Origin of the sequence: Sphingomonas plantiphila, assembly GCF_046000505.1 — a bacterium.
Lineage (GTDB): Bacteria > Pseudomonadota > Alphaproteobacteria > Sphingomonadales > Sphingomonadaceae > Sphingomonas > Sphingomonas plantiphila.
The window spans coordinates 1009666-1065145 of record NZ_JBELQC010000001.1; the positions used below are offsets into that span (position 1 = coordinate 1009666).

57 protein-coding genes and 2 tRNA genes (2 of these 59 running past the window's edge) are annotated in these 55480 nt (G+C 67.0%); 22 read left to right on the plus strand and 37 right to left on the minus strand.

From position 1 onward, the window contains the following. Positions 1 to 12 carry the final stretch of an alpha/beta fold hydrolase gene (locus tag ABS767_RS04895; RefSeq protein ID WP_408077237.1) on the plus strand. 819 nt of this gene lie to the left of the window's left edge, so only the last 12 of its 831 coding nucleotides appear in the window; its start codon lies beyond the left edge, outside the window; its stop codon occupies positions 10 to 12. A gap of 93 nt (positions 13 to 105) precedes the next feature. On the opposite strand, the gene ABS767_RS04900 is transcribed toward ABS767_RS04895, so the two are convergent. From ABS767_RS04900 to rpmI, 7 genes are all read right to left on the minus strand, one after another. After that, positions 106 to 2265, minus strand: coding sequence for a methyl-accepting chemotaxis protein (locus ABS767_RS04900; protein ID WP_408077238.1), 2160 nt, complete (start codon positions 2263 to 2265; stop codon positions 106 to 108). A gap of 111 nt (positions 2266 to 2376) precedes the next feature. Continuing rightward, positions 2377 to 3114 carry an SDR family NAD(P)-dependent oxidoreductase gene (locus ABS767_RS04905; protein WP_408077239.1) on the minus strand — a complete coding sequence of 246 codons (738 nt, stop codon included), beginning with the start codon at positions 3112 to 3114 and terminating at the stop codon, positions 2377 to 2379. 53 nt (positions 3115 to 3167) lie between these two features. Continuing rightward, positions 3168 to 5594 (minus strand): phenylalanine--tRNA ligase subunit beta, encoded by a 2427-nt coding sequence (gene pheT / locus ABS767_RS04910; protein ID WP_408077240.1) that lies wholly within the window; start codon positions 5592 to 5594, stop codon positions 3168 to 3170. Then, on the minus strand, positions 5591 to 6679 hold the full coding sequence (gene pheS, locus ABS767_RS04915; protein WP_408077241.1) for a phenylalanine--tRNA ligase subunit alpha: 1089 nt from the start codon (positions 6677 to 6679) through the stop codon (positions 5591 to 5593). The genes pheT and pheS overlap by 4 nt, the downstream gene beginning before the upstream one ends. Before the next feature lie 51 nt (positions 6680 to 6730). Then, on the minus strand, positions 6731 to 7354 hold the full coding sequence (locus tag ABS767_RS04920) for a LysE family translocator (protein WP_408077242.1): 624 nt from the start codon (positions 7352 to 7354) through the stop codon (positions 6731 to 6733). 82 nt (positions 7355 to 7436) lie between these two features. After that, on the minus strand, positions 7437 to 7802 hold the full coding sequence (gene rplT, locus ABS767_RS04925) for a 50S ribosomal protein L20 (protein ID WP_145848216.1): 366 nt from the start codon (positions 7800 to 7802) through the stop codon (positions 7437 to 7439). A 13-nt stretch (positions 7803 to 7815) separates the two neighbouring features. Continuing rightward, the gene (rpmI, locus tag ABS767_RS04930; protein ID WP_066581118.1) at positions 7816 to 8019 is read right to left on the minus strand and encodes a 50S ribosomal protein L35; all 204 of its coding nucleotides are present in this window, start codon (positions 8017 to 8019) and stop codon (positions 7816 to 7818) included. 171 nt (positions 8020 to 8190) lie between these two features. Here rpmI and ABS767_RS04935 point away from each other — a divergent pair, with 171 nt between their 5' ends. Beyond that, on the plus strand, positions 8191 to 10338 hold the full coding sequence (locus tag ABS767_RS04935) for an AsmA family protein (protein WP_408077243.1): 2148 nt from the start codon (positions 8191 to 8193) through the stop codon (positions 10336 to 10338). 5 nt (positions 10339 to 10343) lie between these two features. Here the strand turns inward: ABS767_RS04935 and ABS767_RS04940 are convergent, their stop codons facing one another. From ABS767_RS04940 to ABS767_RS04950, 3 genes are read right to left on the minus strand one after another with little or no spacing between them, the layout of a single operon-like run. Beyond that, the gene (locus ABS767_RS04940) at positions 10344 to 10715 is read right to left on the minus strand and encodes a ribosomal maturation YjgA family protein (RefSeq protein ID WP_408077244.1); all 372 of its coding nucleotides are present in this window, start codon (positions 10713 to 10715) and stop codon (positions 10344 to 10346) included. Position 10716: 1 nt separating this feature from the next. Then, complete coding sequence (hisN, locus tag ABS767_RS04945) at positions 10717 to 11499, minus strand: histidinol-phosphatase (RefSeq protein WP_408077245.1); 783 nt, start codon at positions 11497 to 11499, stop codon at positions 10717 to 10719. Positions 11500 to 11528: 29 nt separating this feature from the next. Continuing rightward, entirely contained in the window at positions 11529 to 12311 is a 783-nt protein-coding gene (locus ABS767_RS04950) for a DUF1134 domain-containing protein (protein WP_408077246.1), read from the minus strand. Between the two features lie 154 nt (positions 12312 to 12465). On the opposite strand from ABS767_RS04950, the gene ABS767_RS04955 reads away from it, so the two are divergent. The 4 genes from ABS767_RS04955 (at position 12466) to ABS767_RS04970 (ending at position 15450) form a co-directional block, all read left to right on the plus strand. Further along, a tRNA-Ser gene (locus ABS767_RS04955) sits at positions 12466 to 12555 on the plus strand. Between the two features lie 74 nt (positions 12556 to 12629). Beyond that, positions 12630 to 13733, plus strand: coding sequence for a phospholipase A (locus tag ABS767_RS04960; protein WP_408077247.1), 1104 nt, complete (start codon positions 12630 to 12632; stop codon positions 13731 to 13733). Positions 13734 to 13755: 22 nt separating this feature from the next. Beyond that, positions 13756 to 14301 carry a peroxiredoxin gene (locus ABS767_RS04965; RefSeq protein WP_408078653.1) on the plus strand — a complete coding sequence of 182 codons (546 nt, stop codon included), beginning with the start codon at positions 13756 to 13758 and terminating at the stop codon, positions 14299 to 14301. 147 nt (positions 14302 to 14448) lie between these two features. Continuing rightward, on the plus strand, positions 14449 to 15450 hold the full coding sequence (locus ABS767_RS04970; RefSeq protein ID WP_408077248.1) for a GGDEF domain-containing protein: 1002 nt from the start codon (positions 14449 to 14451) through the stop codon (positions 15448 to 15450). A gap of 425 nt (positions 15451 to 15875) precedes the next feature. Here the strand turns inward: ABS767_RS04970 and ABS767_RS04975 are convergent, their stop codons facing one another. Together ABS767_RS04975 and ABS767_RS04980 are read right to left on the minus strand one after the other, a co-directional pair. Then, the gene (locus ABS767_RS04975; protein WP_408077249.1) at positions 15876 to 16361 is read right to left on the minus strand and encodes a DUF421 domain-containing protein; all 486 of its coding nucleotides are present in this window, start codon (positions 16359 to 16361) and stop codon (positions 15876 to 15878) included. After that, complete coding sequence (locus tag ABS767_RS04980; protein WP_408077250.1) at positions 16361 to 16894, minus strand: hypothetical protein; 534 nt, start codon at positions 16892 to 16894, stop codon at positions 16361 to 16363. Before ABS767_RS04980 ends, ABS767_RS04975 begins: the two co-directional genes overlap by 1 nt. A gap of 93 nt (positions 16895 to 16987) precedes the next feature. Here ABS767_RS04980 and ABS767_RS04985 point away from each other — a divergent pair, with 93 nt between their 5' ends. From ABS767_RS04985 to ABS767_RS04995, 3 genes are read left to right on the plus strand one after another with little or no spacing between them, the layout of a single operon-like run. Next, positions 16988 to 17842, plus strand: a complete 855-nt coding sequence (locus ABS767_RS04985; RefSeq protein ID WP_408077251.1) for an SDR family oxidoreductase — start codon at positions 16988 to 16990, stop codon at positions 17840 to 17842. 49 nt (positions 17843 to 17891) lie between these two features. Further along, positions 17892 to 18905, plus strand: coding sequence for a threonine aldolase family protein (locus ABS767_RS04990; protein WP_408077252.1), 1014 nt, complete (start codon positions 17892 to 17894; stop codon positions 18903 to 18905). Then, the gene (locus ABS767_RS04995; RefSeq protein WP_408077253.1) at positions 18902 to 19834 is read left to right on the plus strand and encodes a DMT family transporter; all 933 of its coding nucleotides are present in this window, start codon (positions 18902 to 18904) and stop codon (positions 19832 to 19834) included. The genes ABS767_RS04990 and ABS767_RS04995 overlap by 4 nt, the downstream gene beginning before the upstream one ends. On the opposite strand, the gene ABS767_RS05000 is transcribed toward ABS767_RS04995, so the two are convergent. Both ABS767_RS05000 and ABS767_RS05005 read right to left on the minus strand, forming a co-directional pair. Next, entirely contained in the window at positions 19744 to 20568 is an 825-nt protein-coding gene (locus tag ABS767_RS05000) for a Rossmann-fold NAD(P)-binding domain-containing protein (RefSeq protein WP_408077254.1), read from the minus strand. The two genes, ABS767_RS04995 and ABS767_RS05000, sit on opposite strands and share 91 nt — an antisense overlap. 24 nt (positions 20569 to 20592) lie before the next feature. Next, positions 20593 to 22290: a M28 family metallopeptidase gene (locus ABS767_RS05005; protein ID WP_408077255.1), complete on the minus strand. Its 1698-nt coding sequence runs from the start codon at positions 22288 to 22290 to the stop codon at positions 20593 to 20595. 123 nt (positions 22291 to 22413) lie between these two features. Between ABS767_RS05005 and pepN the strand changes: the two genes are divergently transcribed. Beyond that, the gene (pepN, locus tag ABS767_RS05010; RefSeq protein ID WP_408077256.1) at positions 22414 to 25011 is read left to right on the plus strand and encodes an aminopeptidase N; all 2598 of its coding nucleotides are present in this window, start codon (positions 22414 to 22416) and stop codon (positions 25009 to 25011) included. A gap of 3 nt (positions 25012 to 25014) precedes the next feature. Here pepN and ABS767_RS05015 read toward each other — a convergent pair whose 3' ends face one another. Further along, positions 25015 to 26640, minus strand: coding sequence for an alkaline phosphatase D family protein (locus ABS767_RS05015; protein ID WP_408077257.1), 1626 nt, complete (start codon positions 26638 to 26640; stop codon positions 25015 to 25017). Between the two features lie 110 nt (positions 26641 to 26750). Here ABS767_RS05015 and ABS767_RS05020 point away from each other — a divergent pair, with 110 nt between their 5' ends. Both ABS767_RS05020 and ABS767_RS05025 read left to right on the plus strand, forming a co-directional pair. Then, on the plus strand, positions 26751 to 28415 hold the full coding sequence (locus ABS767_RS05020) for a dipeptidyl-peptidase 3 family protein (protein WP_408077258.1): 1665 nt from the start codon (positions 26751 to 26753) through the stop codon (positions 28413 to 28415). Continuing rightward, positions 28412 to 29872, plus strand: a complete 1461-nt coding sequence (locus ABS767_RS05025) for a hypothetical protein (RefSeq protein WP_408077259.1) — start codon at positions 28412 to 28414, stop codon at positions 29870 to 29872. Before ABS767_RS05020 ends, ABS767_RS05025 begins: the two co-directional genes overlap by 4 nt. Here ABS767_RS05025 and ABS767_RS05030 read toward each other — a convergent pair. The 3 genes from ABS767_RS05030 to ABS767_RS05040 form a co-directional block, all read right to left on the minus strand. Further along, the gene (locus tag ABS767_RS05030) at positions 29815 to 31008 is read right to left on the minus strand and encodes a glycosyltransferase (RefSeq protein ID WP_408077260.1); all 1194 of its coding nucleotides are present in this window, start codon (positions 31006 to 31008) and stop codon (positions 29815 to 29817) included. The genes ABS767_RS05025 and ABS767_RS05030 overlap by 58 nt on opposite strands. Positions 31009 to 31022: 14 nt before the next feature. Further along, entirely contained in the window at positions 31023 to 31472 is a 450-nt protein-coding gene (locus tag ABS767_RS05035; protein ID WP_408077261.1) for a DUF2141 domain-containing protein, read from the minus strand. Positions 31473 to 31543: 71 nt separating this feature from the next. Then, positions 31544 to 32470, minus strand: a complete 927-nt coding sequence (locus tag ABS767_RS05040; RefSeq protein ID WP_408077262.1) for a hypothetical protein — start codon at positions 32468 to 32470, stop codon at positions 31544 to 31546. Between the two features lie 179 nt (positions 32471 to 32649). Between ABS767_RS05040 and ABS767_RS05045 the strand changes: the two genes are divergently transcribed. Next, positions 32650 to 33738 (plus strand): glycosyltransferase, encoded by a 1089-nt coding sequence (locus ABS767_RS05045; RefSeq protein WP_408077263.1) that lies wholly within the window; start codon positions 32650 to 32652, stop codon positions 33736 to 33738. On the opposite strand, the gene ABS767_RS05050 is transcribed toward ABS767_RS05045, so the two are convergent. Then, the gene (locus tag ABS767_RS05050) at positions 33735 to 34805 is read right to left on the minus strand and encodes a CaiB/BaiF CoA transferase family protein (RefSeq protein WP_408077264.1); all 1071 of its coding nucleotides are present in this window, start codon (positions 34803 to 34805) and stop codon (positions 33735 to 33737) included. The genes ABS767_RS05045 and ABS767_RS05050 overlap by 4 nt on opposite strands. 75 nt (positions 34806 to 34880) lie before the next feature. Between ABS767_RS05050 and ABS767_RS05055 the strand changes: the two genes are divergently transcribed. Together ABS767_RS05055 and ABS767_RS05060 are read left to right on the plus strand one after the other, a co-directional pair. Beyond that, positions 34881 to 35417 carry an NADPH-dependent FMN reductase gene (locus tag ABS767_RS05055; protein WP_408077265.1) on the plus strand — a complete coding sequence of 179 codons (537 nt, stop codon included), beginning with the start codon at positions 34881 to 34883 and terminating at the stop codon, positions 35415 to 35417. A gap of 54 nt (positions 35418 to 35471) precedes the next feature. Next, entirely contained in the window at positions 35472 to 36068 is a 597-nt protein-coding gene (locus ABS767_RS05060) for a response regulator (RefSeq protein ID WP_408077266.1), read from the plus strand. On the opposite strand, the gene ABS767_RS05065 is transcribed toward ABS767_RS05060, so the two are convergent. From ABS767_RS05065 to argH, 5 genes are read right to left on the minus strand one after another with little or no spacing between them, the layout of a single operon-like run. After that, complete coding sequence (locus ABS767_RS05065; protein ID WP_408077267.1) at positions 36046 to 36996, minus strand: CorA family divalent cation transporter; 951 nt, start codon at positions 36994 to 36996, stop codon at positions 36046 to 36048. The two genes, ABS767_RS05060 and ABS767_RS05065, sit on opposite strands and share 23 nt — an antisense overlap. Beyond that, a complete protein-coding gene (locus ABS767_RS05070) occupies positions 36993 to 37748 on the minus strand; it encodes a precorrin-2 dehydrogenase/sirohydrochlorin ferrochelatase family protein (protein WP_408077268.1) in 756 nt (251 codons plus the stop codon). Before ABS767_RS05070 ends, ABS767_RS05065 begins: the two co-directional genes overlap by 4 nt. After that, positions 37745 to 39004: a diaminopimelate decarboxylase gene (lysA, locus tag ABS767_RS05075; protein ID WP_408077269.1), complete on the minus strand. Its 1260-nt coding sequence runs from the start codon at positions 39002 to 39004 to the stop codon at positions 37745 to 37747. The genes ABS767_RS05070 and lysA overlap by 4 nt, the downstream gene beginning before the upstream one ends. A gap of 18 nt (positions 39005 to 39022) precedes the next feature. Next, the gene (locus ABS767_RS05080) at positions 39023 to 39262 is read right to left on the minus strand and encodes a hypothetical protein (RefSeq protein ID WP_408077270.1); all 240 of its coding nucleotides are present in this window, start codon (positions 39260 to 39262) and stop codon (positions 39023 to 39025) included. Positions 39263 to 39264: 2 nt separating this feature from the next. Next, positions 39265 to 40635, minus strand: coding sequence for an argininosuccinate lyase (gene argH / locus ABS767_RS05085; RefSeq protein ID WP_408078654.1), 1371 nt, complete (start codon positions 40633 to 40635; stop codon positions 39265 to 39267). A 25-nt stretch (positions 40636 to 40660) separates the two neighbouring features. Between argH and ABS767_RS05090 the strand changes: the two genes are divergently transcribed. Then, complete coding sequence (locus ABS767_RS05090; RefSeq protein WP_408077271.1) at positions 40661 to 41239, plus strand: TlpA family protein disulfide reductase; 579 nt, start codon at positions 40661 to 40663, stop codon at positions 41237 to 41239. A 220-nt stretch (positions 41240 to 41459) separates the two neighbouring features. Here the strand turns inward: ABS767_RS05090 and ABS767_RS05095 are convergent, their stop codons facing one another. Together ABS767_RS05095 and ABS767_RS05100 are read right to left on the minus strand one after the other, a co-directional pair. Beyond that, positions 41460 to 41693 carry a hypothetical protein gene (locus tag ABS767_RS05095; RefSeq protein WP_408077272.1) on the minus strand — a complete coding sequence of 78 codons (234 nt, stop codon included), beginning with the start codon at positions 41691 to 41693 and terminating at the stop codon, positions 41460 to 41462. A 44-nt stretch (positions 41694 to 41737) separates the two neighbouring features. Continuing rightward, positions 41738 to 42397, minus strand: coding sequence for a uracil-DNA glycosylase (locus ABS767_RS05100; protein WP_408077273.1), 660 nt, complete (start codon positions 42395 to 42397; stop codon positions 41738 to 41740). 22 nt (positions 42398 to 42419) lie between these two features. On the opposite strand from ABS767_RS05100, the gene folK reads away from it, so the two are divergent. Further along, a complete protein-coding gene (folK, locus tag ABS767_RS05105; RefSeq protein ID WP_408077274.1) occupies positions 42420 to 42893 on the plus strand; it encodes a 2-amino-4-hydroxy-6-hydroxymethyldihydropteridine diphosphokinase in 474 nt (157 codons plus the stop codon). A 45-nt stretch (positions 42894 to 42938) separates the two neighbouring features. Next, positions 42939 to 43014 (plus strand) — tRNA-Lys (locus tag ABS767_RS05110). Positions 43015 to 43025: 11 nt separating this feature from the next. On the opposite strand, the gene ABS767_RS05115 is transcribed toward ABS767_RS05110, so the two are convergent. The 7 genes from ABS767_RS05115 to ABS767_RS05145 all read right to left on the minus strand — a co-directional run bounded on the left by ABS767_RS05115 (position 43026) and on the right by ABS767_RS05145 (position 48569). Next, the gene (locus ABS767_RS05115) at positions 43026 to 43988 is read right to left on the minus strand and encodes a hypothetical protein (protein WP_408077275.1); all 963 of its coding nucleotides are present in this window, start codon (positions 43986 to 43988) and stop codon (positions 43026 to 43028) included. 129 nt (positions 43989 to 44117) lie between these two features. Beyond that, on the minus strand, positions 44118 to 45002 hold the full coding sequence (locus ABS767_RS05120) for a hypothetical protein (protein ID WP_408077276.1): 885 nt from the start codon (positions 45000 to 45002) through the stop codon (positions 44118 to 44120). An 85-nt stretch (positions 45003 to 45087) separates the two neighbouring features. Further along, entirely contained in the window at positions 45088 to 46524 is a 1437-nt protein-coding gene (locus ABS767_RS05125; protein WP_408077277.1) for an NAD(P)(+) transhydrogenase (Re/Si-specific) subunit beta, read from the minus strand. 4 nt (positions 46525 to 46528) lie between these two features. Then, on the minus strand, positions 46529 to 46807 hold the full coding sequence (locus ABS767_RS05130) for an NAD(P) transhydrogenase subunit alpha (protein ID WP_408077278.1): 279 nt from the start codon (positions 46805 to 46807) through the stop codon (positions 46529 to 46531). A gap of 1 nt (position 46808) precedes the next feature. Beyond that, positions 46809 to 47180 carry an endonuclease domain-containing protein gene (locus tag ABS767_RS05135; protein ID WP_408077279.1) on the minus strand — a complete coding sequence of 124 codons (372 nt, stop codon included), beginning with the start codon at positions 47178 to 47180 and terminating at the stop codon, positions 46809 to 46811. A gap of 143 nt (positions 47181 to 47323) precedes the next feature. After that, complete coding sequence (locus tag ABS767_RS05140; RefSeq protein ID WP_408077280.1) at positions 47324 to 48445, minus strand: NAD(P) transhydrogenase subunit alpha; 1122 nt, start codon at positions 48443 to 48445, stop codon at positions 47324 to 47326. 1 nt (position 48446) lies between these two features. Then, a complete protein-coding gene (locus ABS767_RS05145; RefSeq protein ID WP_408077281.1) occupies positions 48447 to 48569 on the minus strand; it encodes an aa3-type cytochrome c oxidase subunit IV in 123 nt (40 codons plus the stop codon). 159 nt (positions 48570 to 48728) lie between these two features. Between ABS767_RS05145 and ABS767_RS05150 the strand changes: the two genes are divergently transcribed. Continuing rightward, positions 48729 to 50159, plus strand: coding sequence for a sigma-54-dependent transcriptional regulator (locus ABS767_RS05150; protein ID WP_408077282.1), 1431 nt, complete (start codon positions 48729 to 48731; stop codon positions 50157 to 50159). 3 nt (positions 50160 to 50162) lie between these two features. Here the strand turns inward: ABS767_RS05150 and ABS767_RS05155 are convergent, their stop codons facing one another. Then, positions 50163 to 50690, minus strand: a complete 528-nt coding sequence (locus ABS767_RS05155) for a cytochrome b (protein WP_408077283.1) — start codon at positions 50688 to 50690, stop codon at positions 50163 to 50165. 56 nt (positions 50691 to 50746) lie between these two features. Between ABS767_RS05155 and ABS767_RS05160 the strand changes: the two genes are divergently transcribed. Together ABS767_RS05160 and ABS767_RS05165 are read left to right on the plus strand one after the other, a co-directional pair. Beyond that, complete coding sequence (locus ABS767_RS05160; protein ID WP_408077284.1) at positions 50747 to 51496, plus strand: SDR family NAD(P)-dependent oxidoreductase; 750 nt, start codon at positions 50747 to 50749, stop codon at positions 51494 to 51496. A gap of 39 nt (positions 51497 to 51535) precedes the next feature. After that, on the plus strand, positions 51536 to 52078 hold the full coding sequence (locus ABS767_RS05165; protein WP_408077285.1) for a hypothetical protein: 543 nt from the start codon (positions 51536 to 51538) through the stop codon (positions 52076 to 52078). 18 nt (positions 52079 to 52096) lie between these two features. Here the strand turns inward: ABS767_RS05165 and ABS767_RS05170 are convergent, their stop codons facing one another. Continuing rightward, entirely contained in the window at positions 52097 to 52636 is a 540-nt protein-coding gene (locus ABS767_RS05170) for a DUF2306 domain-containing protein (protein WP_408077286.1), read from the minus strand. 167 nt (positions 52637 to 52803) lie between these two features. On the opposite strand from ABS767_RS05170, the gene ABS767_RS05175 reads away from it, so the two are divergent. Further along, positions 52804 to 53589, plus strand: a complete 786-nt coding sequence (locus ABS767_RS05175; protein ID WP_408077287.1) for a LytTR family DNA-binding domain-containing protein — start codon at positions 52804 to 52806, stop codon at positions 53587 to 53589. 23 nt (positions 53590 to 53612) lie between these two features. Here the strand turns inward: ABS767_RS05175 and ABS767_RS05180 are convergent, their stop codons facing one another. Together ABS767_RS05180 and folP are read right to left on the minus strand one after the other, a co-directional pair. Continuing rightward, the gene (locus ABS767_RS05180; RefSeq protein WP_408077288.1) at positions 53613 to 54587 is read right to left on the minus strand and encodes a DUF2279 domain-containing protein; all 975 of its coding nucleotides are present in this window, start codon (positions 54585 to 54587) and stop codon (positions 53613 to 53615) included. Positions 54588 to 54655: 68 nt separating this feature from the next. Then, positions 54656 to 55480 carry the 3' portion of a dihydropteroate synthase gene (folP, locus tag ABS767_RS05185; protein WP_408077289.1) on the minus strand. Its footprint extends 294 nt past the window's final position, so 825 of the gene's 1119 nt are visible here — the last part of the coding sequence; the start codon falls outside the window, past its right edge; it ends in the stop codon at positions 54656 to 54658.

Consider the following 55480-nt stretch of genomic DNA (forward strand, 5'->3'; position numbering starts at 1 on the left):
ATCGCTGAGTGAGGGCCGCGCGGCGGGCCGATCAAATGGCCCGCCGGACCGACACCCCGGCGATCCTCCCCCGCCAGCGGGGGAGGATATCGAAGGTCGCTGCGCCTAGTGCACCGTGGCGAGGCGGCGCTCCGACACGGCTGACTGCTGGACCGGCACCCCCGTGCCACTGGTCTGGAAGCGCCCGGTCTGCTCGCCCAGATCGTCGGCCTCGCTCATCAGGTTGCGCGCCGCGGCCGAGGTCTGTTCGACCATTGCCGCATTCTGCTGGGTGCTGCGATCCATGTCGCCCATCGCCGTGCTGATCTCGGCGACGACGGCGGCCTGATCCGCGTTCGCGCGCGCCATTGTGCCGACCAGCTGCTCGACCGACGTCATGGTGGCGAGGATCGCATCGAACGCGCCGTCGACCTTCGCCACCGCGCCGACCGCGCGGTCGATCTCTTCCTGCGTCGCGGTCAGCTGCTCGCGCGCGCGCTTGGCCTCCTCCTCGGCCCGCATCGCCAGCGCGGAGACGAGGTCGGCGACCACCGCGAAGCCCCGCCCGGCCTCGCCCGCGCGGCCGGCCTCGACCGCCGCGTTCATCGCCAGCACGCGCGTCTGGAACGCGATCTTGTCGAGTCCCTCGATGACGTCGTCGATCCCTTGCGCGCTTTCGGACACGCCACGCATCGACTCCGCCGCGCTGGTGGCGACGCCGCGGCCTTCGCTTACCGTCCGCCCGGCGGCTTCCGCGCTCGACAGCGCATCTCGCGCCGATACCGCCGTCTCGCGCAGCTTGGCGTTGAGGTTGGCGACCGCCGCCGTGGTCTCCTCGAGCGAGGCGGCGTTGCGTTCGGTGCGGCGCGCGAGATCCTCGGACGCATGCGCAATCTCGGTCGATCCGGTGCGGACATTGCCCGCGCTGCGCACGGCGCTGCCGATCAGCTCTTCCAAATGCCCGATCGCGGCGTTGAAATCGGTCTTGAGCACGCCGAGCGGCCCGTCGAGATCGGCGGTGACGCGGTGGGTCAGGTCGCCGTCGGACAATGCGCTCAGCCCGGCGCCGATGCTGTCCGCGATCAGCAACGTCTGCGCTTCCTTTTGCCGCTCCTGCTCGGCGCGCGCGGCCTCGGCGGCGGCGAGCTGGCGGCGGAAGGCGCGCACTGAATCGCCCAGTTCGCCCAGTTCGGTGTTGCCGACCGGCAGCTCGGGCTCGCCCTGCAGCCGGCCTTCGCCCATCTCCTTCATCGTCCCGATCACCTGGCGCACGGGATTGAGAATGCTGCGCGCGACCAGCCAGATCGTTCCGATCAGCACCGCCAGTAGCACCGCCGCGACGATCAGCGCCTGCGTCAGCTCGGCCGATGCTTCGTCCAGGTCGTGATTCGCGCCTTCGACGATTTCGACCGCAATGAAGTCCTCGAGCTCCTTCATCGCGTCGATTCGCGCGCTCGTCGCCTCCCACCAGCGGATCGGATCACCGACAAGCGCGATGCCCGAGTTGATGCTGCGATGCGCGGTGGTGCGCATCGCCTCGACGGTGCGTGCGGCGGGCGATTGTGCGATCGCATCGAGCTTCGCGATATCGGCGGTGGAGGCGAATTCGCGGAAGGTGGACAGCTGGCTCTCCTGCAGCGCGATATGCGCGGCGAGCTTGCGATAGATGGGATCGTTGAACAGCCCCTGGGCATAGCCGGTAGCGCCCATCGCACGCTCCAGCCCCGCATTTTCCTTGGCATGCAGCAGCAGCAGATAGGCACTGCGTTCGCGCGAAGCCTCGCCGCTGCGGCCGATCGAGGAGAGTTCGTTCAGCGTCTCCAGAATGAGGTCAACCACGCCGGTATAGGCGGCGGCGGCCTGCGCGACAGTGGGTTCGAAGCGGTCGATCGCGGCGCGGGTGGCGGCGATCTTCTCATATTCGGCGCGCACGCGCTGCAGCGGCGGGAAGAGCGGGCTCGCCTCGACGATCTTCGAATGCTCGCTGGTCGAGTTGCGCATCGCCTGGCGCGCGGCGTCGGTGCGCGCGCGCTGGGCGCGCAGCTCGTCGGCGAAGCGGGCACCGCGGCTGCTCAGGAAGCCGGCGGAAAAGCCACGCTCCTTCTGCAACTCGTGCATCAGATCGCCCATGCGCTCGGTGACGGCGACCAGCTCGACCACCGAGGCATCCTGCTGTTGGCGCGTTTGGAGACGGGAAATGTCGAGCGTCGCGAAATAGCCGACGGCGATCATCGGCACGAGGCCGATCAGCAACAGGCGATGAACCAGCTTCAGCTTGTCGAGCATGGAGGGGCCCCGTGCGAAATGGGTAGACCATCCTTTATAGATGGCCCACGCCCGCGCCGGGTCGACCGTGAATCTACCTAGCCTGCCTTATCTCGTTGGAAACAGGCCGGCTTATCCCTCGCGATGCACCGCGAAGCCGGCGAAATCCTGGTTCACCGGCATCAGCTCCAACCGGTTGATGTTGAGATGCGGCGGCAGCGTCGCGACCCACAGCAGCGTCTCGGCAATGTCCTCCGGCGTCATCGGATGAACGCCGGCATAAAGCTGATCCGACGCATTCTTGTCGCCGCCGGTGCGCACGGTCATGAACTCGGTCTCGACCATGCCCGGCTCGATCGAGGTCACGCGCACCCCGGTGCCGTGCAGGTCGGCCCGCAACGCGAGGCTGAAATGGTTCACGAACGCCTTGGTGCCGGCATAGACGTTGCCGGCCGGGTAGATGTAGCTGCCCGCGACCGAGCCGAGGTTGATGATCGCGCCGCGCCGCTCGATCAGCATCGGCAGCAGCTTGTGCGTGATCGACATCATCGCGGTGACGTTGGTGTCGACCATCGTCTTCCAGTTGTCGAGATCGGCCGCCTGCGCTTTCTCCAGCCCGCGCGCGAGCCCGGCATTGTTGATCAGCAGGTCGATATCGGCGAACGGCGCGGGCAGCGACGCCAGCGCGTCATCGCGCGCCGCCTCGTCGCGAATGTCGAACTCGAGCGTGTGGACCAGATCACTCTCGAGCGCCGCCAGCCGGTCGGCACGGCGCCCGGTCGCGACGACATGCCAGCCCGAGTCGGCAAAGGCATGCACCGCGGCCTCGCCAATCCCCGCAGTCGCGCCGGTGATGAGTACGGTAGGCATGGCTCGCTCCTTAAGATCATCCCGGCACAAGGCCGGGGTGACCAAAAAATGGTCTATCCCCGCAGGCTTGCGCCCAGCTTGCCCGCAGCCGCGACGACCTTGTCGGCGATCCCCTTGATCTCGGCGTCGGTGAAGCTCTTCTCGCCCGGTTGCAGCGTGACTTCGATCGCGAGGCTCTTCTTGCCGTCCTCGACCCCGGCGCCGGTGAACAGGTCGAACAGCCGCGCGTCGGTGATCGCCACCTTGTCCGCACCCTTGACCGCGCGGACGAGGTCGCCCGCTGCCAACTCGGCCGGCACGATAAACGCGAAGTCGCGCGTCACTGCCTGCAGCGCCGGGGGCGTGTAGGCGGGGCGGGCGAAGCCCGTCGCGCGCTTGGCGGGAATCGCGTCGAGGAAAATCTCGACCGCCGCGACCGGGCCGGCAAGGTCGAACCGCTTGGTCAGGCTCGGGTGAAGCATGCCGAAGGTGGCGAGGATATTCTTTGGCCCCAGCCGCAGCGTCGCCGACTGGCCGGGATGCCAGGCCGCGCCGGCCTCGCCCATTACCTGCAGGTTGCCGACCGGGGCACCCGCCGCGTCGAGCAGCGCGAGTGCTTCCGCCTTGGCGTCATAGGCGGTGAAGCCCTGCGCCTTGCCGGTCGCCCAGCCGCGCGGCGTGGCATCGCCGGTGAGCAGCCCGGTGAGCGTCAGTCTCTCGCCCTCCGCCAGATAGCGGCGGCCGAGCTCGAACAGGCGGACGCTGGTCGCCCCGCGCTTGAGGTTGCGCTCCGCCGCCATCAGCAGCCCAGGGAGCAGCGAGGGCCGCATGACCTTGAGGTCTTCGCTGATCGGGTTGGCAAGGCTCCAAGCCCCGCCGCCGACCGCATTGGCCTCGTCCTCCGCAATGAAGCTCCACGTCACCGCCTCGTTGAGTCCGCGCGCGGCGGCGGTGCGGCGGATGCGGCGCTCCAGCTTCTGCTCGGGGGTCGCGGTCGGCTTGGCCACGCCGGGTGCGCGCGGCAGCGGGACCGACGGGACCTTGTCGATCCCCTCGATCCGGATCACTTCCTCGACCAGATCGGCCGGCCCGTCGATGTCGCGGCGCCAGCTTGGCGCGGTGACGCGGAAGCCGTCGCATGCTTCGGTCAGCTCGCACGGATCGCCATTGCCGTCGAGCGGCTGGACGGTGAAGCCGAGCGATTCGAGGATGTCCTTCTGCCGCTCGGCCCGGATCGCCATCCCGCCCAGCGTCGCGGCGAGCGCCGGATCATAGCCGATCGTCAGTCCGACCCGCGGCGGTTCGCCCGCGCGCGTCACCGCGCTCGCGCTCCCGCCGCACAGCGCCAGCACTAGCCGCGTCGCGATCGCCAGCCCGTCGTCCAGAAATTCGGGATCGACCCCGCGCTCGAACCGGGTGCGCGCGTCGCTGGTCAACATCAGCTTCTGCCCGGTGCGGGCGATCTGCGCCGGATCGAAATAGGCGCACTCGATCAGCACATCGGTGGTGGTGTCGCTGCACCCCGAATGCTCGCCCCCCATGATCCCGCCGATATCGTGCACGGCTGCATCGTCGGCGATCACGGTCATGCTTTCGTCGAGCGCATAGCTTTTGCCGTTGAGCGCCAGCACCTCTTCGCCAGCCTTGGCCCGACGCGCGACGAGCCCGCCGCTGAGCGTCGCCATGTCATAGACGTGCAGCGGGCGGCCCAGCCCGATCATCACGAAATTGGTGATGTCGACCAGCGCGCTGATCGGCTTCTGCCCCACCGCCTGCAAGCGGCGTTGCAGCCAGTCGGGCGAGGGGCCGTTGCGGACCCCGCGCACGGCCTGAGCGTAGAAGGCCGGGCAGCCTTCGGCGTCCTCGGTGCGAACGTCGGGGCCGTCGCTCTGCGGATCGATCGCGGGCAAACCGTCGACCACCGCGTCAAGCGGCTTGAGCGTACCGAGACCGGCGGCGGCGAGGTCGCGGGCAATGCCGCGCACGCCCATGCAATCCTGGCGGTTGGGCGTGATCGACACATCGATCACCGGATCGTCGAGACCCGCATAATCGGCGAACGACGTGCCCACCGGAGCGTCGGCAGGCAGCTCGATGATGCCGTCATGATCGTCGCCCAGCTCCAGCTCGCGACTGGAGCACATCATCCCGTTCGACTCGACCCCGCGCACGGCGGCGACCTTCAGCACCATGCTGTTGGCGGGCACGGTCGCGCCGGGCAGGCCCAGCACGCCGACCAGCCCCGCGCGTGCATTGGGCGCGCCGCACACGATCTGCAGCGGCTCGCCGTCTCCGGCATCGACCGTCAGCACTTGCAGCTTGTCGGCCTGCGGATGGCGCTCGGCGGTCAGCACGCGCGCGACCTTGAACGCGGCGAGCGCCTCGCCCGGATTTTCGACGCCCTCGACCTCGTGCCCGATGCGGTTGAGGCCATCGAGGATCTCGGTCAGCGACGCGTCGGTATCGAGATGCTCCTTGAGCCAGCTCAGCGTGAACTTCATGCCCCGACTCCCCCGCTCAGCGTGGGCACGTCGAGCGCCGAGAAGCCGTAATGCTTCAGCCAGCGCAGGTCGCCGTCGAAGAATGCGCGCAAATCGTCCATCCCATATTTGAGCATCGCGAGGCGATCGACCCCGGTGCCGAAGGCGAAGCCCTGCCATTCGTTCGGGTCGAGCCCGCACGCCTCGATCACGCGGGCATGGACCATGCCGCTGCCCAGCACTTCCATCCATCCGCCATTGTCGGCGTCGCCCGATCCGCCGATCTCGCGCTTGCCGTTCTTCCAGGTGAAGCCGACATCGACCTCGGCCGAGGGTTCGGTGAACGGGAAATAGCTCGGGCGCAGCCGCAGCACGATGTCGTCGCGCTCGAAATAGGCCTTGAGGAAGGTCTCGAGCGTCCATTTGAGGTGGCCGAGCGTGATCCCCTTGTCGATCACGAGTCCCTCGATCTGGTGGAACATCGGCGTGTGTGTCGCGTCGCTGTCGCTGCGATAGACGCGGCCCGGCGCGATGATCCGGATCGGCGGCGGGGTCGAGGTCATCGTGCGGATCTGCACCGGCGAGGTGTGCGTGCGCAGCACCATCGGTCGCTCATGCTCGCCGGCGAGGTAGAAGGTGTCGTGCATCGCGCGGGCGGGATGCGTCTCCGGGATGTTGAGCGCGGTGAAATTGTGCCAGTCATCCTCGATCTCTGGACCTGTGGCGACGGCGAAGCCCATGTCGGCGAAGATCTCGGCGAGCTCGTCCATCACCTGGCTGATCGGATGGACGGTCCCGGCGGGCACGCCATCGACCGGCAGCGTCATGTCGAGCGTCTCGCTTGCCAGCTTCGCCTCCAGCAGCGCGCTCTCCAGCGCCGCCTTGCGCGTCGCGATCGCCTCGGTCACAGCCTCACGCAGACCGTGGATGCGCGGACCGGTTTCTTGGCGTTCCTCCGGACTCATGCCGCCGAGCGACTTGAGCAGTCCAGTGACAGCACCCTGCTTACCCAGCGCATGCACGCGCACCGCCTCCAGCGCATCGACGCCGGTGGCCGCGTCGATCGCGGCGAGAAGGTCGGCCTTGAGTTGGTCGAGATCGGTCATGGGAATTCCGTTCAATGGTCTAGTGGCCCGAACCGCAGTCGAGCGCGAAGGTCAAGCCCGGCTGCCCAGCAATGCCGCTCCGAACGCGATGAAGATCCCGCCGGTCGCGCGATTGAACAGCCGCTGGCGGTTGGCGGGCGCCAGCCAGACGGCGAGCGAGCGGCCGCCGATCGCGTACATCCCGAACCAGCACGCCTCGATCACCGCGAAGCTGGCGATCAGAATGGCGAGTTGCGGCGCGAAGGGCGCGCTGGTGTCGATGAACTGCGGGAACAGCGCTGCGGCGAACACGATCAGCTTGGGATTGGAAAATCCGGTGCCGAGCCCCGCGCCGAACATCGCGCGGAGCGACGGGGGTGCGGGCCTTTCCGCCTCCGCATCCCCGCCGCCGACGGGCGCTCGCCACGCCTTGATCCCGAGCCAGACGAGATAGCCGACCCCGGCATAGCGGAGGATGTCGAACAGCATCGGCGACGCCTTGAGCAGCGCGCCGAGCCCCGCGGCGGAGGCGAACAGGCAGACGAGGTTGGCGGTCATCAGCCCCGCCATCGACGCGATCGAGCGGCGCGCGCCGTGATGGATGCTCTGCACCATGACGTGGAGCATATTTGGCCCCGGCGTCGCGGAGATCAGGAACACGGCGGTGACATAGAGCCACCAGGTCTGGAGCGTCATCGCCCGGGTCCTCGTCGGTCAAGAAAAAGGGCGCCGGTGGATGGTCCACCGGCGCCCCGTTTTTCGGTCGCTACAGGCTGCCTCAGGCGGCCTGGGGCAGAGCCGCCTTCGCCTGCGCGATGATGGCGGTAAACGCCTCACCCTCGTGCATCGCGATGTCGGCCAGGACCTTCCGGTCGAGTTCGATGCCGGCGAGCTTGAGGCCGTGCATGAACTGCGAATAGGTCAGGCCCTCGGCGCGGACGCCGGCGTTGATGCGCTGGATCCACAGGGCGCGGAAGCTGCGCTTCTTAACCTTGCGGTCGCGATAGGCGTACTGGCCGGCCTTTTCGACGGCCTGGCGCGCGATGCGGATGGTGTTCTTGCGACGGCCATAATAGCCCTTCGCCTGATCCAAAATCCGCTTGTGCTTCGCCTTGGTGGTTACACCACGTTTGACACGTGCCATGGTCTGCTACTCCTTACTTGAGGCCGTAGGGCGCCCACAGGCGCACATGGCCGGCATCAGCTTCGGACAGGACCGACGTGCCGCGGTTGGTGCGAATGTATTTCGCGTTATGGCTGCTCAGGCGGTGACGCTTGCCGGCGACGCCGTGCTTCACCTTGCCCGTCGCGGTGAATTTGAAGCGCTTCTTCACACCGCTCTTGGTCTTCATCTTGGGCATTTTCGTCTCCTTTTACGCGCGACGATCACGAACAGCCCCGGCAGCCCTTGTTAGCCGGGCGGTTCCCCTGAATCGCGGAAAGGCGGGCGCATAGCCGGTGGCCGACACTTTTGCAACCATCCTCGCCTTGGCTTGGCGGAACCTGTGCGGTCGCCAGGGCTTATGCCTGCGATGGCTGACGCATCCCACCCCATTGTCACGCCGGACGTGGCCGCAGCCGATCCGGCGGAACGCCCCGGCTGGCGCGAGCGCATGCCGCGTCCGGCGGTCATTGCGCTGCGCGTGGTTGGTGGCGTGCTTCTGGCGATCTTTCTGATCTGGGCAATCCTCTATATCACCAAGGGCCGGTTCCTGAAGGGCACGTTCGAGCGCGTGGCGAGCAGCGGGACCGGACGGGCGGTCGCCGTGGCGGGGGATTTCCAGCTCTATTTCGATCCCTTCGACCTCAAATTCGTCGCGCAGAAGATGACGGTGGCCAACCCCGCTTGGGCATCGCGGCCGAACCTGTTCGCAGCCGATTCGATCCATACGCGGATCGCGCCGCTTTCGCTGATCTTCGGTCGCTATCATGCACGCTTCCTCGATCTGCAGAACGGCGCGGTCGATCTCGAATGGAATGCTGACCGGGCCAATACCTGGACCTTCGGCGACGGCGAGGGAGAACCGGTCGAGTTTCCCACCATCGACCGCGCGACATTGGCCGGCACGGCACTGCGGTACCGCGATCCGCGCATGCAGCTGCTCGCCGACCTCAAGTTCGAGACGGTCCGTTCGACCGGAACGCGGATCGGCGATTCGGTGCGCTTCTCGGGCAATGGCGTCGCGCGCAAGACGCCCTTCACGGTGAAAGGCGCGTTGCTCAGTCCGAACGAAACCGTCGGGCGCGGCCGGAACCAGCTCACGCTCCAGGCGCGCGCGGCGGGCAACGACATCACCGTCGATGGCACGCTGCCCAGCCTAGCCGATATCGAAAACGTGCCGCTGCAGACCAGCGCGCGCGGCGCCAACCTTGCCAGCCTGCTCGCGATCATCGGGGTCGTGCTGCCCGATACGCGCACCTATCGTGCGAGCGCGACGCTGGTGAAGTCGGGCGATCTGTACAGCTTTACCGGATTGAAGGGGCGGTTTGGCAACAGCGACCTGTCGGGCAAGTTCGCCGCCGATGGCCGCGGAAAGCGGTTGCTGATGACCGCCGATCTCGCCACTCGCTCGCTCGATATCGTAGATGCCGCCCCGTTCATTGGGTACAATCCCGATATCGTGGCCTCGCGCGGTGCCATGGCGGCTGCCGCAGCTACCGGTGCCGGGCGCGCGCGGCTGCTGCCGGATGCCCGATTCCCGGTCGAATCGATGCAGGCGTTCGACGCCAAGGTGAACTGGCGGATCGCCACCGTGAAATCGCGCAGCGTGCCGATCTCCGACGTGGCCGTAGCCGTCGATCTCGATCGCGGCCAGCTGGCGCTGTCGCCCTTCACCTTCGCGATGGCGCGCGGCAACGTCGCGTCGGATCTGATCTTCGACACCCGCCAGCGCCCGACCGCGACATCCTATGACGTGCGGCTGGCGACGACGCCGCTGGGGCGTCTGCTTGCGGGCTGGGGGGTCGAGGAATCGGGCACCACGGGCGCCGTGCGGGGCCGGATCGAACTCAAGGGTCGCGGCGATACGCTGCACGATTCGCTGGCGAGCTCGGGCGGGCGGATCGCCTTTATTTTGCCGCGCGGCAGTTTCTGGACACGCAACGTCCAACTCGCCGAGCTCGACATCGGAACCTTCGTACAGAAGATGTTCGAGGGGAAGCTCAAGGAGCCGGTCCAGATCAATTGCGGTCTGGTGGCATTCACCGTGCGCCGGGGCATTGCCGCAGCGGATCCGATCCTGATCGACACGCAGAAGAGCGTGATGCTCGGGCGCGGCGGCTTTTCCTTCCGCAACGAAACGCTCGACTTGGCATTCCGCGCGGATTCGAAGAAGTTCAGCGTCTTCGCGGGTCAGTCGCCCGTTGGGATCAACGGGACGTTCGCCAGCCCCCGCTATGATGTGATCAGCAGCGAATTGCTGGCGCGTGCGGGTGGTGGGCTGGGACTAGCGGCCGCCGCCACGCCGCTCGCCGGATTGCTTGCCTTCGTCGATATCGGCGACGCCAAATCGGCCGATTGCGGCCCGGTATTGAGTGGCGCGTCGGCGAAAGCGCAGCGCACCACCAAGGGAAAGCCGCGCGACGATGTCGGCAAGGGGACGACGGCGAAGTCGGAGGACGGGTCGCGTTCCAAGGGTGAACGCAAGGAACAGCGCAAGAAATTCCTGGGGATCTTCTGAGTCCGCTAGCGGCGCTTCGCGATCGCCTCGGTCGCGATGGCGATCACGGCTCCTGCGCCATAGGCCAGGAAGTCCTTCCACTCGAACCCGGTGCCCAAGATCGTGCGTGCCAAGGGGCTGTCGCGCCACCCGAGCAGATCGAGAATGCCGATGAGCTGCCCCAGCTCGACCATCACCGCGACCCCGAATGCCGTGACGGCTGCCGGAGCGGCGCGCAGCCGGGTTATTGCCCTCAATCCGCAATAGACGAGCAGCACCGCGAGCGTATCGCCGAGATAAGGCCGTACGAACCGGTCGCGCACGAACAGCGCGATGACGACTTCGATCGCGAACAACGCCAGTGCGGTCAGCGCATAACCGCGATGGAACCGGATCACGTCAATGGCCGCGGCAGGCAAGCGCCTCGACGATCTCCTCGATCCGTGCCGGGTCGCCCGCCGCGATCACCTCGCCAGTGCTGCCGGCATGGAGCGGGTCGCCCTGCCAGTCGCACATCCGCCCGCCGGCACCCTCCACCACGGGTACGAGGGCGGCGAAATCGTGCAGCTTCAGGCCCGCCTCGATCACCAGGTCGAGATGACCCGATGCGACCAGCCCGTAATTATAGCAGTCGCCGCCGAGCACAGTGCTCATCACCGCCGCGTCGACATGTTCGAACGCATGAAGCTGACCGTCCGTGAACAATGCCGGGGACGTCGTGGCGAGCAGCGCGTGCGACAGTTCGCGACAGGTTCGCGCTTCGGCGGGCTTGCCGTTGAACAATGTGGTGCGCCCGGTGACCCCCAGCCAGCGCTCGCCGATGATCGGCTGGTCGATGATGCCCAGGACGGGCCAGCCATCCTCGAGCAACGCGATCAGCGTGCCGAAAATGGGCCGCCCGACGATGAAGCTGCGCGTGCCGTCGATCGGATCGAGCACCCAGGTGCGTCCGCTCGACCCTTCGCGCTCCGCCTCTTCCTCGCCGATGATCGCGTCCATCGGGCGCTCGGCGATGATCAGCCGGCGCATCGCCGCCTCGGCAGCCTTGTCGGCAAGCGTGACCGGGGATGCGTCCGCCTTGGCCTCCAGCCCGTGTTCGGCACGGAAATAGGGGCGGATCGCCGCGCCCGCTGCATCGGCGAGGCGCTGGGCGAGATCGATATCGGCTTGGCTGACAGGCATCGGCCCCGCCTAACGCGGCGCGGGGCGGATTAGAAGGGCAGCCAGCGCCGCTTTTCGCTGAATTTCATATAGCCGACATTGGCGCCGGCGCGCCATCCGACGCCGAGTCGTACCGGAATCAGCACCACGTCGCCGCGGCGCAGATAGGAGGCGGAGAATCCACCCACGAAGTACAGACGACCCTCACCGGCCGGGAAGCGCTTGTAGAGCTCCTGGCTGTCGTAGAGGTTGTAAACGAGCACGAAGACCTTGTTCGCATCGCCCCCGACGTCGAAGCCGACCGACGGGCCGGTCCAGTACACATCGCGCTGGCCCTCCACCGCATGAACCATCGTTCCCGAGCCATAGCGCAAGCCCACGACGACTGCGCCCGACCCTTCCGAGCCGGCGATATACGCGTTGGGTTCGCCCTGCTCCTTCAGAATATCCTCGATCATCGCGGCCAGCCCCGAAGCGCCCTTGCCGAACACATCCTCCGCCGCGGCGACGAGGCGGACCTGGTCGAAGGTCGTAGGCGCCTCAGGCCTTTGCAGTTCGCTGCCCGCGGCGGGCGGCGCGCCGGCTGGCGCGACCGGCGGCGGAGCGGGCTGGCGGTCCTGCTGCCCATCATAGGGCGGCGCATAGGGCGCGCCGGGATCGACCTGCTCGTCCTGCGGCGCCGGTTGTGGAGGGATCTGCGACTGCGGCCGATCGAGGTCGGCGTCGATCGCGCTGTCCGGATCGACCGTCTGAATGCTCTGCGCCATCGCCGGCATCGCCGCCATCGGCGGCACCGCCAGCGTCATTCCGATCCAGATGAGCAACCGTCGCATTCAAACCCTCCCGCACCCTGCGCTTTGAACCCGCCTTGGACCGGCGGCAATGAACGGGCGATGACCCGAGTCGGATTCGCGCCAAACCGCCATCACACGGCCCATTGATCGCCAGCCAGACGCTCGCTATAGCGCCCGCTCGCTACAGGCATCCGGAGACGTGGGTGAGTGGCTGAAACCAACGCTTTGCTAAAGCGTCGTACGGGGAACCGTACCGAGGGTTCGAATCCCTCCGTCTCCGCCAGGCCCGACCTGATCCATCCGCCACCCCTGCTTCCGACTCGCCAATGTCATCCTGCGCTGGCATGCGGGGCGGCGATGCGACACTTCGCCCTGTTTCCGCTTCTCTTCGCGGCGATCCCAGCCAGCGCCCAGCTGCGTGCGGTGCCGACGCAGCCTGCCTCCGAACGCGAGGCGTTGCGCGGGGTGGAGGTGATCCTGATCAACGAGGGCGCCGCGCCGGTCGCGGCCGAAGGGCCGCGCCGGATCGAGGTTACGGCAGCCGACGGTACACGCCTGGTCCTCGAACGGCTGCCCGCGGCCGCCGCGATGATCGCACCCGGTGCGTTTGCCAAGGCGCGCTACGTCCCGAGTGGCTATGCCGAACGCCCCGCTCCGCCGTCGCTCCCAGGTGCGCCGCTTCCACAGGGCGTCGGTGCCGCCTGGCCCGGCGATCGCGCCGCCCCGTCGCCATCCTTGGGGGCGGGTGAGACACAGAAATCTACCGCATCGGGTTCGACCGCCGGCTTCCTGTCGCGCTTCGCACCGCACGAGCCGGTCTATGGCGTCTTCGGGCTCGAGGATGCCGGGGCCAAGCTGCAGGTGAGCTTCGCGTTCCAGCCGATCGGCGGGGAGGGTGCGCTCAGTCATCTGCGCTTTGCCTATACCCAGACGATGTTCTGGCGGCTCGACCTGCCGTCCGGGCCGTTCACGCACACGACCTATTCTCCCGAAGTCTATATCGAGGCGCCGGTCGATTCGAGCGCGATGATCGGCGCGGGGTGGCGGCACGATTCGAACGGCGAGGGGCCGGCGACCTCAATCGACGCGAACCGCATTTTCCTGCGGGCGACCAAGGCGTTCGACCTCGGCGGCGACTGGCGGGTCGAGGTGACGCCCCAGGCGTGGCTCTATGTCGGCAAGCAGGGGGTCGCTCCCGATCTCGATCGCTATTGGGGCAATGCCGCGCTCGGGCTGACCTTGGTGAAGCCCGACAGCCTCAAGCTGGCGCTGACCGTGCGCGGCAATCCCGACAGCGGTCGCGGCGCGGCCGAGCTGTTCGCCTCCTATCCGCTCGCGCGAATCGACGGCGCATTCGGCTTCTATCTGTTCGGTCAGGCGTTTACCGGGCATGGTGAAGCGCTGGACGACTATCGCCGTCGCGATACCCATGCCCGGATCGGCATCGCGCTCACGCGTTAGACGGGATTTGAGGAGAGTGAGAATGCGCCTGAAGTTCGCGATCGCCGCCCTGGCCCTGCCCCTTGCACTGCCTGCATCCGCCGCTCTGGCGCCCGGGGCCAAGGCGCCCGATTTCACCGCGCAGGGGGCGATCGCCGGCAAGGCATTCAAGGTGCGCCTGTCGCAGCAATTGAAGAAGGGGCCGGTCGTGCTGTACTTCTTCCCCGCCGCCTTCACCCCCGGCTGCAATGCCGAAGCGGCGGCATTCGCGGCCTCGGTCGATGCGTTCAAGGCGGAGGGCGCAACAGTGATCGGCATGTCCGCGGATCCGATCGACAAGCTCAAGGAATTCTCGGCCAAACATTGCGCTGGAAAATTCGCGGTCGCGAGCGCGAGCGCCGATGTGATTCGCGGCTACGACGTCGCGCTGGGCCGTCAGGTTCAGGGCCGCGCGGTCAGCGATCGCACAAGCTATGTCATTGCGCCCAATGGAAAGATCGTCTTCGCCCACAGCGATCTCAGCCCGGTCGACCATGTCCGCAGCACCCTGGCCGCAGTGAAAAAATGGCGTTCGGAGACGCCGCGCTGAGCGCATAACCGGAGCCCGATTTCACCGCTTATTAGCAGTTCCGCGCTATCTCCGCCGGCGAGTAAGGCGTTTGGTGGGGGCACCCCGGTCGTGTGGCCTGGTGGGATACGGAGGCTGGATTTGGCGAGCGTGGCGCGAGCGGCGCGTATGACTGGCGGCGATGATCCGGCGCGCCAGCTGTACGACCGCATCGGTGCATTCCTGTTTGACCAGCGGCTCGACCCGAGCCCGACCAACTACGCCTTTGCCTATCACCTGCTACACGATCCCGACGGCCCGCTGGCGCAGGCGGTCGAGGCGCTGACCGAAGGCGGCGTCCGGCTGACTCAGCGCGATATCGAGTCGCTGGGGTGCGAACCGCCCGCGAACACCGCGAAGGCCAAGGAAAAGGTCGACGGACTCGTCGCCCAGACCCAGATGCAGGTCGAAGGCTTTCACGACATGGTCCAGGCGATGCGCGCGGAGACCGAAGGCTTCGGACGCGACCTCGCGGCCAGTGCCGACGCGATCCGGCGATCCGCTGCGGCGACCGACGTGCATGCGGTGCAGAATGTGTCTCAGATCACCGCAACGATGCTGCAGCGCGTCCACCGCGCCGAATCCCAGCTGGAAAGCGCGACGCGCGAGGCGGTGGAGCTGCGCAGCAAGCTGGAGGAAGCGCGCGACAATGCCCGCCGCGATCCGCTGACCGACCTGCCCAACCGCCGCGCATTCGAAGAGGCCTATGCCGCGCAGTTGGGAACGGGCGAACGGCTGTGTATCGCGGTGTGCGACGTCGATCACTTCAAGTCGGTCAACGACCGGTTCGGTCACGCGGTCGGTGACCGCGTGCTGCGATCGATCGCCCAGGCGCTTTCGGAGAGCTGTCCGGGCCAGCTCGTGGCCCGCTATGGCGGAGAGGAATTCGCCATCTTGTTTTCGGGGACGAGCATCGCGCGGGCCCGCGATACCCTGGACCACGCCCGGGCCACCGTCGCGGCGAAGCGCTATCGCTTGCGTGAAACCGACGCGCCGCTTGGCGAAATCACCTTTTCCGCAGGCCTGACGCGCGTCCATCCGGGCGAGCCGCTGAACGCCAGTTTTCACCGTGCGGACGAGCTGCTCTACGATGCCAAGGAAAGCGGACGCAATCGCGTCGTCATCGCCTAGCCAGAAATTGGCATTTTTCGCCAACTATCTCGGCAATAGTTCCCACATTATGTGGCAACAAAATAACAACGCGCGTGATTTCAACGTGTTATTGAAATTGGCACGCTCCCTGCAATCTATTGTGCATCTCACGGGATAGTCCCGGGGAGGTTCAAAAGAGGGAGTTCTACCATGACCGTCCGTATCGAATCGCTCGCCCGCTACGCCGTATCGTTCGCCGGCGCCGCCGCATTCACGCTGGTCCTGATTGCCAACACCGTCAGCCTCGGCCCGGTCGCGTGATCGTCTTGTTCAAGGAGGATAGCATGGCTCGCCAGATCTTCGTCGCGATCGTTTCCTTCGGTCTCACCGCCGCAATGATCGCCACCACCATCGCGCCCCAGGCGTCAGGCGTCATCGCCTGACCCGGGGCGCCACCCCCGCCTTCAGGCCGGGCGTGGCGCATCTGCGGATTGAGCATCGCTCTCCGCATCGCTTCGTCGGATAAAGCTGATCCGACCTTCCGGCTCCAGGATCACCCAAGCGACATCGCCGACCGACGCAATCCCCGCCAGACGCATTTCCGATTCCAGCTCACGGCGCGTCAATCGGTCCCGCTTCATGTTTGCCGCGATCAGCCTACCATCGCGGATCAACACGCGCGGTTCGCCCTCGATCAGCCGCTCTGCGCGCGGCCATCGGTAGCTCACCCACCCAAGGACCGTCGCCCAAAAGGCGAATGTCGAGATCGCCAGCACCGCGCCGGTCAGGCTGAAGTCGTTATGAGTGATTCCCTGCTGGATCAGATCGCCCAGCACCACCAGCATCACCAGTTCGAACGGGGTCATCTGCCCCAGCTCGCGCTTCCCCATGATGCGCAGCAGCACGAACAGGAAGGCGAACATCGCAGTGGCGCGCAGCACGATATCCATCAGGGCAGCACCGTGATTTCGAGAGGGATCGCCACCAGTTCGCGCGTATCGTCGCGGATCGCGATGCGCCCGCGCGTTCCGGCGAACAGCGGCGGATTGATCTGGCCATCGATCTTGATGTCGAGCGTCTCCCCGGGCTCAAGCGCGCCATAGTCGAAACGGAACTCACCGTCCTGCGCCGACTCCTTGCCGGCGGCGGGAATCATCGTATTGATCGTCATGTCGCGCCAAAGGCCCGCCGGCACGGCAAGAACCGTCTTGCCGACCGGCTGGCGCGCAGTCACGCGCACGCGCATCTCGAAGAATTCGCCGTTGCGAATGACCCGCGGCGTGGCGACCTCGAGCGCGGCGGCGGGGGCGCGTGCGCGCAGCGGACGGTCCTTGCCCCCGCCAAACAGCCCGAGCAGCGCGGCGAGCATCAACGCTCCGAGTAGCACCACCGCGACCCAGCGGCGCCACGCCCCGCCCCGCGGTGCGGCATGCGACGGCGCGATGCCGTCGGGATAGCAGGGCGGGGTGGCGGATCCGGTCATGGCGACGGTGAAACGAGCGGCGATGATGCCGGTTGCACGGAACCCCGGCGCCCGCGCCCGGTTGTTGGGGCGGGGGCGAGTGGAGTGACCGCGATGACGACCGATACCGCCGAAATGATCCACGAAGACTCGCTGCCCGGCGAAGAGCGCGCGCTCGACCCCAAGCCGCAATGGCAGCCGCGCTATCCGGGATCGGGGCGGCTTGAAGGCAAGGTTGCGCTGATCACCGGCGCCGACAGCGGCATCGGCCGCGCCGTCGCCGCACTGTTCGCGCGCGAAGGCGCAGATGTCGCCATCCTCTATCTGCTCGAGGATGCCGATGCCGATGACACGAAGAAGATCGTCGAGGCGGAAGGCCGCCGTGCCATCACGATCAAGGCCGATGTCGGATCGAAGAAGATGTGCGACCGCGCGGTCGAGCAAGTGATCGACGCGTTCGGCCGGCTCGATATCCTGATCAACAATGCCGGCGAGCAGCATCCCGATCAGGATATCCGCGACATCACCGAGGAACAGCTGACCCGCACCTTCCAGACGAACATCTTCGGCATGTTCTATCTGGTGCAGGCCGCGCTGCCTCACCTCAAAGAGGGTTCGGCGATCGTCAATTGTACCTCGGTCACCATGTATCAGGGGTCGAAGGAACTGCTCGACTATTCGAGCACCAAGGGCGCGATCACCGCCTTCACGCGCTCGCTGTCGGAAAATCTGGTGAGCAAGGGCATCCGCGTCAACGCGGTGGCGCCGGGGCCGATCTGGACCCCGCTCAACCCATGCGGTGGCGCATCGCCCGAAAAGCTCGAACATTTCGGCGAGGATACGCCGATGGGGCGGCCGGGCCAGCCGAACGAGGTGGCGCCCGCCTTCCTCTTCCTGGCGTGCGATGATGCCAGCTACATGTCGGGCCAGGTGCTGCATCCCAATGGCGGAATCATCGTCAATGGATGATCGCCGCGGCTGATTGACGGCGGGCGGGCGGCAGCGCATCTGGGCCGCCATGCGCTTCTTTTCCGACAACGCCGCCCCCGCCTGCCCCGAAGTCATCGCGGCGCTGTCTGCCGCGAACACGCAGGATACCGCCTATGACGGCGACGCATTGAGCCAGGCGCTCGATGCGCGCTTTTCCGAGCTGTTCGGGACGCATGTCGCGGTGCTGTGGGTGCCGACGGGGACGGCGGCGAACTGCCTCGCGCTCGCCTCGCTTTGCCCGCCCTATGGCGGGGTGGTGTGCCACCGCGAGGCGCATATCCAGATGGACGAAGCGGGCGCGCCGGAATTCTATACGCATGGCGCCAAGCTGCTGCTCGCCGACGGGCCGGGTGCCAAGCTTACCCCCGAGTCGATCGCCGAGGTGATCGATCCGATCAAGGATGGGGTGCACTGGGTGCAGCCGCACGCCATCTCGATCACCAATGCGACCGAATATGGACTGGCCTACAGCCCGGATGAGGTGGCGGCGATCGGCAAGCTGGCGCGCGACCGCAAGCTCGGCCTGCATATGGACGGGGCGCGCTTCGCCAACGCGCTGGTGCATCTGGGCTGCAAGCCCGCCGAGCTGACCTGGCGCGCGGGGGTCGATGCGCTCAGCTTCGGCTTCGTCAAGAATGGCGGGATGGGCGCCGAGGCGCTGGTCTATTTCCGCAGCGATCAGATCGAGGCGGCGCGCATCCGCCGCAAGCGCGCCGGGCATCTCCAGTCCAAGGGGCGCTATCTCGCCGCGCAGTTGCTGGCGATGCTCGACAATGACGTCTGGCTGCGCAACGCGGCGGCGGCCAATGCCGGCGCGGCGGCGCTGGGCGCCGCGGCGGCGGATCGGCTGGTCTATCCGGTCGAGGCGAACGAGGTATTCGTGCGGCTGTCGCAGGACGAGGCCGTATCGCTGCGCGATCAGGGCTTCGACTTCTACGATTGGGGCGTGGGCGAAGCGCGCTTCGTGGTTGCGTGGGACCAGGATGCGAGCGCTGTGCGGCCGCTCGCCGACGCGCTGACTGCGCTTTCCGTCCCGGCATGAGCCAAGCCAAGTCCGAGCAGCCGGCGCGGCCCAATTCGACCCGGCTGGCGATCCTGATCCCCTTCGCGATCGTCACCCTGATCTGGGGATCGACCTGGATCGTCATCACCGGACAGCTGGGCGTCGTGCCGCCGACCTGGTCGGTCACCTATCGCTTCCTGCTCGGCGGCACGGCGATGCTCGCCTTTGCAGCGGCGAAGCGACAGAGTCTGAAGCTGGACGCACGCGGGGTGGGATTCGCCGCGCTGGTCGGGCTGCTGCAGTTCGCGCTCAATTTCAACTTCGTCTACCGCGCGGAGCTGCACGTCACTTCGGGATTGGTCGCTGTGGTGTTCGCACTGCTGCTGGTGCCCAACGCGCTGCTCTCGCGCATCTTCCTCGGCCAGCGGCTGGGGCGCCAGCTGCTGATCGGATCGGGCATCGCGATGGCGGGGGTCGCGCTGCTGTTCGTGCATGAGATCCGCAACGATCCGTCGGGCGGCGGCGCGGTCTATCTCGGGATCGGCCTGACCTTGCTCGGCGTGCTTTCGGCATCGACCGCCAACGTCATGCAGGCGACCAAGACTGCGGGGCGCTACGCGATGGTACCGACGCTCGGCTGGGCGATGCTGATCGGCGCGTTGGCCGACGGCATTTTCGCTTGGATCACCACCGGGCCGCCGGTGTTCGATCCGCGCCCTGCCTATGTCGCCGGGCTGCTGTACCTCGGCATCGTCGCAAGCGCGGTCGCCTTTCCGCTCTATTTCGGCGTGCTGCGCGTGATCGGCCCGGCCAAGGCCGCCTATTCGAGCGTCATCATCCCCGTGCTGGCGATGCTGCTCTCAACGGTGTTCGAGGGCTATCGCTGGTCGCTGCTCGCCGCGGGCGGCGCGGCGCTGGCGGGCGTCGGGCTGGTGCTGGCGCTGAGGGCGCGCAGGCCCGCGCGATAGTCGCGATAGCGCGGCTGCCAGCCGAGCACGCGTTTCGCCTTGCCGTTCGCGACGCGCCGGTTCTCCGAGTAGAAGCCGCGCGCGGCAGGCGACAGCCCCGCGTCCTCGAACGCAACCAGTGGCGGAACCGGAAGTCCCAGAATTCGACATCCGAACGCGACCACGTCGGATTGCGGCGCCGGTTCGTCGTCGGCGAGATTATATGCACCCGGCGGGGCATCCAGCCCCGCGACCACGCCGCGCGCCAGATCGTCGACATGGATGCGGCTGAATACCTGTCCCGGCACGTCGATGCGCCGCGCGCGCCCATCGCGGATGCGGTCGAGCGACGAGCGATCCGGACCATAAATGCCGGGCAGGCGAAACACGCGCGCGCCGAGTGCCAGCCAGTCGGCGTCCGCGTCCGCGCGTGCCGTGCGACGCCCGCCACCCGTCGGACTGTTCTCGTCGACCCATGCGCCGCCCGTATCGCCATAGACGCCGGTCGCCGAGAGATAGCCGATCCATGCCCCACTGGCCGCCAGCGCCTCGCGATAGGCGGCCAGTACCGGGTCGCTCTCACCCGGCGGGACGGACGAGAGGATATGGGTGGCCTGTGCTATCTCGAACCGGACGCGATCGGCGTCGTCGAATGCGAGATTTCCCGCGCTTCCGGTCGCTGCGATCCGGGCACCGGGCAGCAATGCGGCGATGCGGCGGGCGCTGTAGCCGAGCCCGAAGATCAGCAGCCGCATCGATCGACCCCGCGCCGGATCAGCTCACTTCGCGCCATATCCGTCGTACAGCGTTCCGAAGAAATCGCCCTTCTTCCACGCCGGGCGCTGGTCCGCGTCGGCGATCTCGCGTGCGATGGCATAGTTCGCGTCGATGAAGCGGACGCCCTGATCCCACAGGATTTCGGGATTGCCGATCTCGTCCGACGGGCGGTGATAGCGGGTGGACAGGAAGCGACTGAACGCCTCCCGGCCGACGCCAGCCATGCCCGGCCACAGGAACACCGAGGGGACGCCCTGCTGGACGAAGCGATAATGGTCGGAGCGCACGAAGAAACCCTGTTCGGGCATCGGATCGGTGCCGACCCCCACACCGACCGTGGCGGTTGCGCGCGCGACCGTCTCGCCCAACGTCGAGCGCGCGGCACCGAAGGCGATCATGTCCTCGAACTTGTAGGTGATGACCGGCATGTCGAGATTGACGTTGGCGACGATCCTGCCCTTCGGCACGGTCGGGTTGTGCGCGAAATAATCGGCGCCGATCAGTCCCTTTTCCTCCGCGGTGACCGCCAGGAACATCACCGAACGGCGCGGCGGCTTGCCCGAATCTCGGAAGCGCTTCGCCTCCTCGATCAGCGAGGCGATGCCCATCGCATTGTCCATCGCGCCGTTATAGATGGTGTCGCCCGTCGCATCGGCCTTGCCGGTGCCGACATGGTCGAGGTGCGCAGTGAGCACGACGACCTCGTCCTTCAGCGCCGGGTCGCTGCCCGGGATGATCCCGGCGACGTTCGAGCTCATCACCGTCTTGCGCTCGGTCTTGAGTGCGACCGCCAGGGTGGCGCCCGACGCGAACGACTTCACCTGCTCCTTGCCCGCCTCGGCTGCCTTCATCGCGGCGTCCCAGCCCTTGTCGCCCGCGAAAAGCTTCGCCGCGCCGGCCATGCTGAGGCTGGCGAGCGTCGGGGTACCCTTGGCGGGAAGGTGGCCGTTGCCCTCCGCATCGGCCCAGGTCATGCGCCATTCGTCCCAGCTGTCGGCGAGCCGCGCGAACGGGCGTACCTTGGCCGAAGTTGGGGTTTCGAGGATGATGACCCCGGCCGCGCCCTTGCGCGCGGCGATCGCCGCCTTGTTCGAGTTGCTGCCGAAATGGGCGCGCTCCTCGCCATCGAACCCGCCGGGCGCGCCGGAGAAGAAGGCGACGATCTTACCCTTGGCGTCGATGCCCTTGTAATCGTCGCGCTTATACTGGGGTGCGACGATGCCGTAGCCGGCGAACACCACGCCCTTGTCGATCAGCGTGCTCGCCGCCTCGGGATTGCCCGACGGCAGATAGTCGGTGCCGAAATCGAGCACGGTCGACGTGCCGCCGCGCGTGACCGTCACCGTCCCCTTGTCGGCGGGGCGATAGCTCAGCAGCGGCACCGTTTGGAGATAGCTGCCCGCATCGCCCGCCGGACGCAGCCCGGCGGCGTAATATTGTGCGGCGACATATTGCGCGGCGATGTCATATTCCTGCGTCCCCGCCTCGCGCCCGCGCATCGCATCGCTGGCGAGGAACATGACATGCGCCTTCATCGCGGCCTCGGCCGGGGGCAGCGGCGCGTTGACGCGCTCGGCAAGTTGCGCGGCGGTTTCGGCAGGCGCAGCGGCTTCCTGGGCGAAACCGGCGGGAGTGACGGCGATCAGCGCGAGCGCGATCGTGGAACGCAGCAGAACGGACTTGGACGCGGGCTTGGACACGGGCTTGGACAAGGCTGGACTTCCGATTGAACCAAAGATGGGCTGAGGCGTAGCAGCCCGAAGACACACCGCAATCGAATTTCTTCGCGTGCCGCGCGGGTCGCGCGTAACTATAGGCCGATCATGATCGACGCTCTCGCCACCAAGCCCGCCATCACCCGCCGCGCGGATTATACCCCGCCCGACTGGCTGGTTCCCGATCTCGCGCTCGATTTCGACCTCGCGCCCGAGCGCACCCGGGTCCGCGCCGCGCTGTCGGTCGCGCGCAACGGCGCGCACGATCGGCCGCTGCGGCTCGACGGCGACGGGCTCACGCCGCTGGCGGTGCGCGTCGACGGCGCGGAGGCGCGCTGGCGGATGGACGGCGCCGCGCTGGTGATCGATCTGCCGGGCGAAACCCATGTCGTCGAGACCGAGGTCCAGATCGTCCCGGAGCGCAACACCCAGCTGATGGGGCTCTACCACTCGGGCGGAAACCTGTGCACGCAATGCGAGGCGGAGGGGTTCCGGCGCATCACCTTCTTCCCCGACCGGCCCGACGTCCTCACCCGCTATCGGGTGAAGATGACCGCCGACAAGGCGCGCTACCCCGTACTGCTCGCCAATGGCGATCCCGTCGCGTCGGGCGACGGCGAGGGCGGGCGACACTGGGCCGAGTGGCACGATCCGTTCCCCAAGCCCTGTTACCTCTTCGCACTCGTCGCGGGCGACCTCGCCGCCAACCGCGCGACCTTCACCACCGCGAGCGGGCGGACGGTGCAGCTCGGCATCTGGGTGCGCGAAAAGGATCTGCCCAAGACCGATCACGCGCTCCACGCGCTCAAGCTGAGCATGGCGTGGGACGAGCGCGTCTATGGCCGCGAGTATGATCTCGACGTGTTCAACATCGTCGCGGTCGACGATTTCAACTTCGGGGCGATGGAGAATAAGGGGCTGAACATCTTCAACAGCCGCTACATCCTCGCCGACCCCGATACCGCGACCGATTATGATTACGACGCGGTCGCCGCCGTGGTTGCGCACGAGTATTTCCACAACTGGTCGGGCAACCGCGTCACCTGTCGCGACTGGTTCCAGCTCTCCCTCAAGGAAGGCTTCACCGTCTATCGCGACCAGCAGTTCAGCGCCGACCAGGGCAGCGCCGCGGTCAAGCGGATCGAGGACGTGCGCGGGCTGCGCGCGGCGCAATTCCCGGAGGATGGCGGCCCGCTCGCGCATCCGGTGCGCCCGGACGAATATCTCGAGATCAGCAACTTCTACACCGCGACGATCTACAACAAGGGTGCCGAAGTCATCCGGATGATGGCGACGATCCTGGGTCCGCAGAAATTCCGCGCGGCGACCGACCTGTATTTCGACCGGTTCGACGGCACCGCCGCGACGTGCGAGGATTTCGTCGCGTGCATGGAGGAAGCAGGCGGGGTCGACCTGACCCAGTTTCGCCTGTGGTATTCCCAGGCGGGCACGCCGCGCGTCACCGCGACGCTCGACCATCAGGCCGGCGACGGGCGCGCGCATCTGACGCTGCGCCAGTCGGTGCCGCCGACACCGGGCCAGCCCGACAAGGCCCCGATGGTGCTCCCGCTCAAGCTCAAGCTGTTCGGTGCCGAGACCGATACGTCGTTGATCGAGGAGCGTCTCGTCCTGCTGGAGGAGGCGGAAACCCGGATCGCGTTCGAAGGCGTGACCGAGCGGCCGGTCTTGTCGATCAATCGCGGGTTTTCGGCGCCGGTTATCGTGGACACGAATCGAAGCGCGGCCGACCTCGCCTTTCTCTCTGCGCAGGACGACGACCCCTTCGCGCGATACGAGGCGATGCAGCAGCTCATGCTCGATACGCTTGTTGCGGCGGTGACGCAGGGACGCGCCGACCACGCCCCGGTGATCGAGGCGGTGGCGAACACCCTGTCCGATCCCGCACTCGACCCGGCCTTCGTCGCGGAGGCGGTGCTGCTGCCATCGGACAGCTTCATCGGCGATCAGCTGGCGCTGGTCGATCCCGAGACGATCTTCCAGAAGCGCGAGGCGCTGCGCCGCGAACTTGGTCGCGCCCTGGAGGATCAGTGGCGGTCGCTGTATGAAAGCGTCCGCGCCAATCGCTTCGAATATTCTCCCGCGGGCAAGGGTGCGCGGCGGATCAAGTCGGTCGCGCTGGGCTATATCAACGCCAGCGGCGCATCCGACGGTCCAGACCTCGCCTTTGCGCAGTTCGAATCGGCCGACAATATGACCGACCGGCAGGGTGCGCTCACGACGCTGGCCAATAGCCCGTCGGACGCGGCAAATGGCCAGCGCGTCGCCGCGCTCGACATCTTCTACCACCGCTACAGCGATAACGGGCTGGTGCTCGACAAGTGGTTCCAGACCCAGGCGCTGTCGACCCGCGCCGATACGCTCGATGCGGTGCAGGATTTGGCGCGGCATCCCGATTTCACGCTCGCCAATCCCAACCGGGCGCGCGCGCTGATCGGGGCATTCGCGGTGAACCAGCGTGCGTTTCACGCCCCCGACGGGCGCGGGTATCGTTTCGTCGCGGATCAGCTCATCGCGCTCGACAAGCTCAACCCGCAGACCGCCGCCAAGCTGGTCCCCCCGCTCGGTCGCTGGCGCCGGTTCGAGGCGGACCGTGCCGCGAAGATGCGTGCCGAGCTCGAGCGCATCCTTGCCCAGCCGGGGCTGAGCAAGGACATGACCGAGCAGGTGAGCAAGAGCCTGGACTAGGATTCAGGCCATCACGTTGCGCCCGCGCAGCACGGTGGCGCTGTGGCCGACCGCGGCGGCGGCATTGCGCTGCCGGACCGTGTCGACGAACAGCCAGTCGTTGCGGACCCGGTCGGGCGCGAGCGTCAGCGCCATATATCCGCGCCGCGATGTGTCGCACCATTTGAGTTCGGGATTGGCATCGACCAGCGCGCGCGCGACGCGTTTCGGATCGACCTTGATCGACCCTTCGAAGCCGGGCGAGCTGACCGCCTGACCCGCGAACTCGACGCCTGCCGCCTTGCCGTCCTGCGACAGATCATAGGCCCAGCCATTGTGGCTGTCGCCCGACAGCACCACGAGGTTGGCGCCCATGGTCTGCGCCGAGGAGAGGAAACGCGCGCGCGCCGCCGGATAACCGCCCCAATTGTCGAAATTCATCGGGAGCCCGGCGGACGCGAGCGCGACCCCCGCCTTCACATAGGCTTGCGCGCGCGGCGAGGCGTCGGGCGACACCCATTCGGTCGCCTGTTTCGGCGTGATGGTGCTGCCCATGATGGTGCCGAAGCCGACCAGCTGCCAGCGCTTTCCCGCCTTGACCGAGCGGGCCATTTCGGCGGCGAGCCAGGCTTCCTGCTCCCAGCCCATCATGGTCATCGCCTTGTCCTGCCACGGCCCGTCACGGAACGCCGCGATCGCTGCCGCCGAATCCGGCGCCATGATCAGCTGCGCCGCCTCGGGCGGGCGGGTGCGGCCGAGCAGGCGGGTTTCGGTGCGGAACAGAGTCGCGAGCGACCCGATCGCATAGGCTTTCCACGGTTCGTCGGAGACCGGCATCCATTCGCGCCACGCCTGGATCGCGGCAGCGCGGCGGACGCTCCAGTCGCCCTCGTTCGGTTGATGGTTTTCCGCGCCGCCCTCCCAGCTGTCATTGGCCGATTCGTGATCGTCCCACGACACGATCATCGGCTTGGCTGCGTGCAGCGCCTGAAGGTCGGGATCGGTGCGATAGCTGGCGTAGCGCAGGCGGTAGTCGGCCAGATGCAGGATCTCGGTCGCGGGTTGGGGCAGTCGCTTGTCGACCACCTGCGCCAGCTCGGGATAGGTGCCGTGCCGATACTCGTAGATATAGTCGCCAAGGTGCACGGCGAGGTCGATATCGTCGCGCGCGGCGGCATGGGCATAGGCGTTGAAATAGCCGAAGCCGAGATTCGAGCATGAGAAGACCGCGATGCCAAAGCGTGGTGCAGCACCCTCCGGCAGGGTCCTGGTCCGGCCGACCGGCGACATCGATCCGTCCGGGGCGATGAAGCGATAAAAATAGCGGGTTCCGGGCTTGAGGCCCGTCACCGTGATCTTGGTCGTCCAGTCGCGCCACGGGCCGGTAATCGCCTCGCCCCCCGAAACGACCTTCGCGAAGTCTTCGGTTTCCGACAGTTCGACCCGCAGCCTTGCGGACTCCCCCTTGCCGACATAGCGGGTCCACAGCAGCATCGAGGTCGATGTCGGCTCGCCGCTTGCCACCGAATGGGTGAAGGCGGCATCGACGATCCAGTTCGGCCCCTGGGCGGCAAAGCCGGGGATGGCATAGGCGCCGAGCCCGAGTGTGCCGGTGAGAATGAGCGAGCGGCGATCGAGGCGGAACGTCATGGCGAGTCTCCCTGATGCGCCGCCTCTGGCGGGTGGATGTGGCCGGTTCGTGACAGTTCGCTCCTGCGTGTCTAGAGCAGGCAGATCGATGTTGGTATCCGGAGTAACCGATGCGCAAGACCGCACTCGCCGCCCTGCTTCTCGCCACTGCTGCATGCAATCAGGCGCCGCCCGCGGGCAATGAGTCGAACGCGACTGCGCCGGCCGCCAATGGCGACCTGGCGGCGCAGAAGGCGAAACTCGCCGTGATCGACATGCAGGTCGATACGCGCTTTCTGACCGATGAGGAACGGCAGGTGGTGAACCTGCTGATCCAGGCATCGGATGTCATGTCCGAAATCTACCGGTCCCAGCGGGACGCCAAGTGGCGCGAAACCCGCGCGGCGATCGCCAAGGACGGGGACGCGCTCAAGCTGGAGATGTACGACCGCTATTTCGGCCCGTGGGACGAACTCGACGACAAGCGTGCATTCTGGGGCAATGGCGCGATGCCGGAGGGCGCGGGCTTCTATCCTGCCGACCTGACGCGCGACCAGTTCGACGCGTATCTCGCGGCCAACCCGGGTCAGAAGCAGGCGTTGACCAGCCCCTATACGGTGGTCGTGCGCGACGGTGAAAAGCTCAAGGCGATCCCATATTCGGTCGCTTACAAGGACGAATTGACCCGCGCCGCTGACCTGCTCAACAAGGCGGCGGCGATCACGACCAATCCCAGCCTCAAGAAATTCCTGACGCTGCGCGCCAAGGCGTTCCTGACCGACGATTATTTCGAATCCGAACTCGCCTGGATGGACCTCAAGGACACGCCGATCGAGGTCGCGATCGGGCCGTACGAGGTCTATACCGATCGCCTGCACGGGCAGAAGACCGCGTTCGAGAGCTTCGTGACGCTGAAGGATCCCGAGGAGTCCGCCGCGCTCGCCAAGTACAAGCGCTATCTGCGCGACATGGAGGCGAACCTCCCGGTCGACGAAAAGTACAAGAATTTCCAGCGCGGGTTCGAATCGCCGATCGCGGTGGCGGAACAGGTGCGCGGCGGCGGCGACAATGTCCCGGGCGTGCAGACGATCGCCTTCAACCTGCCCAATGACGAGCGCGTGCGCGAGGCGAAGGGCGCGAAGAAGGTGATCCTGTCGAACGTGCTCGGCGCGAAGTACGACCGCATCCTCGCGCCGATGGCGCCGCTGGTGCTGGTGCCGGATCAGGCGAGCCTGGTCGCGAAGAAATATATGCAGCTGGAAACCCTGTTCCACGAACTTTCGCACAGCCTGGGGCCGGGGACGATCACGGTGGGCGGGCAGAAGACGACGGTTAGCGAGGCGCTCCGCGATCAGGCCTCGGCGCTCGAAGAGGCCAAGGCGGACGTCATGGGCGCCTGGAACATCCTGTTCATGATGGAAAAGGGCGAGCTGCCCGCCGCCGAAAAGCCGCAGCTGTTCGCGACCTATCTCGCCGGCACCTTCCGCGCGATGCGCTTTGGCGTGGAAGAGGCGCATGGCCAGGGCGCGGCGATGCAATATGCCTATCTGAAGTCAAAGGGCGCCTTCGCCTGGGACGAGAAGGCCGGGCGGTACCGGATCGACAATGCACGATTCGAAGCCGCGTTGCGCGATCTGCTGCGTGACATGATCGTGCTGCAGGGCAATGGCGACTATGACGGCGTGAAGGCGTTCATGGCGAAATGGGCGGTGCTCGACGATCCGGCGAAGCGGGTGATCGCGTCGATGGGATCGATCCCGGTCGATATTCGTCCGGTCTATCCCGACAAGGTGTGAGTATCGCGCGTGTGCCGCGCTGGTTGATCTTCATCGTCGTCGCGCTGGCGGCGCGCGCGGTCACGTTCGGCAACCCCATCCTGCACGTCGATGAAGAATTCTACTTCACCGCCGCGCGCGCGATGGTCGACGGGGCTCTGCCGTTCGTTGACATCTGGGACCGCAAGCCGATCGGACTGTTCCTGCTTTACGCCCCGGCAGCTGCGCTGGGCTTTCCGGCGGGGATCTGGGCGTATCAGGCGCTGGCGCTCGGCTGCCTCGTCGCCACGGCAATAGTTGCAGCGCAGCTGGCGGAGCGCGCCGGATGGGGCCGGGGCGCGCTGCCCGCCGGACTCGCCATCATCCTGTGGCCCAACCTGATCGATGGACAGGGGGGGCAGGCGCCGATCTTCTACAATCTTCTCGTCATCGCCGCGGTCGCGCTCATCGCGCCGCGCGCAGACGGGCAGATGCCGGGTCGCATATTTTTACGTGGGCTGGCCGCAATGGCGCTGGTCGGGCTTGCGCTGCAGATCAAATATTCGGTGGTGTTCGAAGGCGCGTTTATCGGGCTGTGGTTGATGTGGGGTCGCTGGCGGAGCGGGGTGGGGGCGGCGCGGGTGGCGCTGGCCGGACTCGTCTGGGCGTCCACCGCGCTTCTCGCGACCGCGCTCGCCTGGGGCTGCTATGCGGGGCTGGGGCAGGGCAGAGCATGGCTCTACGCCAATTTCCTGTCGATTCTCGACCGCAACCCCGATCCCGCACTGGCGCAGCTCGCCAATCTCGGAATCATCGTCCTGTTGCTGTCGCCGCTGGTCGCTTCCGCGGGGCTGGCGTGGCGGCGGTGCGCACGGATGCCAGCCGTCTGGCCGTTGCGGAGTTTCCTGTTCGCCTGGTGCGGAGCGGCGATCCTCGGCCTGCTTCTGTTCGGGACGTATTTCGACCATTACGCGCTGCCGCTGGTCCCGCCGCTGGCGATCGCTGCAGCGGGTTTCTGGAGCGACCACCGTCGCTTTGCCTGGGTCGTGCTTGCGGTCGCCCTTGTCGGCGGGCAGGCGCTCTTGCTGCTCAAACGAGCACAACGGGGCACTCCGCAGGAAATCGCCGCGGTTTCCCGCGTGATCGGATCGGGACCAGGATGCCTGCACGTCTATTCGGGGTCGGTCATCCTCTACCCGATGACCGGTCGATGCCGCGTGACCCCGTGGATCTATCCCAGCCACCTCGGGCGCGTGCGTGAGCGCGGCGCGATCGGCGTGGATCAGATGAGCGAGATCGATCGCGTGCTGCGTCAGCGCCCCGAATGGGTCGTCATGACCGGGCCCTATATCGGCGAGCGCGCCGATATTCATGCTCGTGTGGTTGCATCCGTCGCGCGCGACTATCGTCGCGTGACGGTGCTCCCGGTGGGCGGCAAGCGCTACGCCCTCTGGCGACGCCTCACCCCGCCGGCGCGTTCGGCGAGGAGCTCGGAATAGAGATCGATCAGCGCGACGGCGTGGTCCTGATCGGACAGCACCTGCCCCGCCGCGTGGCGCGTCGCGGCGCGCAGGATCGCGGGTTCGCGTGCGAACATTCGCCGGATCGCCGCCGCTGCCGAGCGGGCATCGCGCGCGCGATAGGTCTCGGCGAACAGCGGATCGGCGACCTCCGCGCAGCCGCCGTCGTCGGGAACGATCAACGGCAATCCGCTCGCCAGCGCCTCGCACGCGACCAACCCGAATGGCTCCTGATCCGACCCGTGGATCAGCGCGTCCGCGCTCGCCAGGATGCGGCTGAAGCGTTCGCGGTCATAGACCGGCCGAAACAGGCGGATATGGCTGTTACCGCCGATCTGCCGCTCCAGCGCCTCGCTCTGCGGCCCTTGCCCGAGCAGCATCAGGCCGACCGGCATCTGCGCACCGGCGCGCTGCACCGCATCGATCACCATCGACCAGCGCTTTTCCTTGTGATGGCGCCCCAGGCCGATCAGCAAATGCCCCTCGGGCGGCAGGTCGAGTTGCGCCAGCATCGACGCGCGCAGTGCCTCGTCGCGCAGATCGGGCGAGAAATGGTTGCGATCGATACCGAGCGGCATCGCTGCGTCGACGTGCAGTCCACGCTTGCGATAGCGCTTGGCCAGTGCCGGACCGTTGGTGACGAACGCGTCGTACTTGCCCAGGAACTTGTGCATGTAACGGGTGTACCAGCTGAACATCCGCTCGATCCGCGCAGGACTCGCCAGCCCCTCGAGCCAGCGATGCGGATAGGCCCCCATATTGTCGTTATGCGCGAAGAAGACCTTCAACGCCTCGCCCTGCCAGTCGCCGACGAACCACGCCGGGCGCCATGGTGAGCAGTTCTCCACCACGTCGGGCTTGAGCATGTCGAGCAGGCGAAGCACCTCGCTACCGTCATTGTACAGCCAGTAGTTGCGGTCGAGGATCAGCGGGGGTGCCTTGACCCAGTAGATGCGCCCGCCATCAGGGCGGTCCTCGACGCGATTCTCGTTCCAGGGCGCGATGACGATCAGTTCATGGCCTAGTTCCGCCATGATCCGCATCTTGCGGTCGAGATAGGTGCGCACGCCGCCGCCGGTCGGCGAATAATATTCGTTGACGTCGACGATGCGCATCGCCCGGAATCCCCTCAGTCGGCCTGATAGGGCGCAAAGCCCGAAAGGCCGCGCAGATATTGCGCCTGGATATTCACCGTCGTCCCGCTCGGGCCCACGGTGATCAGGGCTTCCTTGAGCTCAGGACGGCTGCGGCCCAATTTGCGGTTGCTGGCGAAACCGGCGCCGTCGCGCCAGAAGTTGAACTTGTTCTTGCCGTCGCGATCGTGGGTGAACAGCAGCGCATATTGTCCCGCACTGGGTGCGCGGATGCACAGCCGTACCGCCCCGGACTGAGGCGTCCGGGACCAGATGCGCGCGAAGAACTTGCCTTCCTTCTTGAGCTTGGTGTCGTCCTTGAGGAAATCATCTTCGTTGGCCGGGTATAATTCGAGCTTCAGGCGTCCGCTGCGGTCCTTCAGCCCTGTCACATTGACCCGCACCCCCGGGCTCGATCCGGTACATGCCGCATCTGAGTCGATCAATATCTGCGCCGAAGCCGATGCTGCGGGCAGAACGAGAAGCGCGGGGACGAGAGCGAAAGCAAAGCGGGAGATCATAATTCCTTCCTGGCAAGGCCATAGAGGCCGAAGATCGCGAACAGCACGACATGGAGGAGCAGGGTGAGCGCGGCGGTGAATGCCATCAGCTCGGACAATGCCTGCCCCTGTCCAATCATTATGATCGCGAAATTGGCGAAAAGAAGGTCCTTGTTCGGCACGAAGGGGAGGCGCGAAACGAGAAGCCTGGCCGCGGCGAGCATCAGCCACATTCCGAGCGACACGTCCGGCATGGCGAAATGCCAGGCACACGCCACAAGAAACGATCCGGCCACGATGCGCAGCGAATGAATGCCGAATATCCACCACAAGGTATTTCGGGCCAGCGAGAACACGCGCTTGGAAAAAACCAGAAACGGCACCGACATGGCGATGATGATGCCGATCGATACCAGCGCAGTCTTGTACTGCGCCGGCGTAAGCAGTTCGGTGGCGAGCGGAAGCGCCATCAGCAGCATGATCAGGGTGATGGCGTTACCCGCGATCGCGGACAGGATCGACACATCCTTGACCGCGCCAAAGGGCGCCGCAACCATCTTCGTGCGTTGGCGGGCCCAGGCATAGAAATAGGCCTCACCCGAATAGCCGAGCACGACTTCGTTCGCGATGCGCTTGCGGTGCAATGCGACCATGCCCGAAGTGGGAATGCGCCACAGCTTACGGAAAATCACATAGTCGAAGGTGGGCGGTCCGAGGTAGAAGAGCGCGAAGAAGACATAGAAGACCCAGCTATCCGGCGCCGTGCGCGACAGGCCGACCAGCCCCTTGTCGAGGAGCTCGTGCGCAAGGCCCGCGACCATCAGCAGCGAAACGGCGGCGCCGAGCAGCATCGGCCAGCGCCGGCGAATCTTCTCGATCGGCTCGAGGCCGACAAGCGCGGCGGCCTCGGGGAGCGGGGCCGGGTCGGCAACGGTCGTGTTCATCGAGGCTCGCGCTCCCGGGGGTTCAACATAGGCCAAGCAAGGACGCCCTTCTCCGGGGAACGTTGCGGTCATGTTTCACTGTGTCACGACCTGTTCTGGTTCCGCATTCCGCCCGTTGACGCCAGATTGCGGTTTCTTCGCGGGGCGATTTGGGCTTTAGCAGGGCAAGCTGCAAGACCATGCCCGATCAAACGCCCTCAGCCTCGCATATATTGAGCTTTGCCCAAACCCTCCAGGGGGGCGGTGTCGAGCGCGCGATGCTGCGCATGGCAGGCGGCTGGGCGCGTGCCGGACGGCGGGTGACGCTGGTGATCGGCGATGCGGGTGGGGCACTTTCGCACGAACTGCCCGACGGCGTTGCCGTGCGCGAGCTGCGGAGTTCGGCCTATCGCGCGCTGTTCGGCCTGCCCGCGCTGGTACGCGAGATCGCGCCGGACATCGTGTTCTGCCCGGGCAATCATTATACCAGCGCCGCCTGGTGGCTGAAGCGGCGGCTGCGCCGCGCCTGCCCTCCAATTGTCGGCAAGGTATCGAACGCCCTGGTCCGCCCCGACCTGCCGCGCGGCGCGGGTGCCGCCTATCGCGCGTGGCTGCGGATGCACCCGTCCTTCCTCGATGCCGTGGTGGCGATGACCCCGGCGATGGCCGAAGAGGCGGAGCGCGCGATGGGCATTCGCGACGCGCGGCTGCACGTCATCGCCAACCCGCCGGCGCTTCCGATCCCGGGCGCGCCGCAGCCCAAGCTTCCCGAAGGCCGCTTCATCCTCGGCGTTGGTCGCCTGGCACCGCAGAAGCGGTGGGATCGCCTGATCACCGCGATGCCGCGTCTGATCGACCCGGCGGTCAGGCTCGTGATCCTGGGGGAGGGTGAGGAGCGCGATGCGCTGGAGCGGCTGGTCGAGCGGCTTGGACTGTCGGATCGCGTATCGATGCCGGGCCATGCGCCCGATCCGCTCCCCGCCATAGCGCGGGCCAACCTCGTCGCACTCACGTCCGAGTTCGAAGGCGTGCCCGGCGTGGTGCGCGAGGCGCTGGCCGCAGGAACCCCCGTCGTCGCCACCGATTCGAGCGTGGCGATCCACGAGCTGATCGATTCGGCGGCGCGTGGATCGGTGGTGCCGCCGGGGGATCGCGCGCGGCTGGTGGGGGCGCTCAACCACTGGCTGGTGCCGGGCCGTGCCCGCCCGGAGCCGCTGGTCGAAACCGGCCCCGATCCCATCGCCACCTATCTCGCGCTGTTCGATTCGCTCGTCAAAGCCCGATCCTAGTCGTTCCAGCGACCCAGCATCTCGCCGATCGTCGCGACCTGTGCAGGTGGCGAAGCGGGTGCGCGTGGCACGAACTGCGGCGCGGTCGCTCCCCCGGCCGGACCGGTGGACAAGGGCCTGCGCGCGAGCGCGTGCGGATGCCGCGCTGCCTCCGCCAGCGACAGCACCGGCGTGACGCAGGCGGCACCGTCGGGAAAACGAGCGACCCATTCGTCCCGCGTGCGGCTGGCGAAGCGCCGGGCGAACTCGCGGGCCATCTGGGGCCACCCGGCACGGTCGAACTGCGGAATCTTGCGCGCATCGAGGCCGAGTTCGTCGCACAGGTCGGCAAAATGCGCGGGATCGATCGCGCCGACCGCGACATGCCGGTCGTCGGCGCAACGATAGCAGCGATAGAAGGGTGCGCCGCCGTCGATCAGGTTGGACTCGCGTCGGTCGAGCCAGCGCCCCGATCCGAACAGGCTCTGCGTCAGCGCCATCAGCGTACCGACGCCATCGGTCACCGCAGCGTCGACGATCCGCCCCTCGCCATTCGCCTGCGCGCCCAGGATCGCGCTGACCATGCCGAGCGCGAGGAACAGACCGCCGCCGGCATGGTCGCCGATCAGGTTGAGCGGCACGGTCGGCGCCTCAGCGGTGCCGATCGCGTGCAGCGCGCCGCTCAGCGCCAGGACATTGATGTCCCCACCGGGCCGTTCGGCCATCGGGCCGTCCAGTCCCCAGATGCTTGCCCGGCCATAGACCAGGCGCGGGTTGCGCATGCGGCACCGGTCCGGTCCCAGTCCCAGCGCCTCGGCCGAGCCGGGGGGCATCCCCTCGATCACCCCGTCGGCGCGGTCGATCAGGTCGAGCAGTTCGGACAGCGCGGCGGGGTGGCGGAAATCGAGCGTCAGTTCGCGGCGACCGCGATACAGGGTCGGCACGACGCTGCTCGCGCTCGTTCCCGGCTGGATGATGCGCACCACGTCCGCACCCAGATCGGCAAGCAGCATCGCCGCGAACGGTACCGAGCCGATCGCATCCAGTTCGACGATCCGCACGCCGGTGAGCGGTCCCGATGCCTGCACCCCTTAGTCTCCACCGCAATTTTGCCCGGCACGATCCGGGTGGCCGTATCCGCCAGTTTCGGCTAGCGCCGCACGATGAGCAAGCCGCACATTGTCGCGCTTGGCGGCACGTCCCGCCCCGAATCGACCACGGGCCGTGCGCTCGCCCGCTGTCTCGCGATCGCCGAGGAGGCAGGCGCGCGCACCACCCTGTTGACGGGGGAGGCGATCAATTTCCCACCCTATGAACTGTGCGCCCCGGTGCCGGACGGGAACATCGCGAGGTTCGTGGAGACGCTCCGCAGCGCCGATGCGGTGATCGTCGGGTCGCCCGGCTATCACGGAACCCTGTCGGGACTGGTCAAGAACGCACTCGACCATGTCGAATTGCTGCGTGGGGACGATCGCGTCTATTTCGACCGGATGCCGGTCGGCATGGTCGCGACGGCGGGCGGGTGGCAGGCGGCCGTGTCGACCATGGCGGCATTGCGCACCGTGATCCATGCTCTGCGCGGCTGGCCGACCCCGTTGGGAGTTGCGATCAACACGGGAGCGGATGGCGATCCGCTGGCCGACGCGGACCCGCAACTGCGCCTGATGGTCGAACAGGTCCTGTGGTTCCTCGATCGTTGAGATGGTTCGTCGCGAATTAACCTGATCGTGACGCCAGCCGTTTAGGCTGAGCTCATGGGCAACCGGATTCCTCACTCCGCCGAACCGCGTGGGCGCGGCACGGCCACCATCCTGGTCGTCGACGACAGCCGCACCAATCTGCACGTCATCGGAACGCGGCTGGGCGCGATGGGGTATATGGTCGTGCTCGCCGACACCGGGCGCGAGGCACTGGACCTGATCGCCGGGCGTGGCTTCGACCTAGTCCTGCTGGACATGGTCATGCCCGACCTGAGCGGGCTCGACGTGCTGGCGGAGATCCGCACTGCGCCGGATACCGCCGATCTCCCCGTCATCATGATGACCGCACTCAGCGATCCGCGTGGCGCGGTCGATGCGCTGGCAGTCGGGGCGGACGACCATGTCGCCAAGCCGTTCGATTTCGACATGCTGGGCGCGCGGATCGAGCGCACCCTCGGGCGTGCCGGGCGCATTGCCGAATTGAAGCGAACCGTTGCCGCGCTCGACGCCCGGATCGCCGCGCGTGCGATAGAACTGGGCGAAGTGCGCAGCGAACTCGCCCTCACCCTTGCCGATCGCGCGCGGCTCGCCAGTTCGATCCAGACGCTCAACGCGCAGGTCGCGGCGCTCAGCGGAACCAGTGGCGCCTGAAGAACCACAGCCCGACGCCCGCGGCGAGCGCCAGACTGAACCCGGTGACCGCCCAGAACGAACCGGCATGATGCGCGAAGGGGATGCCGTCGACATTCATCCCGAACAGTCCCGTGATGAAGGTCAGCGGAAGGAACACCATCGCCACCACCGCGATCAGCAGCGACCGCTGGTCGATGATCTCCGCGCGCAGATCGGTCAGCGTCTCGTGGATCAGTGCCGAGCGCTCGCGAATGCTCTCCAGTTCCTCCGCCATCCGCGCCGCGCGGTCAGCTGCGGCGCTGATGTGCAGCCGGTCTTCGTCGCTGAGCCACGCCACCGGCAGCCCCGCGAGCTTTTCCAGCGCCACGCGCTGGGGGTATAGAAAGCGCCGATAGCCGATCGCCTGGCGCCGCACGCGGTTGACGTTGCGGCGCAGATCGAACGCGGCGCGCGGATCGAGCTGTTCCTCGCAATCGTCGAGCGAATCGCCGAGCTGCGCGACTTCGGGATCGAGCTGCTCGGTGATCGCTCCAGCGAGCGTCGCGATCAGGTCGCCCGCGTCGCTGATCTGCCCGCCCTCGATCGCCGCGCGCGCCGCATCGAGCGCGTCGAGCGGCAAGCGCGTCACCGAAATCACCCGCGCCCCGTCGGCACGCAGCCGGATCGATGCGAGCGGATCGCTGCTCGCCATCGCCGCATGCGTCATGCCGCGCAGGTTCAGCACCGCCGCGCCGTCGATCTGGTCGCAGCGCGGTCGCGTTTCGAGTGCGGTCAGCGCGTCGATGGTGAAATGATCCAGCCCCGCGACATCGCGCAGCCAATCCTGCACCTCCTCGTTGCGCGAAGTGAGGTGTATCCAGAGGAACCCGCCGCGCGCACCGATCGCGTCATGCGGATCGAGGGCATGGGCACCGCCCTCGGCGACCTGATAGGCAAAGCCACTCATCGGACGGTTGAAACATCGACGGTGAGCCCGGGCAAGCCCGTCGGCGGGGTTTCGCACATCATGCGATCGGCATCGGCCCGCGCGCGGTCGAGGATCGCGGCGGGGACGTCGGCGCGATGGCTCACCCGGTCGGCCTGCGCGAGCAAGCGTGCGGCGCGCAGCGTCAGGTCGTCTGGGTCGGTCGAGGTGAGCCTGATCGTCTCCACCCGGTCGTTGGGCGCCTGGGGATCGGCGATCCAGCGCGCGACCGCGTCGTCATCCTGTTCCTGCAGCGGATCGAGCGGCCCGGCCAGCGCCGCGCCCAGTGCGCGCCGTCGATCCCCGCCATCGGGCCAGCGCGTGCGCATCGCATCCCGTGCCCCGGCCAGTACGTCGGCGAGGGCCCCGAGGCGCGCGGGGATCAGCGGTTCGATCCGCTGGCGCAGCGCCGCCGCAAGCCCCGCCGATGCGCCGCCGGTGCCGATCGCGATCGTCACCGGATCGCGCTCGACGATCGCGGGGAGGGTGAAGTCGCACAGATCGGGCCGGTCGGCGACGTTGAGCAGCAACCCGCGCTCCCTGAGCCGCGCGACCACCGGTTCGGGATCTTCGCACGCGACCAGCGCGATCGACGCGTTGTCCGCTTCGCCGACGATCACCGCACCGGCGCGTTCGAGCAGACGGCGCTTGGCCTCCGCCATCGCGCCGTCGCCGACCAGAATCACCGGCCGCCCGTCCAGCCGCAGGAAGACGGGCAGGCCGGAGCGTTTCACCGCACCCACTCGGGGACGCGTTCGGCCCCCATGATCGTTTCGGGCTGGATGCGGTCGGCGACCACCGCGAACCTGTCGCCCGACACCAGCACCTCGGGCACCAGCGCGCGGCTGTTGTAGGTCGACGCCATGGTCGCGCCATAGGCGCCGGCGGTGCGGAACACGCCGAGATCGCCGGACTTCACCACATCGATCTCGCGCCCCATCGCGAAGGTGTCGCCGGTCTCGCAGACGGGGCCCGCGATATTGGCGACGAACTTTTCGCCGGTGGGTTCGACCGCCTCGAACGCATGATAGGCGTCGTAGAGCGCGGGGCGGGCAAGGTCGTTCATCGCCGCGTCGACGATGACATAGGGGTGGCCTGCCGCCGGCTTGACCCAGATCACTTCGGTCACCAGCACCCCGGCGTTGCCGCAGATGAATCGGCCCGGCTCGAACATCAGCGTCACGTCCCAGTCTGCGGTCACCCGCTTGACCATCGCACCGAAATCCTCCGCGCTCGAAACCTGGTCGTCCGGCTCATAGGGAACGCCGAGTCCACCGCCGAGGTCGACATGGGTGATGGTGTGCCCGGCCGCACGCAGCTGCGCCACCAGCTCGCCGACGCGCGTATATGCCGCCTCGAGCGGGGCGAGCGTCTTGAGCTGGCTGCCGATATGAATCGCCACGCCGCGCAGGTTCATGCCCGGGCGCTGCGCCAGGCGGTCGAAAATCGCGGGCGCGCGGTCGATCGCGACCCCGAACTTGTTCTCCGCCTTGCCGGTCGAGATCTTGGCATGGGTGCCGGCATCGACATCGGGATTGACGCGCAGCACTGCGGGGGCCGACTTGCCCTGCGCATGCGCGAGATCGGCGAGCACCTCGCCTTCCTCCTCCAGCTCCAGGTTGAACTGGCCGATGCCTTCGTCCAGCCCCAGCTGAAGTTCGGCGCGGGTCTTGCCGACGCCGGAAAACACGATGTCCTCGGGCTTCATGCCTGCGGCCAGCGCGCGCTTGAGCTCGCCGCCCGACACGACATCGGCGCCATAGCCCTGCCTGGCGAGCACGCCGAGAACGGCGAGATTCGGATTGGCCTTGATCGCAAAGGCGATGTGCACGCGCGGCAGGTCGGCAAGCGCGGCTTTCAGGACCTGGGCGTGACGTTCGAGCGTAGCGGTCGAATAGACGTAGAAGGGTGTGCCGACGGCCTGCGCAATTGCGGCGATCGAAACGTCCTCGGCGTGCAGCACGCCGTTCCTGCGGTTGAAATGATCCATGATGGCTTTCGTGTGAATTCAGCTTTGGGGCGGAAGCTCGAACTCGTCGCTGCGGCGCTCCTCGGAGCTGCGCAGCACTTCGTCGCTTCGCGTCGGGCGGGTCTGGGGCGGCGGGGTCATCAGCTCTGCCGGCGTGGGCGTCGCCACCGCGCCATAGGGCGGGGGCGGCAGGCTGCTCCCCGCCTCGGGTTTGAGCTCGCCGCGGTTGCCGCAGGCGGTCAGCGTCGCTGCCGCCAGGATCAGGATCACGATCCGCATGCTCATTCTCCTCTTGCCGCGCGCGCCGCGGCGATCGCCGCGCGCACCCGGATCGGCGCGGTGCCGCCGAAGCTGGTCCGGCTTGCCACCGAAGCGTCGACGCTCAATACGCCGAAAACGCGGTCGTCGATACGGCTGTCGATCGCCTGAAGCTCGACTAGGTCGAGCTGGTCGAGCCGCACGCCCTTCGCCTCTGCTGCCGCGACCGCGCGGCCGGTGATGTGGTGCGCCTCGCGGAACGGGATGCCGCCTTCGCGCACGAGCCAGTCGGCGAGGTCGGTCGCGGTCGAGAAGCCGCTTTCGGCAAGGGCGCGCATGCGATCGGTGCGGAACGCCGCGCTTTCGACCATGCCCGTCATCGCCGCGATCGACAGCGCCAGCAGGTCATGCGCCTCGAACACCGGCGGCTTGTCGTCCTGCATGTCCTTCGAATAGGCGAGCGGCAGCCCCTTCATCGTGATCATCAGCGCGGTCAGGCAGCCGACGATGCGTCCGGCGTGCCCGCGCACCAGCTCGGCCGCATCGGGGTTGCGCTTCTGCGGCATGATCGAGCTGCCGGTCGACCATTGGTCGCTGAGCTTGACGAAGCCGAACGGCTGGCTGGCCCAGATCACGAATTCCTCCGCCAGGCGGCTGAGGTGCAGGCTGCATTGCGCCGCCGCCATCAGGTAATCGAGCGCGAAGTCGCGATCGCTCACGGCATCGAGCGAGTTGCGCGTCGGCGCGTCGAATCCCAGCGCATTTGCCGTCATCTCGCGGTCGAGCGGAAACCCTGTTCCCGCCAGTGCCGCGGACCCCAGCGGGCAGAGATTGCCGCGCGCGCGATTATCGGTGAAGCGGCTGATGTCGCGCGCGATCATCTCGACATAGGCCATCAGGTGATGCCCCAGCGTCACCGGCTGCGCGCTCTGCAGATGGGTAAAGCCCGGCATCACGCTGTCGGCATGTTCCTCCGCCCGATCAAGCAGCGCGCCCTGCAACGCGTCGAGCGCGGCCAGCACCTGGTCGGTCGCGTCGCGCACCCACAGGCGGAAATCGGTCGCGACCTGGTCGTTGCGGCTGCGCGCGGTGTGCAGCCGCCCCGCGACCGCACCGATTTTCTCGGCCAGCCGTGATTCGGTGAGCATATGGATATCTTCGAGCGCGAGATCCTCGGGCACCCCGTCGCGTTCGTAATCGGCCGCGACCGCGTCGAGCCCCTCGGAGATCGTCGCCGCGTCGTCCGCCGACACGATGCCCTGCCGGCCCAGCATCGCGACGTGCGCCTTCGATCCTGCGATATCCTGCGCCCACATTCGCTTGTCGAACGGGATCGATGCGTTAATCTCACGCATCACCGACGACGGGCCTTCGGAAAAGCGCCCGCCCCACATGGAATTGGAGCTCATCTTGCGCTCGATGATCGCGCTTCTCCTCATAACGGGCCTTGGAATTGCGGGCTGCGATAAGCCCAAGGCGCCCGAGCCGCAAGCAACCGCAACTGTCGCCGCCGATAGCGCGGCTGGGGCGGACGAGGCTTCCGACGCGCCCGAACGCATCGGCACGCTCGATCGCACCCATAAGGGCGAGGCAGCGCCCGACTTCGCCTTCCTCGACCCGGCGGGCAAGCCGGTGACGCTGGCGGCGTTCCGCGGCAAGCCGCTGTTGCTCAATCTCTGGGCCACCTGGTGTGCGCCGTGCGTGCGCGAAATGCCGACGCTCGACCGGCTGGCGGTGCGCGAGGGGGAGAAGTTGCAGGTGCTGGTGGTCAGCCAGGATCTCGAAGGGGCGGAGAAGGTGACGCCGTTCTTCGCCAAGGCGAAGTTCGCCGCTCTCCAGCCCTATCTCGATCCCGATGTGCAATTCTCGACCGGCTATGGCGTCAACCTGCCGACGACGATCCTGTACGATGCGCAGGGCAGGGAAGTGTGGCGCGTGTCGGGTGACATGGACTGGGACGGCGAGACGGCGGCGAAGTGGGTTGCCGAGGCGGGGTAAAGACGCGCGCCAAGACCGATATTCCGGCTGTCTTACCGATCCCACATCGCGCACACTGCGTCAAAGTGGTGCCGTTGTATCGGGATTCTCGGAATGAAAGCGCAAGACACTCGAACGTGGTGTCGTGAAACGGAAGAATATAGTGAGAGAGGCGGGAATTGGCGCCGAATTCACGCCTCAGCCAATTCGAATTGACCACGCGGAGGAAGGTGTTGGGTTCCTAACCTAGGCCATCCAGGTAATGCCAGTCTTCGCCAGGCGGACCGAACCGGGTCGCGACGCACTGCTCGAAGGAAATTGAGCCAACCTCATCACGATCCCCCCGCAAATAAAAGAAGATGCGGGTGCCAGACTCCCACTGCATCACCGTCGGCAGCGGTGCGCCGAAGCTCCATTTCAGTTCGCACTTCTGCCGAACGGCATGTTCTCCATAAGGATGCGCGCGATGGCTCATGGCTCAAACATGTGCCGACATGTGCTTATTAGCGCAACAACTGGCTAATGCGTGCCGCGCAGCTCCAGTGCCCGCGCGAACACCGCCTCGAACATCTCCGCCGTCAGCCGCCCGGTGTTCTGGTTGTAGCGTGAGCAGTGATAGCTATCGATCAGCATGCGGCCGTCGGGCATGCGATGCTCGGCGAGATGGCCGAAGCGGCATTTGGGGAGCTTGCCGCCCAGAATCTTGACCGCGCTCTGGTGCGCGATCTGGCCCAGCGCTACGAAGATGCGCGCATTGGGCAGGCGGTCGACTTGTGCCTCGGCGAAGGGGCGGCAGGTGCGGACCTCTTCGGGGGTCGGCTTGTTCTCGGGCGGCAGGCATTTGACCGAGTTGACGATGATCGCGCCGCGAAGCGCGAATCCGTCATCGGCGCGGTTGGCATAGGTGCCGCTGGTGAAGCCGAACTTCGCCAGCGTCGCGAACATCAGGTCGCCGGCATAGTCGCCGGTAAAGGGTCGCCCGGTGCGGTTCGCACCGTGCTTGCCGGGCGCCAGGCCGATGATGCCGAGCCATGCGTCGGTATCGCCGAACGCGGGGACCGGCGCATTCCACCAGTCGGGATATTCGGCGCGCAGCCCCTCGCGCAGCGCGACGAGGCGCGGGCAGCGCGGGCAGTCGTGCGGCGGCTCGGTCTCGGGCAACGGGCTTGGCGGGATCATGGCGCAGCGTTAGGCCCGGCGGATGGCCGCCTCAACCCCGCCCTTTCGCTATGTCGTCGCGCTGGGATCGAACCGGCGGGGACGGCACGGGTCGCCGCGCGACGAGATTGCCGCGGCGATCGGCGCGATCGGGGGGATGCTTGCCAGTTCGCCGGTGATCGAGACGCTGCCGCTTGGCCCCTCGCGCCGCCGCTTCGCCAATGCGGCGGTGCTGATTGAGAGCGCGGAGAGCCCGCCGCAACTGCTCGCGCGGCTCAAGCGGATCGAGCACGATTTCGGGCGGCGGCGCGGTCGGCGCTGGGACGCGCGGGTGATCGATCTCGACCTGGTGCTGTGGTCGGGAGGGGCATGGAGCAGCCCGGGGCTCACCATCCCCCACCCGCAGTTCCGGCTGCGCAATTTCGTGCTGCGTCCGCTCGTCCGCATCGTTCCCGACTGGCGCGATCCGCTCACCGGGCGCACCGTCCGCCAGCTCGCCGCACGGGTCCCCGGTTGACCCGTCGCGCGCCTGTCCCTAGGTGCAGCGCCTGACCCAGCATGGGGGCCCTTAGCTCAGTCGGTAGAGCAACTGACTTTTAATCAGTAGGTCGATGGTTCGAATCCATCAGGGCTCACCACCTTCAAATCTTCAGGCGGGCGCCAGCCCCATCCGCGCCACCGCCGCGAAATAGCCGCGCATCGCGTCCGCCGCGCGTTCGGTCAGCGTGATATGGGCACGGCGTCGATCGCGCGCGTCGGGTTCGCGCTCGAACAGTTCGCCCTCGTGCATCGTGCCGATCCAGCGCAGCGCGGTGGTCGGCGGCACGGCTGCGGCGATGCACAGGCTGGAGACCGAAACCCGCCGCCCCTCGAGCCGTGCGGCGTAGAGATCGAGCAGCATGTCCCAGGCGGGATCGGCGAATAATTCGGCGGAAAAATGCTGGTCGCGCAGCCGCCGCGCGCGGATCGCGGCGCGGACGATGCGGGGATCGGGGTGCGGCTCCGTCACGCCGCCGGCGCGGTACGAGCGTCCGGGATCGCGCAAGGCGTTGCGTCCGGGCTCCGCAGCGAGCTCCGTCAACACGGCGGCGAGCCGTGCAACCTCCTCGTTGAGCAGGCGCAGGCGTTCCGCCTCACGCTCGCGCGTGGCATCGTGCAGCCTCGCCGGTGTCCCGCCGACCGCAATGGACAGCGCCGCCGCATAGTCGCCGGCGTTCGGCTCGCACAGCAAAACGGCGCCGGCGTCCATCAGCGTGGCCGCGGCTGCGTCGAGGGCGTCGGCGTCGAGCAGCGCAACGATTCGGCACGTGCGATCCATGCACCATTGCGCGATCCGGGTGGATGCGTCGGCGGCGGCGTCCGCCGACAGGCCGGTCGCGTCGAACAGGATCAACTCGGCGGCGATCAGCGTGTCGAGCTTTGCCGCCAGCGCTTCGGGGGGAAGCGTGTCGAGCAGCCTGGCGCCGCCCCCCGCCAAGGCGGCGACATGCCGGTCCGCGCGGTCGGATGGCGCAACGATCACTGCGCGCGCCACGTCGGCGGCCAGCAGGATGGGTGTCAGGGGCGAACAACTGGACGACGGTGACGTGGGACCTGCGACGGCATCAGGCATGTGAAATCTCCGCTTTGGGTTGCATTGCGGATGATTTCGCGGTTCCGACGTCTTGCGTAGGCACAAGCGACTCCGTTTCCAATCCGTTTCGGTTCGATTATCTCCGGAACGGATCAAGAACGCAATGATCTAGCCGAATATGTCTTCGGCGTCCTCGAATTCATTGTCGACCAGCAGGCGCGCTGCGGTCGCGATGCTGCCCCCGCTCAATGCGACCCAGATGCCGGCAACGAGCGCCCCGCCGATCGATTGCACGACCATCATCACGCTGAATTGCCCTGCGGTCTCCATCTGCGCCTGCGCGACGACCTCGGTTGCCGCAGGATCGCCCGCGGCCGCCATCAGATCGCTGAAATAGCTGCCGAGCGCGAAGCTCGAGACCAGCAGCACCAGCACGAGCCCGATCACGCTGATCACGAACGCCGCGCCGAACAGCGTCCAGAAGTGGCCGCGGCTGAGCGTCCAGGCTTCCCCGATCACGAATTGGCGGCGGTGCAGGGTGAGCGGGAACGCAAGCGAGAAGCGGATCGTGAGAAACACGATCACCGCGAGCACCAGCAGCCCCATCACGAACATGACGAGACCGGAGAACAAGGGCGACTGGGTGCCGACCGCGACCCCGACGCTCAGCAGGCCGAACCCGAAGCCCATGATCGTCCACAAGATGACAGCGATCAGCGCGAACAGGATCAGCAGGGCCAACTGGCGCAACTCGTCCATGCCCAGCCGGAGATAGGCCATCCTGCCCGCTTCGGGACGCAGCACCGCGCGCATGGCAGCGGTGTAAAGGACAAGGCCAACCAGCGCGAGGACGAGGTTGAGCGCATAGACCGGCGCCAGCGCACCGATCGCGCCGGGATCGCCCGCCACGGTCGAATCCGTCGCAGCGGCCAGTGCCTGCTGCGTCGCCAGGAGAATGACGAGGTTCCCCACCAGATAGATGCCGGTCCACACCGCGACCGCCGCGAAGCGCTCGCGGATCAGCCCGAACGCGCCTTCCAGGATTCTTCCCACACTCACCATCGCCACTCCCCCCAAGATGGACTGGCGATGCTGTCGCGTCGGCCCGTCGATTACAAGCGCGCACGCGCGCGACCGGTCAGTCGAGCGACTTGACGATCTCCTCGACCATCTTCTTGGCGTCGGCGAGCAGCATCATCGTGTTGTCCTGGTAGAAGACGTCGTTGTCGACGCCCGCATAGCCAACGCCGCCCATGCTGCGCTTGATGAACAGCACGGTCTTGGCCTTGTTCACGTCGAACACCGGCATGCCGTAGATCGGCGAGGACTTGTCGCTCTTCGCAGCGGGATTCACCACATCGTTCGCGCCGATGATGAACGCGACATCGGTCTGGCTGAACTCGGAATTGATGTCCTCCAGCTCGAACACCTCGTCATACGGCACCTGTGCCTCGGCGAGCAGCACGTTCATATGCCCCGGCATCCGCCCCGCGACGGGGTGGATCGCGTATTTCACGCGGACGCCATGCTCTTTCAGCTTGTCGGCCATCTCGCGCAGCACGTGCTGCGCCTGCGCCACCGCCATGCCGTAGCCCGGAACGATGATGACCTGCTCGGCCTGGCTCATCAGGAAGGCGGCGTCCTCGGCGCTGCCGCGCTTCCACGGGCGGTCGGTCTTGGCCGCGCCGGCACCCGCGCCGCCGCTGTCGCCGCCGAAGCCGCCCGCGATCACGCTGATGAAGCTGCGGTTCATCGCCTTGCACATGATGTAGGACAGGATCGCGCCCGACGATCCGACCAGCGCGCCGGTGATGATCATCGCGGTATTGCCGAGCGTGAAACCCATCGCCGCCGCCGCCCAGCCCGAATAGCTGTTGAGCATCGACACGACGACCGGCATGTCCGCGCCGCCGATCGGAATGATCAGCAGGAAGCCGATCAGGAAGCTGAGCGCGAGAACGACCCAGAACACCCAGGACGGCGCATCGACCTGCGCCGTGTAGAAGGCGATCAGGCCGAGGATCGCGGCAAGCGTGCCCAAGTTGATGACATGCCGCCCCGGCAGCAGGATCGGCGCACCGCCCATGTTTCCGTTGAGCTTGAGGAAGGCGATGACCGAGCCCGAAAAGGTGATCGCGCCGATCGCCACGCCAAGGCCCAGCTCGATCCGGCTGACCGGGAGGATCAGGCCGGCATTGGGCGAACCTGCAGGAAAGATGATCCCGAATGCAGAGGGATTGAGGAATGCGGCGACGCCGACCAGCACCGCGGCGAGGCCGACCAGGCTGTGGAAGCCCGCCACCAGCTGCGGCATGTCGGTCATCGCGATCTTGCGCGCGATGACGAAGCCGACGATGCCGCCGACCGCGATCGCGCCGATAATCTCGGGCAGCGATGCGATCTCGTGCGTGACCAGCGTCGTCACCACCGCGATCAGCATACCCGCCATGCCGAAGCGGTTGCCGCGGCGGCTGGTCGCGGGCGAGGACAGGCCGCGCAGCGCGACGATGAAACAGACACCCGCGATCAGATAGGCGAGCGCGACCCAGGGGTTGAGCGGAGCGACTTCGTGCATCGGCTCAACCCTTCTTCTTGTACATGGCGAGCATCCGCTCGGTCACGGCGAACCCGCCGAAGATGTTGACGCTGGCCAGTGCCACCGCGATCAGCCCCAGCCACTTGGCGGTGGGGCTGCCCACCGCGGCCGACGCGATCAGCGCGCCGACGATGATGACGCTGGAGATCGCATTGGTCACCGCCATCAGCGGCGTGTGCAGCGCCGGCGTCACCGACCACACGACATAATAGCCGACGAAACACGCCAGCACGAAGATCGACAGGATCGAGATGAAGTCCATTTTATTCCTCCCCCGGTGCACACCGTTCAGTGGCACGAGCAACAACCCCACGAACGACCGCATCGCAATCGTTCAGCAATTCACGAGCCGGTATCCGCATGACGTCCAGCCCTCGCTCGACAAACCAGGCATCTCGTCTCTCATCACGCTGCGGCTGGTCACCGAAATCATGCGTCGCACCATCCACTTCCACGATCATCCGTGCCTGGTGGCAGTAGAAATCGGCGACATAGGGTCCGGACGGATGCTGCTTTCTAAACTTGAAGCCGGCCGGACGCTTTTTAAGAGCAACCCATAAAAGCACCTCAGGCAGCGACATCGTCTTTCGCAAGGTTTTGGCGCGCCGACTGGCTTCGACCGCCCCTTGTAGCATTCAGATCCTCCCCTGAAAGGGGAGGGGGACCGCGCCGAAGGCGTGGTGGAGGGGTGTCCCGGCATGTGAGGTGCTGATACCCAACAACCGGCGACACCCCTCCGTCAGCGCTGCGCGCTGCCACCTCCCCTTGCAGGGGAGGATCAAGAGAGCAGCCTCGCGTTCACCACCTTGCCGCCCTGCGTCAGGCGGATCGCGTCGCCGATCTCTTCGTCGAGCACCGGCTTGCCCGCTTCCTTGTCCCAGAAGGCCGAGAGGAAGTTGTAGAGGTTGCGCGCGAACAGTGCCGAGGCGTCCGACGACAGCCGCGACGTCACGTTGCGGTGACCCACGATCTTGACGCCATGCTTTTCGACGACCTCGCCAGCGACCGCACCTTCGACGTTTCCGCCGGCCTCGACCGCGAGGTCGACGATGACGCTGCCCGGCCGCATCGACGCGATCTGTGCGTCGCTGATCAGGCGGGGCGCGGGGCGGCCCGGGATCAGTGCGGTGGTGATGACGATGTCCTGCTTGGCGATGTGCGCGGAGACCAGTTCGGCCTGCGCCGCCTTGTACTCGTCGCTCATCTCGGTGGCGTAGCCGCCCGAACCTTCGCCCTCGATCCCGGCGACGTTCTCGACAAAGATCGGCTTGGCACCGAGCGACTGGATTTGCTCCTTGGTCGCGCTGCGCACGTCGGTCGCCGAGACCTGCGCGCCGAGGCGGCGGGCGGTGGCGATCGCCTGGAGCCCGGCGACGCCGACACCCATGACAAACACCTTGGCGGCGGACACGGTGCCCGCTGCAGTCATCATCATCGGGAAGACGCGGCCATATTCGGACGCGGCGTCGAGCACCGCCTTGTACCCGGCAAGGTTCGACTGCGAGGAGAGGATGTCCATCGACTGCGCGCGGGTGATGCGCGGCATGAACTCCATTGCCAGCGCCTCGATTCCAAGCGCGGCATAGGCATCGACGCGGTCGCGCGCGCCGAACGGGTTGAGCCCCGCCGCCAGCCAGGCACCGGGCTTGATGCCGGTCAGGCTCGCCGGATCGGGACCCTGCACGCCGAGCACGATATCGGCGTCGACGAGCACGTCGCCGCGCGCGCCGGTGGTCGCGCCCGCAGCTTCATATGCGGCATCGTCGATCGAAGCGGTGTCGCCGGCCCCGCGCTCGACCGCGACGGCGGCGCCGAGCGCGACGAACTTCTTGACCGTCTCGGGCGTCGCGGAGACCCGCCGCTCACCAGCGGCCCCCTCCTTGAGAACCGCTATCTTCACGTCAGGCGATCAGCCAGATGACGAATGCAGCGAGCACCGCGCTGACGATGGTGCCGATCTTCAGCAAGCGCATGAAGCCGCCATAGGTCTGATTGTGAGCCTTCATATCGCCGCTCTGAGCCATGCATCGTCCCCTGATAGCTGTTTGCCCAATCTCTTAGACACGGCGTCCCGGCCCCTCAAGCCTTTGCGCGCTTTAGTCACGCTTAAGCCCGTCTTTACCCGACCGTCCTATGCAGGGTGACCGAAATAGGGACAGCCGAGACAGGTTGGGGGATTTGAGATGACGCGCAACGGACAGCGCCAGCTGTTGCTGATCGACGACGAGCCGGCGCAGCGCCGGCTGATCGCCGCGATCGCCGCGCGCCGTGGCTGGCGCACGATCTTCGCCGGCGACGCGGAAACCGCGCTGGCCACGCTGGGCACCCCAGACGGGATGGCGCTCGACGCGATCATCCTCGATCACTGGGCGCCCGATTTCGACGCCGCCTCGCTGATCGCCGAGCTGCGTGCGAACCGGCCGATGCTGCCGATCCTGCTGCTCACCGCCAACGGGTCGGTCGCCGCCGCAGTCAGCGCAATGCGCGCGGGCGCCACCGATTTCCTGGTCAAGCCGCTTGCCGCCGAGCGCATGCTCGCGGCGCTCGACTGCGCGGTAGGAGCGAAGGTTGGTGGCGAACTCCGCCCGCTGACCGAGAAGATGTCCGTCCATCTCGCCTTTGACGAGATCGTCGGATCGGCGCCGCAGTTTCGCGCCGCGCTCGCCATCGCGGCAAAGGCGGCGCGGGCGCGCGTGCCGGTGCTGATCGAGGGCGAAAGCGGCGTCGGCAAGGAAGTGGTGGCCGAGGCGATCCATGCCGCCTCGCCGCGCCACACCAAGTCGCTCGTGCGCGTCAATTGCGGCGCGATTCCCGCCAACCTGGTCGAATCCGAGCTGTTCGGACATGAGAAGGGCGCATTCACCGGTGCGTTCGAGCGCAAGATCGGCCGGTTCCAGGAAGCGGATGGCGGCACCATCCTGCTCGACGAAATCGGTGAAATGCCGCTCGACGCGCAGGTGAAGCTGCTCCGTGTCCTCCAGTCGGGCGAGGTACAGCCGATCGGCGCGCGTCATGCCAGCCAGGTCGATGTCCGTGTGATCGCGGCAACCAACAAGACGCTGATGACCGAGGTCGAGGAGGGGCGTTTCCGCGAAGACCTCTATTACCGTCTCAACGTCGTCCAGGTGACCATCCCGCCATTGCGCGACCGCGGCGGCGACATCGCTCCGCTCGCTCGGCATCTGCTCGGCCGGATCGCCGAACAGCCCGGCCTGCGCCAGCTCGGCATCACCGACGACGCGCTCGCGCTGCTCGCCAGCTATGACTGGCCGGGCAATGTGCGCCAGCTTCAGAACGCGCTGTTCCGCGCCTCGGTGCTATGCGACGGCGACGCGCTGACCCGCGCCGATTTCCCGCAGATCGCTCAGCTGGCCGGTGGCCGGCCCGCCGGCGCAAGTGCATCGCATGGCGGCGCGGCGCAAGGGGCCGGCATCACGCTCTACAAGCCCGACGGCAATCTGCGCGCGCTCGAAGAGATCGAGGCCGATGTGATCCGCCTTGCCATCGGTCATTATCGCGGCCGCATGACCGAAGTCGCGCGCCGCCTGGGCATCGGACGCTCGACGCTCTACCGCAAGCTCGGCGAACTGGGCATCGACCAGAACGCTGCCTGAGCGTCAGCGCCCGGGCAGCATCCGCCGCATCTCACCGTCGCGGTCGATGAAGTGATGCTTGAGCGCGCCGGCAATGTGCAGCGCGATCAGCGCGATCGTGAAGTACACGGCAAGCTCATGTACTTCGCCGAACAGCTCGTGCAGCGCGCGTGACCTGCCGATCGGCAGGTCGAACCACTGGATCCCGCCGAACAATACGCCGGTCCCCCGTCGACCCGTCGATGCCGCGGCCCAGCCCAGCAGCGGGATCGCGAGCAGCGCGATATAAAAGGCGACATGCGTCACCCGCGCCGTCACCCGCTCCCACGCGGCCAGGCCCGCGGACAGCGCCGGCGCTGGATGCGTCAGCCGCCACCCGATCCGGATCAGTGTGAGCAGCAGGACGAGAATTCCGATCGACTTGTGGATCATGAACAGCGTCGGTGCCCGCTCCATCGACAGCGCGAGCACGATGTTGCCGATCAGCAGCGCGGCGATCAGCCAGTGCAGCAGGATCGCGCCGCCAGAGTATCGATCGGTCGCCGTGCGCATCGCATTCCTTTCAAATCTGCTTCGCCACTTTAAGCGTGTCGGGGTAGGCTTGCCAGATGAGAAGACGATTTGAGGGACGCTCGGCGCTGGTGACCGGGGCGGCGTCGGGGATTGGACTGGCGGTCGCGCAGCTGCTCGCGGCACAGGGGGCGCGGCAGCTGATCCTGGTCGACCGCGACCCAGCCGCACTGGACGCAGTGACCTGCGACGCGGAGACGGTCCGACGGTGCGGCGATGTCGCCGACGAGGCGCTGTGGGAGGGGCTCGACCTTTTCGGGCTCGACCATGCGGTGGTGAATGCCGGGGTCGCGGGCGCGTCGACCATCGCCGAACATGATTTCGCCGAGTGGCGGCGCATCCTGTCGGTCAATCTCGACGGCGCGTTCCTGACGGTGCGTGCGGCGATGCGCGCAATGCGTGGGCGCGGCGGCAGCATCGTGCTGACCGCTTCGGCCGCCGGGGTGAAGGCCGAGGCGGGCGTTGCCGCCTATGGCTGTTCGAAAGCGGCGCTGATTCACCTTGCCAAGGTCGCCGCGAAGGAAGGGGCGGCCGACCGCATCCGCGTCAACACCATCGCGCCCGCCGGGGTCGAGACGCCGGTGTGGGACGCAGTGCCGATGTTCGCGGAGCGCGCCGCTGCGATCGGGCGCGACGCCGCCTTCGCGGAGATGGCCGCGATGGCGACCCCGCTCGGCCGCTACGCGAAGGCGGAAGAAGTCGCCGCGCAGATCGCCTTCCTGCTGGGCGACGAGAGCGCACTCGTGACCGGCGCAACGTTGCTCGCGGACGGCGGATACACATTGTAGCGCTGGCGAAGCGGCCGGCGCTTCCCATATTGTCGGGCGATGCTGCGATTTCTGATCTTCCTCGTCGCGCTTGCCGCGCTCGCCGTGATCGCGATCACCCTGGCCACCGCAGGCGCCGCAGCGCTGGGCGTCTTCTTCGGCGTGCGACGGCTGCGTGAGCGGATCGACCGGGTGCGTATGCGTCGCGCGCGCTGCGTCGATCCCGAAGATCCGCTGGAAACGGCGTGGGCGCTGGCCGCGACGGAGGCCGACTGGGCGGTCAGCCGGGTTGCGGCGGCGCGAACCAGCTGCACAGGGCTGCTCGCCGTTGCCGATGCCAATCCGCTCGCGACCGATGCGGTGGACTGGGCCAATGTGATCCGCCGGCGCGTGCCGGACCTGGTCGCTGCGTGCATGGACGAATGTCGCGACGCGACGCCGGGCGAGCGGCGCACCAATCTGGAAGATCTTGTCGAAAGCCTGGAAAAGATCGCGGCGGAGGCCGAGCGGCGGCGCGACCGGTTTCGCGACAGTCGTCCCAGCGCGTTCAACATCCACCGCACCTATGTCGATCAGCGCACCCGGAGCGGACCGCTGAACTGAGCGCCCGACGCGGGCATTTCACCAGAACAGCCACATCCCCATCAGGCGCTCGCCCGTAAAGGCGAAGATGCCGGGGATCATCAGCGCGCCGAGATACATGCCGATCAGATTGTTGCGATGCCGGGCAATCTGGCCGCGCCGTGCCGTCTGCACGATCCGCCAGGCACCGATCAGCGTCAGCGGCACGAACAGATGGATAAAGCTGAAATCGCCATTGTTGATGTGGCGGATGAAGATCGCCGACAGGGCCGTGACGATCATCAGCGCGACCCAGACCTTGCCCAGCATCTTGTGCCGCGCATCGCCCTTGCGGCGAAGCATCAGGTACATGCCGAGCGGAACGGCGGGGATGACGGTTGCGATATGGATCAGCACCGCGACTTCGCGAACCGTCGCGCGGGGCGGGGTCAGACCGAGCCCGAACCGGGCGAGCGCCACCCCCATGGCCAGCGTCATGGCAAAGCCGGCAATGGCGATGAATGCGCGCAGGGCGGGCGACAGGTCGAGCCCGGCCCGGGTGGTGCGCGGGTTTGAAGTCGGGGCGGTGGCATGGGGCATGAAACGTGTTCCCTCGTCGTTCGGCTTCCCGTTTCGCCGCTGTCGGTTCGCGAACAAGCGCCGCTGCGCGGATCGGCATGCGCGTTCGCCAGTGGCTCGATTTCGCCACTTCACGATACGTGAACGGGCGGTATGCAGGGGGACGACCGTGTGCGGGGCGGAGTGCGATGCCGGGATTGCGAAAGCTGCTGATCGATCTTGCGCTGCTCGCGGCGATCGGCGTCGTGCTGGCGTTGATCGGACCGTTCGGCAGTTTTCAGGCGAGTTTCGCAGCGCGGCTGGTCTATTGGATTCCGCTCGCACTCGCGGGCTATCTCTTCTACCGCCCGATCGGCGGCGTTGCCGACTGGGCGGCGCGGCGCCTCGACCTGCCGGTGACGGCGATGTGGGTCGCGGCGACGCTGATCGCGACCGTGCCGATGACGCTGCTGGTCCGGCTGGTCGGCTGTCGCGGACTTTGCCGGACGGCACCGAGCCTCGACGACCTGCTTGCCACCTATGGCTATGTGCTGGTGATCGGTGCGGGGGTTACGCTGATCCTGTTCCTGACGCAGCGCGGCAAGGAGCCGACCGCATCCGAGGGGGCCGTGCCGCCGGTCGCGCCGCCACCGCCCGCTCCACCACCGCCCGCTCCACCACCCGATCCGCGCTTTCTGGACCGACTGCCGCCGCATCTCGGTCGCGACCTGCTCGCGCTCGAAATGGAGGACCATTATGTGCGCGCGCATCTGGCAGCGGGCAGCGACCTGATCCTGATGCGTATGCGCGACGCGATCGAGGATCTGGACGGGATCGACGGTGCCCAGGTGCACCGCAGCTGGTGGGTTGCGCGCGCCGCCGTTGCGCGTGTCCGGCGTGACGGTCGCAACATCCGATTGGTGCTGACCAACGGCGTGGAGGCCCCGGTGTCGCGCGAGAGGGCGCCCGCGCTAAAAACTTCTGGCTGGTTCTGAAACTCGGCGACCGGACCGCTAGGTCACCGCGAATAGGCGGCGGTGTAGGGGACCTGCACATATTCGAGCGCCGAGCGCGCGGCGCGGTGGAAGCGGCTCTTTTCGCCGCGATCGCGCGAGATCAGCTGCTGCAGGTTGAAACCGATCCCCACGAACAGTGCGCGTTTCGGCTCCACTCCTCTCAATTTCTCCCGCTCGGTGAACCCGCGCGCATAATAGCCGCCATGGAGTTCGACGAAGCGCGACGGCCCGTCCGCGAACGGCTCGAAGCCGGCCAGCTTCACCGCCAGCACATAGCGCTGACCCGAATAGTCGGTGATCGGCCGCCATCCGACATTTCCCGACGGAATATAGTGCAGCCGGAAATCGAGCTTGTCGTTGAGCCCCGGCACGGTGTGGCGCAGTACCGAGAATGCGGCACCGGCGGTATTGGCCGCCATATCCTCCCACGCGAAGCCATGGTCGCCGGAAAAGCCGTCGAACACCTCGACATAGGTCATCAGCGCCATCGAGATCGCCGCCGCGCTCACCTGCGCGCGCTTGGGTGCGCGGGCATTGCGGCGAATGGCGGCGCTCAGAAACTCGGTCATCACATAGGTCGAATAGGCATGACCCAGCTTGTCGCTGCCAAAGCTGCTGGTGTCGCGGCCGAACCAGCCTTCGGAGCTGAAATGAAAGCCGGAACTGCCCCAGTTCCAGTTGAAGATGCCGAGTGCGGTGATGCCGGCGGCGACCCCGCCGGCTTCCCACGGGATCGATCGCAGATGATCGACCACGCCGCCGCCCGCCCGCGGTGCGTCGCGGAGCGGCGCACGGTCGTCGTCGGGCGCGCGCGTCTCCACTTCGCTGAGGCGGGGGAAGTTCGCGATGCGGATCGGGGCGACCGGTGGCGCGTCAACGGGCGCTGGCAGCTCGGCCGGATCGGCATCGGACACGGCCGGATCGGGCGGCGCGACAATCGGCAAGGCCATGATGCAGCACAGTCCAGTCGTGAGCATCGCCGCACTCCTCCCGTCCCCGAGCCTATTGCGTTTCCCCAACGCCGCCAAGTGCCGTCGGCGTTCGCCTAGCGACCGGTTAGTCCGTGATCCTTCATCCCGCGCCAGACCCGCACCGCCTGCACCGTTTCGGCGACATCATGGACGCGCAGCAGCTGGCAGCCGGCGTCCGCGCCCTTGATCGCGAGCGCAAGCGATCCGCCCAGCCGCCGTTCGACCGGGGCTTCATGGTCGAGTGCGCCGACCATCCGCTTGCGGCTGGCGCCCAGCATGATCGGCAGCCCCAGCGCGTGGAACAGCGTCAGGCCGTTCATCAGCGCGAGATTGTCGGCGAGCGATTTGCCGAACCCGATGCCCGGATCGATCAGGATGTTGCTGCGCTGGATACCCGCTGCGACCACCGCCGCGACGCGTTCTTCCAGCCAATCGAACACCTCGATCAGCGGATCGCGATAGCCGGGTCCGCCATGCGGCCCGTGCGCGGGATCGGGCGAGTGCATCAGGATTACCGGACAGCCCGCCTTCGCCACGACTTCTGCGGCGCGCGGGTCGAATGCCAGCGCCGCGACATCGTTGACGACGTGCGCGCCCGCGGCGAGCGCCGCCTCCATCACCGCCGCCTTGCGCGTGTCGATCGACACCGCCACGCCCGAGGCCGCCAGCCGTTCGATCACCGGAACGACGCGCTTGATCTCGTCGCCCTCCCAAACGGCGTTCGCGCCCGGCCGCGTCGATTCGCCCCCGACATCGATCAGCGAGGCGCCGGCCACGCCCATGTCGAACCCGGCCTGCGCGGTCGCTTCGGGGTCACCGACGTGCTTGCCGCCATCGGAAAAGCTGTCGGGCGTGCAGTTGAGGATGCCCGCGACCAGCGGTTGATCGAGCCGCAGCGT

Coding starts and splice junctions, on each gene's coding strand:
- ABS767_RS05015 (WP_408077257.1), bottom strand. CDS start 26,640: ATGACGTTCCGCCTCGATCGCCGCTCGCTCATTCTCACCGGCACACTC.
- ABS767_RS04965 (WP_408078653.1), top strand. CDS start 13,756: ATGCGCCTGAAGTTCGCGATCGCCGCCCTGGCCCTGCCCCTTGCACTG.
- ABS767_RS05155 (WP_408077283.1), bottom strand. CDS start 50,690: ATGCGCACGGCGACCGATCGATACTCTGGCGGCGCGATCCTGCTGCAC.
- ABS767_RS05060 (WP_408077266.1), top strand. CDS start 35,472: ATGGGCAACCGGATTCCTCACTCCGCCGAACCGCGTGGGCGCGGCACG.
- ABS767_RS05055 (WP_408077265.1), top strand. CDS start 34,881: ATGAGCAAGCCGCACATTGTCGCGCTTGGCGGCACGTCCCGCCCCGAA.
- ABS767_RS04950 (WP_408077246.1), bottom strand. CDS start 12,311: ATGCGACGGTTGCTCATCTGGATCGGAATGACGCTGGCGGTGCCGCCG.
- ABS767_RS04975 (WP_408077249.1), bottom strand. CDS start 16,361: ATGGATATCGTGCTGCGCGCCACTGCGATGTTCGCCTTCCTGTTCGTG.
- ABS767_RS04920 (WP_408077242.1), bottom strand. CDS start 7,354: ATGACGCTCCAGACCTGGTGGCTCTATGTCACCGCCGTGTTCCTGATC.
- ABS767_RS05145 (WP_408077281.1), bottom strand. CDS start 48,569: ATGGCTCAGAGCGGCGATATGAAGGCTCACAATCAGACCTATGGCGGC.
- rplT (WP_145848216.1), bottom strand. CDS start 7,802: ATGGCACGTGTCAAACGTGGTGTAACCACCAAGGCGAAGCACAAGCGG.
- ABS767_RS04995 (WP_408077253.1), top strand. CDS start 18,902: ATGAGCCAAGCCAAGTCCGAGCAGCCGGCGCGGCCCAATTCGACCCGG.
- ABS767_RS05150 (WP_408077282.1), top strand. CDS start 48,729: ATGACGCGCAACGGACAGCGCCAGCTGTTGCTGATCGACGACGAGCCG.
- ABS767_RS05040 (WP_408077262.1), bottom strand. CDS start 32,470: ATGAACACGACCGTTGCCGACCCGGCCCCGCTCCCCGAGGCCGCCGCG.
- ABS767_RS04970 (WP_408077248.1), top strand. CDS start 14,449: ATGACTGGCGGCGATGATCCGGCGCGCCAGCTGTACGACCGCATCGGT.
- ABS767_RS05165 (WP_408077285.1), top strand. CDS start 51,536: ATGCTGCGATTTCTGATCTTCCTCGTCGCGCTTGCCGCGCTCGCCGTG.
- ABS767_RS04935 (WP_408077243.1), top strand. CDS start 8,191: ATGGCTGACGCATCCCACCCCATTGTCACGCCGGACGTGGCCGCAGCC.
- ABS767_RS04905 (WP_408077239.1), bottom strand. CDS start 3,114: ATGCCTACCGTACTCATCACCGGCGCGACTGCGGGGATTGGCGAGGCC.
- ABS767_RS04985 (WP_408077251.1), top strand. CDS start 16,988: ATGACGACCGATACCGCCGAAATGATCCACGAAGACTCGCTGCCCGGC.
- ABS767_RS04960 (WP_408077247.1), top strand. CDS start 12,630: ATGCGACACTTCGCCCTGTTTCCGCTTCTCTTCGCGGCGATCCCAGCC.
- ABS767_RS05175 (WP_408077287.1), top strand. CDS start 52,804: ATGCCGGGATTGCGAAAGCTGCTGATCGATCTTGCGCTGCTCGCGGCG.
- ABS767_RS05020 (WP_408077258.1), top strand. CDS start 26,751: ATGCGCAAGACCGCACTCGCCGCCCTGCTTCTCGCCACTGCTGCATGC.
- ABS767_RS05045 (WP_408077263.1), top strand. CDS start 32,650: ATGCCCGATCAAACGCCCTCAGCCTCGCATATATTGAGCTTTGCCCAA.
- rpmI (WP_066581118.1), bottom strand. CDS start 8,019: ATGCCCAAGATGAAGACCAAGAGCGGTGTGAAGAAGCGCTTCAAATTC.
- ABS767_RS04980 (WP_408077250.1), bottom strand. CDS start 16,894: ATGACCGGATCCGCCACCCCGCCCTGCTATCCCGACGGCATCGCGCCG.
- ABS767_RS05095 (WP_408077272.1), bottom strand. CDS start 41,693: ATGAGCCATCGCGCGCATCCTTATGGAGAACATGCCGTTCGGCAGAAG.
- ABS767_RS04900 (WP_408077238.1), bottom strand. CDS start 2,265: ATGCTCGACAAGCTGAAGCTGGTTCATCGCCTGTTGCTGATCGGCCTC.
- ABS767_RS05080 (WP_408077270.1), bottom strand. CDS start 39,262: ATGCGGATCGTGATCCTGATCCTGGCGGCAGCGACGCTGACCGCCTGC.
- ABS767_RS05030 (WP_408077260.1), bottom strand. CDS start 31,008: ATGCGCATCGTCGACGTCAACGAATATTATTCGCCGACCGGCGGCGGC.
- lysA (WP_408077269.1), bottom strand. CDS start 39,004: ATGGATCATTTCAACCGCAGGAACGGCGTGCTGCACGCCGAGGACGTT.
- ABS767_RS05125 (WP_408077277.1), bottom strand. CDS start 46,524: ATGCACGAAGTCGCTCCGCTCAACCCCTGGGTCGCGCTCGCCTATCTG.
- hisN (WP_408077245.1), bottom strand. CDS start 11,499: ATGCCTGTCAGCCAAGCCGATATCGATCTCGCCCAGCGCCTCGCCGAT.
- ABS767_RS05135 (WP_408077279.1), bottom strand. CDS start 47,180: ATGCTACAAGGGGCGGTCGAAGCCAGTCGGCGCGCCAAAACCTTGCGA.
- folK (WP_408077274.1), top strand. CDS start 42,420: ATGGCCGCCTCAACCCCGCCCTTTCGCTATGTCGTCGCGCTGGGATCG.
- ABS767_RS05115 (WP_408077275.1), bottom strand. CDS start 43,988: ATGCCTGATGCCGTCGCAGGTCCCACGTCACCGTCGTCCAGTTGTTCG.
- ABS767_RS05065 (WP_408077267.1), bottom strand. CDS start 36,996: ATGAGTGGCTTTGCCTATCAGGTCGCCGAGGGCGGTGCCCATGCCCTC.
- ABS767_RS05000 (WP_408077254.1), bottom strand. CDS start 20,568: ATGCGGCTGCTGATCTTCGGGCTCGGCTACAGCGCCCGCCGCATCGCC.
- pheS (WP_408077241.1), bottom strand. CDS start 6,679: ATGACCGATCTCGACCAACTCAAGGCCGACCTTCTCGCCGCGATCGAC.
- ABS767_RS05090 (WP_408077271.1), top strand. CDS start 40,661: ATGATCGCGCTTCTCCTCATAACGGGCCTTGGAATTGCGGGCTGCGAT.
- ABS767_RS04990 (WP_408077252.1), top strand. CDS start 17,892: ATGCGCTTCTTTTCCGACAACGCCGCCCCCGCCTGCCCCGAAGTCATC.
- pepN (WP_408077256.1), top strand. CDS start 22,414: ATGATCGACGCTCTCGCCACCAAGCCCGCCATCACCCGCCGCGCGGAT.
- argH (WP_408078654.1), bottom strand. CDS start 40,635: ATGTGGGGCGGGCGCTTTTCCGAAGGCCCGTCGTCGGTGATGCGTGAG.
- pheT (WP_408077240.1), bottom strand. CDS start 5,594: ATGAAGTTCACGCTGAGCTGGCTCAAGGAGCATCTCGATACCGACGCG.
- ABS767_RS05170 (WP_408077286.1), bottom strand. CDS start 52,636: ATGCCCCATGCCACCGCCCCGACTTCAAACCCGCGCACCACCCGGGCC.
- ABS767_RS05160 (WP_408077284.1), top strand. CDS start 50,747: ATGAGAAGACGATTTGAGGGACGCTCGGCGCTGGTGACCGGGGCGGCG.
- ABS767_RS05100 (WP_408077273.1), bottom strand. CDS start 42,397: ATGATCCCGCCAAGCCCGTTGCCCGAGACCGAGCCGCCGCACGACTGC.
- ABS767_RS05180 (WP_408077288.1), bottom strand. CDS start 54,587: ATGCTCACGACTGGACTGTGCTGCATCATGGCCTTGCCGATTGTCGCG.
- ABS767_RS05130 (WP_408077278.1), bottom strand. CDS start 46,807: ATGGACTTCATCTCGATCCTGTCGATCTTCGTGCTGGCGTGTTTCGTC.